Consider the following 56,973-nt stretch of genomic DNA (forward strand, 5'->3'; position numbering starts at 1 on the left):
AGCACCCGTCCCCCGGGGGGGTGTGGCTACCCCCCACCGGCTTCGGGGCCGGGCGGGCGACCTCCAGGGGCGCCGGGGCGGGCACCCCGCCCGAGACGCTGGACGGTCCGGCGACCCGTGGTGCGTCGCCGGCGCTGTCGACGGTGACGTCGACGGTGGGAGGACCTCCGACGGTTGCGGTCACAGGGCCAGGGTGAGGTCCACCCCGGGTGATCGCAGCTCGGGAGCGTCAGTCGGTGACGGGTTCCGCGGTCGGCTCGGCGGAGGCCTCGGCGGTGGCGCCGGAGCGGGTGCGGCGTCGGCGACGCGGGCGCGTCGTGGTGCCGTCCTCGGCCGCCGTCTCGGGGGCCGTCTCGGGGGCCGCGGTCGGTTCGACGGCCGCGTCCTCCGTCGTTCCCTCACCGGCCGTGGCCGGGACCTCGACGCCGTTGCGGGTGCGCCGGCGCTGGCGGGAGCGCCGCGGCCGTTCCTCGCGAGGTTCCTCGACGAGCTCGTCGGCCTCCGCCGCCGCGGCGCGACCCGGGCCGCGCCTGGCGGTGGTCTCCTTGCGCGGGCGACGGCCCTTGGCGGCGCCGACCTCGCCGAGGTCCTCGACCTGCTCGGCCTCCAGCCCGGCGCGCGTGCGCTGGGTGCGGGGCAGTCGTCCGGTGGTGCCCTCGGGGATGCCGAGGTCCTCGGCCAGGTTCGGCGACGTCGAGTAGGTCTCCGGCGGCTCGCCGAAGCCCAGACCCAGGGCCTTGTCGATGAGCAGCCAGCGGTGGATCTCGTCCCAGTCCACGAAGGTCACCGCGACGCCGGTGTTGCCGGCGCGGCCCGTGCGGCCGATGCGGTGCAGGTAGGTCTTCTCGTCCTCGGGGCACTGGTAGTTCACGACGTGCGTGACGTCCTCGACGTCGATGCCGCGCGCGGCGACGTCGGTGGCGACCAGGACGTCGACCTTGCCGTGCCGGAACGCCCGCAGCGCCTGCTCACGCGCGCCCTGCCCGAGGTCGCCGTGGATGGCGGCCGCGGCGAAACCGCGCTCGGTGAGCTGCTCGGCGACCGAGGCGGCGGTGCGCTTGGTCCGGCTGAACACGATCGTCAGCCCGCGGTTGGTGGCCTGCAGCAGCCGCGCCAGGACCTCGATCTTGTCCATGGCGTGCGTGCGGTAGGCGAACTGCGTGATGGCCGCGACGGTCGCGCCGTCGTCGGTCGGGTCCACCGCGCGGATGTGGGTCGGCTGGCGCATGTAGGAGCGCGCCATCGCCACGACCGGGCCGGGCATCGTCGCCGAGAACAGCATCAGCTGACGGGCCGGGTTGGTCTGGGCCAGCAGGCGCTCGACGTCGGGCAGGAAGCCCAGGTCGAGCATCTCGTCGGCCTCGTCCAGGACGACGCACGTGACGTGCGACAGGTCCAGGTGCCGCTGCTGGGCCAGGTCGAGCAGCCGGCCGGGAGTGCCGACGACCACGTCGACGCCCTTGGTCAGCGCCTCGATCTGCGGTTCGTAGGCGCGGCCGCCGTAGACGGTGAGGATGCGGGCCTTGCGGATCCGGCTCGCGGTGGTGAGGTCGCCGGCCACCTGCACGGCCAGCTCGCGGGTCGGGACGATGACCAGCGCCTGCGGCTTGCCGGGCGCGGGCAGCTCGTCGTAGCCGGGGTCACCGGGGATCGTGGTGCGCTGCAGCAGCGGGACGCCGAAGCCCAGGGTCTTGCCGGTGCCGGTCTTGGCCTGGCCGATGATGTCGTGCCCGCTCAGCGCCACCGGCAGCGTCATCGCCTGGATGGGGAACGGGGTGGTGATGCCGGCGCCGGCCAGCGACTGGGCGATGCGGGGGTCGACGCCGTGGTCGGCGAAGGTGCCCAGGGGGGCGGTGTCGCCCGTGGTGTCGATCGTGTCGGTGGTGCTCGAGTCGGTCATGCGTCTCCCGGGATGGGGGGCGACGGCGGCCACGTCCGCGCGGTACCCGCGGCGGAGGCCCTGATCACGTCCGGAAGGGACGTCGGAGCCACCGGCGGGAAGATCGTCAGGCGGTGCGTGCGGCCGCGTCGCGGCAGTCGGCAGCCGATCGTGACTGGCGACCGGGCAACCATGAACTCGACCATGGTAACCGCGCGCACCGCGCAGTTGACGCCACGTCGTCCCGGGCGGGCGCGTGTCGAGGCGCGCGGGCGACGGCCGGTGGCGTTCCGGCCGCCCCCGCCCGAGGCGGGTCCGGGGTCAGGAGAGCCCGAAACCGACCTTGCGCACCTCCGAGGCGCCGATGTCGACGTAACCCAGCGTCGAGGCCGGGACGACGATCTTGCGGCCCTTGTCGTCGGTCAGGGACAGCACCGAGCCGCTGGTCAGCGCCTCGGCGACGGCCGCGGTGATCTCCTCGCCGGTCTGGGCCGACTCGAACACCAGCTCGCGTGCCACGTTCTGCACGCCGATCCGAACCTCCACCGCAGTCCCCTCCAGGGTTTCGCCCGATGTTGCTGTTGCGCGCGCGGCCGCCGGGGCGGCCCGCCCACCCACGCTAGTCGGCGGCCGGGCCGGACCGCGTTCCGGTTCGCCGCCAGCGGACGGCGGCACACCGCGTCGGGGCCTCGCGCAGGCCGGTGACATCCTGCCGGGGTGGCCGCCGCGCACCCCCGTCCCGCCCGTCGCACCCTCCTGCTGACGGGTCTGTCGGTGGTGGGGGTGCTGGCCGGGTGCACGGGTGGGCCGACGGAGGCGACGCCCAGCACCCCGACAGCCGGCACCCCGGCACCCGGCGGGTCGGCGACCACCCCGGCGGGGACGCCGACCGCCACGGTGGTCACCCCCACGACCCCGCCGCTGCCGCCGGGGCTGACCGCGGCGGACGTGGCCGCCGGTGTCCTGCGCCGCGAGGTCCCGCAGTCCGGCGGGGGAGCGCTCACCGTCGTCCCCGGCACCAGCCCGGCCCCGGCCTCCGCCCGCGTGCGCACCGTCCGGGTCGAGGTCGAGCAGGACCTCCTCGACGCCGGCGTCCTGGACCCCGTCGCCTTCGCCGACTTCGCCCTCGCCGTGCTGAACGACCCGCGCAGCTGGGGAGCCGGCGGCACCATGAGCTTCGCGCGCACCGACGGCGAAGCCGAGATGCGGCTGGTGGTGGCGACGCCGGACACGTCGGCGGCGCTGTGCCGGCCGCTGCGGACGATGGGCACCCTGTCGTGCCGCAACGGCGACGCCGCGATCCTCACCTGGTACCGCTGGGTCGAGGCGATCGAGGACTACGGCGAGGACCGGACCGGCTACCGGCAGTACGTCGTCAACCACGAGATCGGTCACGCCCTCGGCCACGGGCACGACCCGAACCCGGGGCCCGGGCAGCTCGCCCCCGTGATGATGCAGCAGACGAAGGGACTGGACGGGGCGCTGCCCAACCCCTGGCCCCACCCCTGACTCACCGGTGGTCGGTGAGCAGCCCGCGCCCCGGCCGCAGCGTGCGGATCCGCAACCGCTCGCCGTCCAGGTCGGTCAGCACCACCGACGTCAGCAGCAGGCGGAACAGCAGGAACGGGGTGGGCGGCTGCCGGTCGGCGGTGTAGTCGGCCAGGACCGCCTCGTCGAGGACCTCCTCGGCGATCCCGGCGACCTTCGCGTCCCCGCCGGTCATCGACCCGTCCCCGGTGTGCGCGTGCAGCGCGAACCGCGGGTCCCGGCGCAGGTCGGCGGCCTTGCGGGCCCGGACCATCGAGCCCAGCACCAGGTCCCCGCGCCACGGGTCGACCTCCGTCCCCGACACGCGCGGCGAGCCGTCCCGGGTCAGCGTCGCCAGCACGTGGTGCCGCCCGGCTCGGAAGCGGGCCAGCACGGCCGCGGCGAAGTCGGGTTCGCTCTCCTCGACGTCGATCCAGCGCCAGGGGCTCGTCATGACGTCACCCTGCACCGCGGGTCCGACACGACGCCGGGCCGCACCGCCGTCGTGGCAGGCTCCCGGCGTGGAACCGCGACTGCCCGAACGCGCCGAGGAGGTCCTCGAGGTCGTGCACGCGATCCCCCCAGGACGTGTCCTGACCTACGGCGACGTCGGCGCCCGGGTCGGCGACCGCGGCCCCCGGTTCGTCGGGAACGTGCTGCGGCGCTTCGGGTCCGGTGCGCCCTGGTGGCGCGTGCTGCGCGCCGACGGCAGCGCCCCGGAGCCGCTGGCCGGCGAGGCCCTCGCCCGCTGGCGCGCCGAGGGGACCCCGCTGCGCCGGCTGGCGCACGCAGCGGTGGACGTGCGCGTGGACCTGGCGCGGGCGCGCTGGGACGCGGGGGAGTGGACGGCGCCGTGGGAGGAGGGCCGGTGAGCCTGCTCCAGGACCTGCGCACCGCGCGACGCCGGTTCTCGGTCGAGTTCTCCCCGGCGCACGACGAGACGACCGCGCAGCGGCAGTGGCGCGCGGTGCGCCGGCTCGAACAGCTCGGCCCGGTGTTCGCCTCGGTCACCTACGGCGCCGGCGGCGGCAGCCGGGAGGGCACCGTCGAGCTGGCCACCCGCATCGCCCGGCAGACCACCGTCCGCCCGGTCGCGCACCTGACGGCCGTCGGGCAGCCCGCCGCACAGCTGGCGGGTGTCGTGGACGACCTGCTGGCCGGCGGGGTGCGGGACGTGCTGGCCCTGCGCGGCGACCCGCACGGCGATCCCCACGCGCCGTGGGAACCGCACCCGCAGGGCTTCGAGCACGCCGACCAGCTGGTCCGGCTGGCCCTGGACCGGGGCGCCGAGGGCGTCGGCGTGGCCGCCTTCCCGCTGGGACACCCCGAGTCGCCGGACCTGGACACCGACCTGCGGCACCTGCTGGGCAAGTTCCGCGCCGGGGCGGGGTTCGCGATCGCCCAGCTCACCTTCGACGTCGAGGACTTCCTGCGGCTGCGCGACCGGCTGGCCGCCGCCGGCTGCGGCGTACCGGTCGTGCCGGGGCTGCTGCCGGTGACCAGCCCGCGGGTCCTGGAGGTCACCCGGCGGCTGACCTCCGGGCACGAGCCGTCCTGGCTGCACCGGCGGCTGGACCCGTTCCTGGACGACCGGGGCGCCTTCCGCGAGGAGGGCGTGCGGGTGGCCGTCGAGGACGGGCGCCGGCTGCTGGCCGAGGGCGTCGAGGTCCTGCACCTGTACTCCCTCAACGCGGCCTCCAACGTCGAGACCCTGGTGGCTGAGCTCGGGCTCGCCGCACCGCGGGAGCGGGACGTGCCAGACGGGCCGGACGGTCCGGACGGGTCGTGTCGGAGCCGTGTGGTCCCCTAGCTCCTGTCGGTCGTGGAGGGGGCACGCTTGTTGCGGGAACAGCAGGACGGTTCGGCGGCGCACGCCGGTGGCGGTGAGGGCGCCCACCGCGTCCAGGTGCCGCGGCTGCGCCGGGTCGCCGTCGCCGGACGTGCTGCGCTGCAGCCCGACCCGCAGCAGGACGCGGTCCTGGCGACGCGGCCCGGCAGCGGCCCGCTCGTCGTCCTGGGCGCTCCGGGGTCCGGCCGCACCCGCACCCTGCGCGACCTCGTGGCCACCCGCGTGGACCGCGACGGCCTGGACCCCGACCGCGTCCTGGTGCTGGCCCCGACCCGCCGCGCGGCCGACCTGCTGCGCGACGACCTGTCCGACCGGATGCGCCGCACGACGGGCCAGCCCGCGGCCCGCACCCCGCAGTCCTACGCCTTCGGCGTGCTGCGCGCCGTGCACGTGCGCGAGGGGATCGCCCCGCCGCGGCTGATCTCCGGCGCCGAGCAGGACGCGATCCTGGCCGACCTGCTGCGCGGGCACCTGGCCGTGGCGGACGCCGACCCGGCGCAGGAGGGGCCCGAGGAGCTGTTCGACCTCGAGCCCGGGGGGCTGTTCACGCCCACCGGCGCCCTGCAGGCGCCGCCGTGGCCCGACGGCGTCCCCTCCGACGCCTGGGGCCTGCGCAGCTTCCGCAACGAGCTGCGCGACCTGCTGATGCGCGCGGTCGAGCGCGGCCTGCGGGCCGAGGACCTCGCCGCGCTGGGTCGGCGGGAGAACCGGCCGGAGTGGGTGGCGGGCGCGGCGGTGCTGGAGGAGTACCTGCGGGTCAACGCCCTGGCCCGCTTCGAGTCCTACGACCCGGCCGCGGTCCTGGACGAGGCCGTCAACGCCCTGCGCGGCGACGCCGACCTGCTCGCGGCCGAACGCGGCCGCTGGGACCTGGTCGCCGTCGACGACGCGCACGACCTGTCCGAGGCCGGGCTCCGGCTCCTGCAGACCGTCGCCGGCGGACGCGACCTCGTCCTGACCACCGACCCCGACAGCGTCACGCAGGGCTTCCGCGGGGCCGACGCCCGCACGGCCGCCACGCTCGCCGACCGGTTCGGCACCCGCGCCGGCACCCCCGCGCCGACGGTCGTCCTCGGCACCGACCACCGCCAGCGGCCGCAGCTGCTCGCTGTGACCCGTGCGGTCTCGCGGCGCATCGGTGCCCTGGGCGGGGCCCGCCAGCGCGCGGCCGGTGCCACCCGCGAGGGGCAGGGGCACGTCGAGGTCGCCGTGCTGGGATCACCGACGCAGGAGGCCACCTGGGTCGCCCAGCGGTTGCGCCGCCGGCACCTGCTCGACGGGGTGCCGTGGTCGCGGATGGCCGTCGTCGTCCGCTCCGCCGGGCACACCGCCGCGCTGCGCCGCGCGCTGACCCACGCCGGCGTGCCCCTGGCGGTGCCGCTGGCCGAGGTCCCCGTGCGCGACGAACCGGCCGTCCGCCCGCTGCTGGCCGCGCTGGCCGCCGTGCTGGACCCGGCCGTGCTCGACGACGCCCTGGCCCGCGACCTGGTGACCTCCCCGGTCGGCGGGGCCGACGTCGTCGCGCTGCGCCGGCTGCGGCAGTCGTTGCGCCGCAGCGAGCTCGAGGCCGGCGGCGGCCGCAGCAGCGACGTCGTGCTCACCTCTGCGCTGGCCCGGGTGCTGGCCGACCCCGACGCCGAACCCGCCGGCGACCTGCTCCTGCTGGACGCCGAGGACCCGACGACGCTGCCCGCCGTCCGCGTCGCCGCCGTCCTGCGGGCCGGCCGGCGGGCGGCGCTGACCACCGACGCCGACGCCGAGACGGTGCTGTGGGCGGTCTGGAACGCCACCGGGCTGGCCGCGCGCTGGCAGCGCTCGGCGCTGGCCGGGGCCGGTCTGGAGGGCGCCGACGCCGGACGCGCCGACCGCGACCTCGACGCCGTGCTGGCCCTGTTCGAGGCCGCCGGCCGCTTCGTCGACCGCTTCCCCGGCGCCGGCAGCGCCGAGCGGTTCCTCGAGCAGCTCATGGCGGCCGAGGTGCCCTCCGACACCCTCGCCGACCGCGCACCCGACGCCGGCGCCGTCACCCTGACGACCCCGCAGGGGGCCGTCGGGCGCGAGTGGGACCTCGTCGTGGTCGCCGGGGTGCAGGAGGGGGTGTGGCCGGACCTGCGGCTGCGCGGTTCGGTGCTCGGCGCGCAGGCGCTCGTCGACGTCCTCGAAGGCCGCGACAGCGACGGTCCCGGCGCCCGACGCGCGGTGCTGGAGGACGAACTGCGACTGTTCCACGTCGCCGTCTCCCGCGCGCGCGACGAGCTCGTCGTCACCGCCGTGCGGACCGAGGACGAGCGCCCGTCCGCCTTCGTCGACCTCGTCGCCGACGCGGCCGGCCTCGGCGGTGCCGACGAGGAGGAACGTCCGCTGGCCGACGTTCCGCGGGCGGTGTCGCTGCCGGCGCTGGTGGCCCGGTTGCGGCAGGTCGTCTGCGCGCCCGCGAGCGTCGAGACCCCCGCGCGCCGGGCGGCCGCGGCCGCCCGCCTGGCCCAGCTGGCCCGCGCCGGGGTGCCCGGCGCCGATCCGGCCGACTGGTACGGCGTCGACGACCTGACCGACGACGGTCCGCTGCGCGAGGCCGGCGAGGAGGTCGCGGTCTCCCCGTCCCGGGTCGAGAGCTTCGAGCGCTGCGGGCTGCGCTGGCTGCTGGAGAGCTCCGGTGCCCGGGCCGGCGACTCCACGAGCCAGTCGATCGGGAACCTGGTGCACCGCATCGCCTCCGAAGCCCCCGAGGCCGACGCCTTCGAGCTGCGCCGTCGGCTGGACGTGCTGTGGCCGACCCTGGGGCTGCCCGACGGCTGGGTCGCCGACACCGCCCGCGCCCGCGCCGACCGGATGGTCGACAAGCTCGCCGAGTACTACCGCGAGGCCCGCCGCGAGGGCCGGACGCTGGACGGGGTGGAACTCGACGTCGACGTGCGGATCGGCCGGGCCCGCATCCGCGGCCGCGTCGACCGGCTCGAGCGCGACGCGCAGGGGCGGCCCGTCATCGTCGACCTCAAGACGGGCAAGACCCAGCCGTCCAAGGCCGACCTGGCCCGGCTGCCCCAGCTGGGCGTGTACCAGCTGGCCGCTCAGGAGGGCGCGTTCCACACCGCCGGCCCGGCGACCGGCTCCGGCGGCGCGGCGCTGGTCCAGCTGGGCGGGGCGCAGAAGAAGGCGCCCGTCCAGCACCAGGTGGCGCTGGACGAGGACGAGGACCCGGGCTGGGCGCGCGACCTCGTCGAGCGCACGGCCGAAGGGATGGCCGCCGGCACGTTCGAGGCCGTCACCGGCCCGCACTGCGGGTACTGCCCGGTGTTCAGCTCCTGTCCGGCGCAGGACGCCGGGCGCAGCGTCGTCGAGGAAGGTGGCCGGTGATGCTGTCCGCGCTCCAGATCGCCGAACGGCTCGGCCGGCCCTCGCCGACCCCCGAGCAGGTCGCGGTCATCGAGGCCCCCGTCGAGCCGATGCTCGTCGTCGCCGGTGCGGGCTCGGGCAAGACCGAGACGATGTCCTCGCGCGTGGTGTGGCTCGTGGCGAACGGCCTGGTCGCACCCGAGGACGTGCGGGGGCTGACGTTCACGCGCAAGGCGGCCGGGGAACTGGCCGAACGCGTGCGGCGCCGCCTGCGGTCGCTGCGCGCCCACGGGTTGGGGCCCTCGACCGGTGACGAGCTGGGCGAGGGTGAACCCGTCGTCTCGACGTACCACGCCTACGCGGCCTCGCTGGTCGTCGACCACGGGCTGCGGCTGGGCGTCGAACCGCAGTCGACGGTGCTGTCGGACGCCGGCGCCTGGCAGCTGGCCTCGGAGGTCGTCGAGAGCTGGCGCGGGGACCTGCCCGGCGTCGAGGCCGCGCCCTCGACGCTGGCCGCGGCGCTGCTGCAGCTGGCGGGGGAGTGCGCCGAGCACCTCGTCGACGCCGACGACGTCGTGGACTTCGTCGACGGCCTCGCGGCGTACGTGCGGACGCTGCCCAAGGACGACAAGAGCATCGCCAGGTACGGCGCCGGGGTCCCGGGGGAGCCGTACGCCAAGGTCGCCGCGATCCTCGGGGTGCAGCAGGCCCGCAAGCAGGTCGTCCCGCTGCTGCGCGAGTACCAGCGCCGCAAGCAGCAGGCCGAGCAGCTCGACTTCGGCGACCAGGTCCTCCTCGCCGCCCGGCTGGCCCGGGAGGTCCCCGCCGTTCCGGAGACCGAACGCGCGAAGCACCGCATCGTGCTGCTCGACGAGTACCAGGACACCAGCTACGCCCAGCTGGCGCTGCTGCGCTCGCTGTTCGGCGACGGCCACCCCGTCACGGCCGTCGGCGACCCGCACCAGTCCATCTACGGCTGGCGCGGGGCCAGCGCCGGCAACCTCGTGAGCTTCCCCGCGCACTTCCGCCGCGCCGACGGCACCCCCGCGCCGCAGCTGCCGCTGGCCACCAGCTGGCGCAACGACGAGGGGATCCTCGCCGCGGCCAACGTCGCGGCGGCCCCGTTGAACGCGACGCTGGAGGCGGGCACCGTCGCCGTCCTGCGTCCCCGGCCGGGTGCCGGCACGGGCCGGGTGCGCACGTCGTTCGCCAGCACCGTCGAGGAGGAGGCCGCCGAGGTCGCCGCCCGGCTGGCCGAGGTGTGGCGCGCCGACTCCGAACGCCTGGCCGTCCAGCGTGGCGTCCCCGGCGCCGACCCCGAGCCACGCCGCACGGCGGCGGTGCTGTGCCGCAAGCGCTCGCAGTTCGTCGTGCTCCAGCGCGCCCTGCGCGAGGCGGGCCTGCCCGTGGAGGTCGTCGGTCTGGGCGGGCTGCTGTCCACGCCGGAGGTCGCCGACGTCGTCGCGACCCTGCACGTCCTGCACGACCCCGGCCGCGGTGACCACCTCGCCCGGCTCCTGACGGGGGCACGGTGGCGGCTGGGCGCGCGCGACGTGGCGGCCCTGGGGGTGTGGGCGCGGCAGCTGCAGCGCAGGCGCAGCCACCAGGCCGAGACCGAGCTGGACCCCGTGGACACCGTCGTGCTGCCCGACGAGGTCGAGTCGGTGAGCCTGGTCGAGGCGCTCGACGAGCTGCCCCCGGGCGGCTGGACCGGACCCGACGGCCGGGGGCTGTCGGCGCAGGCGCACCGTCGGCTGTCCCGGTTGGCGGCCACGCTGCGCCGGTTGCGCACCCGCACCCACCTGCCGGTCGCCGACCTGGTCGGTGAGGTCGAGCGTGCCCTGCTGCTCGACGTCGAGGTCGCCGCCCGGCCCGGCAGTTCCCCCTCGTTCGAGCGCAGCAACCTCGACGCCCTCGCCGACGCCGCCGCGTCGTTCTCGGCGAGTTCGCAGCGGCCGGGGCTGGGCGGGTTCCTGTCCTGGCTCGACGCCGCCGAGGTGCGCGAGCGCGGGCTGGAACCGGGGGCCTCCGACGTCTCGACCGATGCCGTGCAGCTGCTGACGGTCCACGCCAGCAAGGGGCTGGAGTGGGACGTCGTGGCGGTTCCGGGCCTGGTGGAGAAGAGCTTCCCCGCCGGGGGCGACACCGACTCGGGCTGGATCGGCGGGACCGGTTCCCTCGGCGTGCTGCCGTACCCGTTGCGCGGGGACCGTTCCAGCCTGCCGCACTTCGCCGTCGAGCGCGCCGCGACGCAGAAGGAGCTGAACGAGGCCCGCGAGGAGTTCCTGCTGGCCTGCGGGGAGCACCAGCTGGCCGAGGAGCGGCGGCTGGCCTACGTGGCGTTCACCCGGGCGAAGGAGGAACTGCTGCTGTCCGGGGCGTACTGGGACGAGGCGACGAAACCCCGGCAGCCGTCGCGGTTCCTGCTCGAGGTCCTCGAGGCGCCGCCGGGGGCGGTCCCCGGGCTGGTGTCGCTGCCGCCGGCCGACCCGCCCGCACCGGACGCGGTGAACCCGCGGACGGCGAACCCGCAGCGTGTGGTGTGGCCCGTCGACCCGCTGGCCTCCCGGCGCACCGAGGTCGACGCCGGTGCGGCGCTGGTCCGCGCCGCGCTGGCCACGGAGGCCACCGCGCAGGACGCCGACGAGGAGGCGCGGGCCTGGGCCGAGCAGACCGACCTCCTGCTCGCCGAACGCGCCGCGGCCCGCCAGGCCCCGGGCGTCCTGCTGCCCGCGCACCTGTCGGCCTCACGGCTGGTGTCCCTGGCCCAGGACCCCGACGCCCTGGCCCTGCAGCTGCGCCGGCCGGTGCCGCTGGAACCGCGCCCGGCGACCCGGCGCGGGACGGCGTTCCACGCCTGGCTGGAGCAGCGGTTCACCGCCAGTTCGCTGCTGGACCTGGTCGACCTGCCGGGCTCGGCCGACGAGGACGCCGCCGACGACGCGGAACTGGCTGCGCTGCAACGGCGGTACCTCGCCTCGGAGTGGGCCTCGCGGGATCCGGTCGCCGTCGAGGTGTCCGTGGAGACCCCCGTGGCCGACCTGGTGGTCCGCGGCCGGATCGACGCGGTGTTCGCCGCCACCGGGCCGGACGGACGCACCCGGTGGGACGTCGTGGACTGGAAGACGGGCCGGCCGCCGGAGGGTGTGGGCGCCCGCGCCCGCGACGTGCAGCTCGCCGTCTACCGGCTGGCATGGTCGCGCTGGCGCGGGGTCCCGCTGGCCGACGTCAGCGCCGCGTTCTTCTACGCCTCCACGGGGGAGACGGTGCGGCCGGTGGACCTGTTCGACGCCGGTGACCTCGAGCGGCTGGTGCTGTCGGTACCGGTGGTGGGCTGATCGATCGGGGGCAGCCCGGTCAGTCGTCCTGGGACTTGAACTCCACCGGCCCGGCGCCCATCTCGATCCGGCCGTCGGCGTGCAGCAGCGGCCGGGCCTCGGTGGTCTGGTGCCCGTAGTCCTCCACCTGCTGCACGCGCACGCCGTCGTCCCCGAAGGACAGCAGGGCGATGGCCACCCAGTACTTCTCGGAGTCGTCGAACAGCGGCACCGTGACGCGTGAGCCGGAACCGTCGTCCACCACGGCCCGGGCCCCGTAGCTCTTGAACGACCCGGTGCCGTTCTCGACCGCCGAGTAGGCGCAGATGAGGACGTGGGCCAGCCGGTCGGCGCGGGTGATCTCGACCGTCTCGCGCCCGGGCGTGGTGGAGTCGCCCCGCAGGCGCACGAAGGGCGGCCCGTCGAGCGAGCCCAGGTCGCGGTAGTAGACGGCGCCGGTGCGGCCCTCGCGGTCGGCCCACAGGGCGTACAGGTCCAGGTCGGCGCCCCGCTGCCGGCGGGCGGCCGACCCGCCGTCCCACTTCAGATCGACGCGGAAGACGGTGCCGCCGGCCTGCTCGCGCTTGGAGAGGTCCAGCGGGATCACCGCCGACCCCCTCTTGGTCAGCTCCACCGCGCCCAGCGGCTCCTTGCCCAGGTTCAGCGCGGGAGCCGGGGCGGGCTCGTCCTCGACGTCCACCCCGAAGTCGGTCGCCAGCCCGGCCAGGCCGTCGTCGTAGCCCTGCCCGACAGCGCGGACCTTCCACCCACCGCCACGCTGGTAGAGCTCGGCGAGGACGGCCACGGTCTGGGTGCTCAGGCCCGCGGGCGCGAACCGCGCCTCCCCACCGTCGTGCTCGACCGTGAGGGTCACCGTCGTTCCGGCGAAGGTGGCGCCGGGCTCCTGCGGGCTCACGGCCAGGACGACCCTGACCGCCCCGGGGCGCAGCGCGCTCAGGTCCAGGTGCGCGGTGGTGCCCTCGAGCCGGACGCCGGGTGCCGTGGGCTGGTTGAAGAAGACCATGTCGGCGTCCCCGGCGACCTTCCCGTCGGCGCCGACCACCAGGGCGGTCAGGTCCACGGGCCCGGTGACGCGGGCCAGCACGCGGTGCCCGGCCAGGGGAGCGTTGGCGCCGTCGCTGAGGGTGATCACCCTTCTGTCCTACCGCACACCCGGTCGCGGTGGGCGCAGGAGTCAGAACTGCAGGTCCACCACGACCGCCCGGTGGTCGCTGCCGCCGACGCGCTCGATGCGGCCCTCGATCCGCACCGAGGCCGGCAGCCCGTCGGCGAGGGCGTGGTCGAGCTGCACCCGGGGCGCGGGCGAGGGGAACGTCGGCCCGGTCACGAGCGGGCGCCACGGCAGGACGCGGCGCACCACGCCCGGCGGCAGGTTCAGGTCCCCGAGCAGGACCAGCGGGCGGGGCAGCGTGCGGGCGAACTCCTGCACCCGGCGCAGTTGCCAGCCGGCCTGCCAGGGGGTGAAGGACAGGTGGGTGCCCAGGACGCTCACCGGCCCGGCGGGGGTGGCCAGGACGGTCGCGACGACGGCGCGCGGTTCGTCGGGGATCCAGCGCAGTCCGCTGCCGGGGACGAACACCGGCAACCGGCCGCGACCGGCGGGCATCCGGAACTGCCGGAACCGGTCCGAGGAGCCCCGCACCAGCAGGGCGATGCCGTAGGAGGGTTCGTCGGGGTCGGTGCGGTGCGCCTCCCGGACCCCCTGCGCCTCACCGGGCGTGCCGTGGACGGTGGCGACGAAGGACCCCCGCATCCCCAGGCGGCGGGCGAGCCGGGCGGTCTGGTCCAGGCCGTCGCTGCGGGGCAGCAGGTGGTCGACCTCCTGCACGGCGACGACGTCCGCCGCCAGCCCGGCCACGGCGTCGGCGAGGGCGTCGACGTCGATGCGGCCGGTGCTCAGGTCACGGCCGGAGGAGGCGTTGAGGGAGACCAGGCGCAGTCGCACGGGCCTCAGACCAGGGGTGTCGAGTCGGCGTGGGTGGCCAGTTCGTCGAGCATGCGGCGGGCGTCCTCGACGATCTCGGGGTCCTCGATCCGCAGGCCCAGCAGCAGCCAGCGCGCCAGCGCGAGCTCACCGGCCAGCCGGGCCCGCATCAGCAGGTCGGGGTCCGGGGGTTCGCGCCGGGCGTTCGCGTACGCCTCGAGGACCGACTCCAGCGCGTCGGGGTCGGCGCCGACGGCCAGCCAGGCGAAGTCGTCGGCCGGATCGGCGATCTTGGCGTCGACCCAGCCGGTGATGCCGGTGAGCCGGTCGCCGTCGGTGCGCACGTGCTCGCCGACGAGGTCGCCGTGCACGGGGGTGGCCGCGAACCGCCAGTGGGTGACGTCCTCCATGAGGGCCTCCCACCGCGTCAGCAGCCGCGGCGGGACGTGCCCGGTGGCCGCGGCCCGGTCCAGCTCGGACAGCCGGCGCCGGCGGTACTCCTCGGCGTCGTACACGGGGACCCCCGCGTCGCTGAAGACGCCGGCGTCGATCTCGTGCAGCGCAGCCAGACCGGCTCCCACCGAGGCAGCCAGGCCGGGACCGGGCCGCAGGTCGGCGGGGTCCAGCGGGGACCCGGGCAGTTCGGGGTGCACGACGCACCGGCCGCCCTCGGGCAGCGCCAGCGTCCCCGAGGGTTCGGGCACGGCGAAGGGCAGCGGGTCGAGCAGGCCCTTGAGCAGTTCCACCTCGGCGTCCAGCGCGGCGGCCGCCGCGGCCCGGCGCGGGGTGCGCACGACGTACCGCCCACCCTCGCGGCTGACCACGACGGCGACGTCGAAGTCCGCCCCGTCGGCCTCGGCCGGGCCCGTCGCCACGACGTCCAGGCCTCGCACGGCGGCGGTGGCGAGGGCGGCGAGGACACGGGGTGAGCGAACGGGCACGCCCCCACGGTATTGCGCGCGGCGCTGCATAGGGTGCAGGTGTGAGCTCCGTGCCCCTCCCGAGTCCTCCGCTGCGCGACCTCGCGCTGTCCCGCCAGCACATCGACCGGGCCGGGGTGAACCGGGTCCCCCCGGCCGCGCTGGCGCAGATGTGGGAGTCGCCGGACACCCGGGTCCTGCAGGTGCACGCCGGCCGGGCCCCGGTCGTGCAGACCCCCCAGGGCCTGCAGTTGGTGCTGCGCGCCCCGGCCGAGGTCCCGGCCCCGGGCCCGGACGACCTGCAGCTCTACCTCGGCGTCGACGACGGCGTGCACCACGTCGCGGTCGTCTCGGCGGAGAGCGAACCCGAGACCGCCGACGGCTCGGCCGGCGGCGAGGAGTGGCGCGGTCTGCGCGAGGTGGGTGAGGAACTGTCCGACCGCGACGCCGGGCTGTTCACCGAGGCGCTGTCGATGGGCAACTGGCACGCCGTGACCCGGTTCTCCCCGCGCACCGGGGAACCGCTGACCGCGACGACGTCCGGCTGGGTCAAGGTCGAGCCCGACGGCAAGGAGCACTTCCCGCGCACCGACGCCGCGGTCATCATGGCGATCATCTCCCCCGACGACCGGTTGCTGCTGGGCCACCAGCCGATCTGGCCGGCGAACCGCTACTCCGTCCTGGCGGGTTTCGTCGAGCCCGGGGAGTGCTTCGAGGACACCGTGCGCCGGGAGGCCTTCGAGGAGGCCGGCGTCGTCATCGGCTCCGACGCCGAGGACGTGCGGTACCTGGGCAGCCAGCCCTGGCCGTTCCCGGCCAGCCTCATGGTGGGCTTCGCCGCCCGCGCGGTGACGACGGAGATCAAGGTCGACGGCGACGAGATCGCCCTGGCCCGCTGGTTCTCCCGCGAGGAACTGGCCGAGGAACTGCGCACGGGCGGGGTCCTGCCGCCGCCGGGGGTGTCGATCGCGCGCCGGCTCATCGAGGCCTGGTACGGCGGGCCGTTGCCCGTCCAGGACCAGCCCTGGGTGTGATCCGCTACTCCTGCACCAGTTCCGCGGGGTGTCGCGGGTCCTCGCAGCGCAGCACCACCGCGGCGGCCTCGACCGGTTCGTCCTGCTCCAGGTAGCGGTGCCACCCGCCGAGGACCCGGTCGGCGTCCTGCGCCGGCACCCGCCGGCGCACGGCGGCGTCGGACGTCGTGAGGTGGACGACGGCGTCGAAACCCCACCGCAGGGCGTTCGTCAGCAGGAACGAGCCGGCGAGGACGAGCACCGCGTCGTCGGGGACCTCCTGGCGCCGCGCCCGCGAGGCGCGGTCGGTCGCCGGGTCGTACAGCGAGGGCACCCACCAGCGGCTGGTGGGTCCACCCAGCGGCTCGAGCACCTCCCGGTATAGGCCGGGCACGTCCAGCCAGGTGCCGTAGTAGGACTCCGGGTCGTCGCGGCCGAACTCGTAGCGCAGCGAGCGTGGCCGCCAGAACCCCTGCCAGGACGCGACCAGGACCGGGCGGGCCCGTTCGCGCAGCGCGGCGAGGAGGTGGTCGGCGTACCAGGTGGTGTCCGCCTCGACCGCGCCGTCGACCCCGACGCGGGCCCCGGGCGGCAACGACGCGGCCCACCGGTCGGCGAACTCGCGCGGGCCGGTGGGCCGGTAGGTGGTGCTCAACGTGCTCGGCTCAGGAGAGCTTGGCCTTGACCTCGGCCAGCGACGGGTTGGTGGCCGCGGACCCGTCCGGGAACAGCAGCGTCGGCACCGTCTGGTTGCCGCCGTTGACCTGCATGACGTACTCGGCCGCGTCCGGGACCTCCTCGATGTTGACCTCGGAGTAGCTGATGCCCTCGCGGTCCATCTGCGACTTCAGGCGGCGGCAGTAGCCGCACCACGTGGTGGTGAACATGGTGACGCTGCCGGCCGCGGGGGCCTCCATCGTGGACACGTCCTGCTCCTGTCTCGAAAGTGCTGTGGACGACTGGCTCCCGCTGCAACCACGGGATCCCCAGCCATCTTCCCCGAGCGTGTCCTGGCGTGTCGTCCACAACGCGCCGCCCGCCTGGTCCCGGCACCCCGCCGGACTTGAGAGGATGCCGGGGCCATGACCGCACAGACAGACCTCCTCCGCCCCGACGCCGACTCGGTCCTGCAGGGGCTCGACCCCGAACAGCGCCAGGTCGCGACGACGCTGGACGGTCCCGTCTGCGTGCTCGCCGGGGCCGGCACGGGCAAGACGCGCGCCATCACCCACCGCATCGCCTACGGGGTGCACTCGGGCGCCTACGTGCCCAACCGGGTCCTGGCCGTCACCTTCACCGCCCGCGCCGCGGGGGAGATGCGCACCCGGCTGCGCGACCTCGGCGTCTCCGGGGTCCAGGCCCGCACCTTCCACGCCGCCGCCCTGCGGCAGCTGCAGTTCTTCTGGCCGCAGGCCATCGGCGGCTCGCTGCCCCACCTCGTCGAGCACAAGGCCCCGCTCATCGCCGACGCCTGCAACCGGCTGCGCATCCAGGCCGACCGCACCCGGGTGCGGGACCTGTCCGCCGAGGTCGAGTGGACCAAGGTCATGCTCGTCGACCCCGACGACTACGTCCGCGTGGCCGCCGCCGCCGGCCGCGGTGAGCCGGGCGGGCTGGACCTGGCGACCGTGGCCCGGCTCGTGCGCACCTACGAGGACGTCAAGACCGACCGCGCCGTCATCGACTTCGAGGACGTGCTGCTGCTGACGGCCGGCATCCTCGACGAGCGCCCCGAGGTCGCCGCCACCGTCCGCGAGCAGTACCGGCACTTCGTCGTCGACGAGTACCAGGACGTCTCGCCGCTGCAGCAGCGGCTGCTGGACCTGTGGCTGGGCGGGCGCCAGGACCTGTGCGTCGTCGGCGACGCCAGCCAGACGATCTACTCCTTCGCCGGCGCCACGCCCGAGCACCTGCTGGACTTCCCGCGCCGCCACCCCGGCGCCACCGTCGTGCGGCTCGTGCGCGACTACCGCTCCACCCCCGAGGTCGTGGGACTGGCCAACTCCGTGCTGTCGATGGCGACGGGCCTGCACGCCCGCGCCCGCCTCGAGCTCATCGCCCAGCGGCCCTCCGGCCCGCACCCGACCTTCACGGCCTACGACGACGACGTCGCCGAGGCCGCCGGTGTCGCCGCCCGGATCGCCGCGGAGATCCGCGCCGGGCGCAGCGCCAAGGACATCGCCATCCTGTTCCGCACCAACGGCCAGTCCCAGGCCCTGGAGTCGGCGCTCGCCGACGCCGGGGTGGGGTACGTGGTGCGCGGGGGCGAGCGGTTCTTCTCCCGCAAGGAGGTCCGCGACGCCGTCGTCCTGCTGCGCGGGGCGGCGCGCTCGGCGATGCCCGGGCACGAGCTCGGCGCCGAGACCCGTGCGGTCCTGACGTCGGCGGGCTGGGGCGAGAAGGCCCCCAGCGCCGGTGGCGCCACCCGCGAGAAGTGGGAGTCGCTGCAGGCGCTGGTGGTGCTGGCCGACGAACTGGCCGGCAAGCGTCCCGGCGCCACGCTGTCCGACCTGGTCGACGAACTCGCCGAGCGCAGCCAGGCCCAGCACGCCCCGACCGTCGACGGGGTGACGCTGGCCTCCTTCCACGCGGCCAAGGGCCTGGAGTGGGACGTCGTCCACCTCGTCGGCGTCAGCGAGGGGCTGCTGCCCATCTCCTTCGCCGAGACGCCCGAGGACGTCGAGGAGGAGCGCCGACTGCTCTACGTCGGGATCACCCGTGCCCGCGAGGGGATCCACCTGTCGTGGGCGAACGCGCGCACGCCCGGTGGCCGCGCGACCCGCAAACCCTCGCGGTTCCTCGACGCCGTCCGCCCGCAGGCCGTCCCCGCCGGGCGACGGGCCTCGAGCACCCCGAACGGCGCCGGGCGGGCGGGCAAGTCCTCCGGGCCCATGACGTGCCGGGTCTGCGGCGCCCCGCTGACGGCTGCCGTCGACCGCAAACTGCGCCGGCACGCCGACTGCCCGGCCAGCTACGACGAGGCCGTGTTCGAGAAGCTGCGCGAGTGGCGCAGCGCCACGTGCAAGGCGGACGGGGTACCGGCCTACGTCGTGTTCACCGACGCCACCCTCGTCGCGATCGCCGAGGCGATGCCCGCGGACACCGCGGCGCTGGCCCGCATCACCGGCGTGGGGCCCTCCAAGCTGGAGAAGTACGGCGACGACGTGCTGGAGCTCCTCGCCGCCGGCTGAGCGGTTCCGTTGCGCGGCAACGGGTCAGTCGTCGCCTGGGAACGTCACCAGGTTCCGGTCGGGCGATCGGCGGAAAAAGACGTTGTCGTTCCCGCTCGGGTACCCCTAGAGTCAGATCCACCACACAGCGCGGGTCCAGACCGCGCGGGACGCACCGGGAGGAGGGCAGCACGATGGACACGAACGCGATCATCGCGAACACCGGCATCGTCGCCGACGCCTCCATCGCCGTCGCCCGCGTCCGGACCTCCCCGATCGGCGCCGGGTGCGTCTCGTGGGAGCGCAGCCACGCGTCCACCCCGGTCATGACCACGGGTGGAGTGCGTCTGCTCCCGGCCACCGACGGGCGTCTGCGCGCCGTCAAGGGTGCCTCCTACGGCACCGCCTCCTCCTTCCCGTCCTCGGGACCCTCAGCTTCGAGTCCACCGGTCTAGGCACCAGACCGGCAGCCTCCAGGCCGCGGATCCCGAAACTCGGGTCCGCGGCCATTTTGCGTTCGTGGGCTCTTCGACGCCGAACCACCACCGCCGGAGAAACACAGATGAACCCCCAGCTCACGAGGACCCGGACCAGCACCCGCACCACCGGCACCACCCGGACCACCGGAAACACCGGACGAGAGAAGGAGGTGAGCGGCGTGACCCGCCGCCACACGCCGGACCCGCTGCCCTGCCGCCGCTTCGACTCCGAACTCTGGTTCGCCGAGAAGCCCGAGGACGTCGAACTCGCCAAGTCGCTGTGCCAGGAATGCCCGCTGCAGAACGCTTGTCTCGCAGGCGCTCTCGAGCGGGCTGAGCCCTGGGGCGTCTGGGGCGGGCAGCTCGTGCTCGCCGGGGTCGTCGTCCCGCGCAAGCGTCCGCGCGGTCGTCCGCGCAAGCACCCCGTCGCCGCCTGAACGGGCGCGACACCCACGTCGTGAACACCTGAGGAGTCGCCATGTCGTACGTCGAGGAACAACTGGTCAGGGACCGGGTGGTCGCAGCGCACCGGGCGGCGGCCCGCATCCGCGCCGTCCGGGCGCTGCGGGCCCGCCGGCGCGCGGAGGTCGCCGCCCGCCGGGCGCTGGTCCTGGCGGTCCGCGCCGACCAGGCCGAGGCCGCGCTGGTGGTCGAGGCCGAGCGCGAACTCGTCACGGTCTGACCGGGACGGGCAGTTCCACGCACCCGCAGTCCGGGTGCGGCAGCCACCACCGGTGCCGCATCCGGCCTTCGGGCAGCAGCAGTTCCAGCGTCGTCCCGACCGTTGCGGGCCGGCCGCCGTCGAGGTGGGTCAGGACCTGCAGGGCGGCGATCCCCGCCACGGCGTGGGCCGTCGCCGCGTCGACCGGTCGCCGGCCCGCCCCGGTCAGCGCGTCGCGCAGGTGCGGCCAGCCCGGGTCGGCGTCGCTGTGCGCCCGGTCCAGGCAGCGCAGGCACGCCGACCGGCCGGGAACCACGAAGGGACCGACCACGGCGTCGGTGTCGCGCAGCACCACCGACAGGTGGGGGACGCCGTCGGCCTGCACCCCGTCGGCCAGCACCGGCCGGGCCACGTGGTCGTCGACCAGGACCAGCACGTCCGCCGGGCCGCCCGCCCTCGACACGAGCGGACCGGGACGATCGCACAGCAACCGCCCCACGCCCGCCCCCGCCAGCGTGTGCAGGAGCACGTCGACGACGGCGGGTGAGCCGACCGCGGCGACGCTCGCGCGGGCCCGCTCGCTCAGCCGCCGACCCGGGGAGGCGCCGCCGCGGTCGTAGGCGGCCCAGGCCAGCGCCTCGTCGGGGTGGTCCGCGAGGACACCCGTCCGGCGCGGTGCTCCCTCGACCGGGACGGGCGCGGCCAGGACGTGCAAGGAGGCGCTGCGGGGGGAGGAACCCACCTGCAGCCGGCCGTCGGCGCGCCGGACGACGGGCACGCCCGGCGGTGCGGTGGTGGTGCTGATCGGGTCGGGCACGCGGCCACTGTGCCGCAGCCGGCCCGGACGTGAACTCCGTCGTCCACAGGGCCCACCGCCCGTGGTGGCCCCGTGACGAGGGGCGCACCACCGGGGCGGAGGCTCAGGAGGCCTTGCCGAGGATGCGGTTGAGGTTGGTCCCGCACACCGGGCACTTGCCCTTGGCCATGCGGCGGCCGTTGGTCTCGACGACCTGCCCCTCGGCCTCGCGCTTCTCCTTGCACTTCACGCAGTAGAACTCACCGCTCCAGGTGTCGGCCATGGTGTCTTCCTCTCGTTCGTGGTGGTCGAGGTCCTGCTCCGCATGGTGCCCTGATCGGCGCGATCGGGCGCGTCGGCGCGCCTGCCGGGCACCGGACCCTCGCCGCGCGCCCGCGAACCGGACCACGGTCGCGGACGACGTGTGCCGATCTGATCACGTTCCACCACCTGGGCGGAGGCGGGCGCTACCCTGCGGGAGGTGAGGGCTCACCAGGAGGGTGCAGCGGCTCTCGACCCTGCCCTGCTCCCGGGCGATCCGTCAGGGGACCGCGCGCTGGACGAGGCGGCGGACGACGTGACGGACGACGTGGGGGACGACGGGAGGGACGACGGGAGGGACGACGTGGCGGCCCTGGTCGCGGTCGACGTCCGGCGCAGCCGCCGGCGGACCCGCACGGTGTCGGCCTACCGCGACGGCGACCGCACGGTCGTCCTCATCCCCGCGCGGTTCAGCCGGGCCGAGGAGCAGGAGTGGGTCGACCGCATGGTCACCCGGCTCGAGGCCGCCGACCGGCGTCGCAACCCGCACGAGGGCGACCTGCTGGAGCGGGCCCGCGACCTGTCCCGCCGCCACCTGGACGGCCTGGCCCGGCCCCGGTCGGTCAGCTGGGTCGACAACCAGCACCACCGCTGGGGGTCGTGCACGCCCGCCGACGGCAGCATCCGGCTGTCCAGCCGGCTGCAGGGCATGCCGAGCTGGGTGCTGGACTACGTGCTGCTGCACGAGCTGGCCCACCTGCTCATCCCGACGCACTCGCGCTCGTTCTGGCAGTTGCTGGAGTCCTACCCCCGCACCGAACGGGCACGCGGGTTCCTGGCCGGCGTCGACCACGCCACCGGCCGCGAGGGCCCGGGCCACCACGACCGGGACGACGAACCGGACGCGGAACTGGACGACCCCGACGAGGTCGACGGCACCCGGGCGCCGGAGGAGGGGCCGCCGGCCGTCGAGGTCATCGCGACGACCGGCTGAGCCCCCGGCTCACTCCTTCGGGTCCTGCGGACCCTCCGCGGGCCCGTCCTGGCCGCCCTCGAGCAGGTTGCGCAGCGCGAGGTCCATCTCGTCCATGCCCTCGTCCGGGCCGGTGCCCTGCGCCGTGGGCTCGCCGCCACCGCCCAGGCGCCGGTCGACGAACGCGGTGGCGTCGTCGAGGTCCTCGGCCGTCGGCAGCAGGTCGGGGTGGTCCCAGACCGCGTCGCGGGCCGCGCGGCCACCGCGGGCGAGCAGCTGCTCCCACAGCGCCGCGGCCTCCCGGGCGCGGCGGGGACGCAGCTCCAGACCCACCAGCACGGCGAAGGCGTGCTCGGCCGGCCCGCCGGTCGCCCGGCGCCGGCGCATCGTCTCGCGCAGCGCGGCCGCGTGCGGCAGGACGGTACGCGCGGCCTCGTCGGTCACGTGGTCCACCCAGCCCTCGACGAGGGCGAGCGCCGTCTCGAGCCGGGCCAGGGCGGCCTTCTGCGCCGGGGTGCTCTCCGGTTCGAAGATGCCCGAGGACAGCGCGTCCTGCAGCGACTCGGGGTTGGTCGGGTCGACCTGGCGGGCCGCGTCGGCGATGCGCTCACCGTCGACGGAGATGCCGCGGGCGAAGGACTCCACCGAGCCGAGCAGGTGGGCGCGCAGCCACGGCACGTGGGCGAACAACCGCTGGTGGGCGGCCTCGCGCAGCGCGAGGTAGCGGCGGACCTCGTCGAGCGGCACCTCCAGGCCGTCGGCGAAGGCGCGCACGTTCTCGGGCAGCAGCGCGGCCCGGCCGCTGGGGGCCAGCGGCAGGCCGACGTCGGTGGTGGACAGCACCTCGCCGGCGAGCTGGCCGATGGCCTGCCCGACCTGCATGCCGAACACGCCGCCGCCGACCTGGCGCAGCATGGCGCCGGCCGAGCCGAGCATCGCGGCCATCTCCGGCGGGGCCTGGGCGGCCATCGCGTCGCCCATGGCCGAGGCCACGTTGGTGGCGATCGGCTCCACGAGCTGACGCCACACCGGCATCGTCTTCTCGACCCACTCCGCCCGGCTCCAGGCCTCCAGGCTGGTGGCGGCCTGGGCGAGCTCGGTGGCGCCGTCGAGCCACAGGTCGGCCACGCGCAGCGCGTCGTCGACCTCGCGGCGGTCCACGGCGTGCGGGGTGGGGTCGCCCTTGGCCGCGGCGGCCTGGCGGGCCAGGTCGTGGGCCACGTCCCAGTTCACCGGCGCGTCGGAGGGGGTGGACAGGAACTTCTGCAGCTGGGCGAGCACCTGGCCCATGACGGCGGGGTCGAAACCGGCCTCGCCGAAGCCGGGGATGCCCTGGGGCAGGCCACCGGGGAAGCCGGGGACGCCACCCGGGGGCATGCCGGGGAACTGGCCACCGGGGAACTGGCCGCCGAGCAGCGGCCCGAGGAGTTCCTCCAGGGGGTTCTTCGGCTCGTCCGAGGACGGTTCGGGTCGCTTGCCGGGCGTGCCGGAGCCCCGGAAGCCGGGCTGGCCCTTCGCGCCCTCGTCGTCGCGGGTCCGGTCCGGTTGCCGGTCACCGGTGTTCTCGCTGTCGTCCTCCGGACGCTCGCGTCCGTCGTCGTCTCGCTGGTCCACCGTGTCCTCCGCTTCATCGACCTGCGGGTCGTCCCGTCCATCATGACGCCCCCGCACCCCACCCGACGACCGGCCTGGACGCCGCGTTCCGCCGGGCGCACGGGCTTCACCGTCGGCGAACAGGTCGCGAACGTAGAGTGCGAGGGGTGTCGAGCGTGCAGTCCGGGCAGTCCACCGATCCGCTCGACCCCGCCCGCGGGCCCGCACCGGCCGCCACCTCCCTCAGCGCGCGCGGCACGCTGCTGTCGGTGTCCTCGTTCGTGGCGGTCCTGCTCGCGGCGCTGCTGGGCGTCGTCCACGTCCCGTACGTGGCGCTGAGCCCCGGGCCGGTGACCGACGTCATCGCCGGGTCGGGCCAGGGGGAGGACGGCGAGGGGCTGATCGCGATCGCCGGCGCGCAGACCTACCCCACCGAGGGGCGGCTGGACCTGACGACGGTGTCCCTGCGGGGTGGGCCCGGGCTGGAGATGTCGCTGGGGGAGCTGCTCCTGGACTGGCTGGACCCGGACGTCAACGTCGTCCCGCGCTCGCTGTACTACCCCGAGGACCAGACCCAGCAGCAGGCCGACGAGCAGAGCGCGGCGGAGATGACCGGGTCGCAGACCAACGCCAAGGTGGCCGCCCTGACCGAACTGGGCATCGACGTCCCGGCCGTGACGACCACCCGGGTCGAGCAGGTGTACGCCGACGTCCCGGCCGCCGACGTGCTGCGCGCCGGCGACGAGATCACCGCCGTGGACGGCGCCCCGGTCGCGGACTTCCCGGCGCTGCAGGCGGCGGTCCGCGCCCTGCCCGGTGACGCCGAGGTGAGCATCGGCCTGATCCGCGGTGGCGAACCGCTGACGGTGACGACCCGCACGGTGGCCTCGCAGGGCACGACCGTCCTGGGCATCACCCCGCACGTGGACTACACGTTCCCGTTCTCCATCGACATCGCCATCGACGACGTCGGCGGCCCCAGCGCGGGGACGATGTTCGCGCTGGGCATCGTCGACGCGCTGACCCCCGGCGCCATGACGGGGGGCCAGCACGTCGCGGGCACCGGGGCGATCGCCGCGGACGGCACGGTGCAGCAGATCGGTGGCCTGCGGCAGAAGGTGATCGGCGCGCGCCAGGACGGCGCGACCTGGTTCCTGGCTCCCCGCCAGGAGTGCTCCCAGGTCGCCGGCGTCACCCCCGACGGCATCACCGTCCTGCCGGTCTCCACGCTGCACGAGGCCGTCGAGGCGGTCACGGCCGTCGGCCAGGGGACCGGCGACACCCTCCCGACCTGCGACGACGTCGCGAGCTGACGGGCCGGGCCGTCAGTCGGCCAGGGTGGCCTGCAGCGCGCTGACCAGGCCCGGCACGAGGTCGGAACCCGTCCGCACCTCCCCGTCGGAGTCCTTGGACCGCGACCGCACGGCGCACTCGTGCCGGCCGTCGCGCAGCACGCCGACGGCGATGCGCACGTCCTCGGCCAGCGGGTGGGCCGCCAGCGCGCGGGCCCGGCCCTCCTCGTCGTCGGAGGACGTCGCGGCGCGCACCTCGGCCTCGGCGTCCGGCGGGACGAGGATCTTCTCCACGACCAGCGCGGCCCCGTCGACGCCGGCCGGCCAGGCCAGCTGGCCCAGCAGCTCGTCGAGGTCGGCGACGTCGGGAACGCCGTCCTGCTCCACGGAGGTCAGGTGGCCGGGGTCGGCGCGCGCCTCCTCCACGACGTGCGCGGGCAGGCGGTGGGCCAGGCCGGGATCGCGGTCGAGGGCGTCGGCGGTGCGGACGAGGGCGAACAGCCGCAGCGGTGCTCCCCACCCGTCGGCGGCGACGTAGCGCTCGATCTCGGCGACGGTCCGCCACAGGCTCGAGGAGGTCAGCGCTTCGGATTCCACGGCCACGATGGTGGCACGGCCGCCGTGCGGGGTGCCCACACCCGGCGGGTGGGGGAGATCACCCTCCGGATGACAACGATGTGGTCACGAAGCGTGGATCACATCGGACGGTGGGCACGCACAGCGGGGCTTGTAAGTTGCCTGATCGTGAGCTTCCCACCACGCCGTCCGTCCCGGCCGGTGCTCCGGCGTCGTCGCCGGGGCGCAGCCCTGCCCACCGTGGTGATCCTCGTGGCGGTCGTCGTCGCGGTGATCATCGGTGCCCGGATCACGGCCGACGTGTGGTGGTTCGGCCAGCTGGACTTCCTGTCCACCTTCTCCACCAAGCTGTGGCTGCAGATCGCGCTGTTCGTCGTCGGCGGGCTGCTGCTGGCCGCGGCCGTGGCCGTCTCGCTGACCGTCGGGTACCGCAGCCGGCCGGTCTACGCGCCGCTGTCGACCGAGCAGGCCGGGCTGGACCGCTACCGCGAGTCCCTGGAGCCGCTGCGCCGCGTCGTGGTGATCGTGCTGTCGGCGGCGGCCGGCCTGTTCGGCGGGTCGGTGGCGATGAGCCGCTGGGAGACGCTGCTGCTGTGGATCAACCGCGTCGACTTCGGCGCGAACGACGAGCAGTTCGGCATGGACCAGGGCTTCTACGTCTTCACCCTGCCGTGGCTGACGTTCCTGGTGAGCTTCCTCACCGCGGCCGTGGTGCTGGCCGGCATCGGCGGCCTGGCCGCCCACTACCTGTACGGCGGGCTGCGGCTGTCCGGCGGTGGGCAGCGGACCACCCGTGCGGCGCGCATCCACCTGGCCGTCCTGGCCACGCTGTTCCTGCTGCTGCGCGCGGTGGGGTACTGGCTGGACCGGTACGAGATCATGACCTCCAGCTCCGGCCACGTCCGGGGCGTCGTGGGCCCGACGTACACCGACGTGCACGCGGTGCTGCCGTCCAAGGCGATCCTGGCGATCATCGCCGTCGTCGTGGCGCTGCTTTTCCTGGCCGCCGCCTTCGGCACGTCCTGGCGGCTGCCGGCCATCGGCACGGGGCTGCTGGTGGTCAGCGCCATCGCCATCGGCGGGATCTACCCGTGGGCGGTCCAGCGCTTCCAGGTCACGCCCAACCGGCAGAGCCTGGAGGCCGAGTACGTCGGCAAGAACATCGACGCCACCCGTGAGGCCTACGACATCTCCGACGTGGAGACGCAGTCGTACCAGGCCGACACCAGCGCCAGCCAGGGACAGCTGTCCTCCGACGCCCAGACGATCCCGAGCGTCCGGCTGCTCGACCCGGCCGTCGTGTCGGCCTCCTTCCAGCAGACCCAGGGTCTGCGCGGCTACTACGCGTTCGGCGAGACGCTGGACGTCGACCGCTACACCGCACCCGACGGGACGACGCAGGACGCCGTCGTCGCCGCGCGCGAGCTCAACCTCGACGGTCTGAGCGACAACCAGCGCACCTGGGTCAACGAGCACACGATCTACACCCACGGCTACGGCGTGGTCGTCGCCCGCGGCAACGGCCGGGCACCCGACGGCAGCCCGAGCTACCTCGAGGCCAACGTCCCGAGCACGGGCGAGATCGAGATCGAGCAGCCCCGCATCTACTTCGGCGAGGGGACGACCGACTACTCCATCGTCGGTGGCCGCGACAACGAGATCGACTACCCCGAGGGCAACGACTTCGCCACCACCCAGTACGACGGCTCGGGCGGCGTCGCCGTCGGCAACCTGCTGCAGAAGCTGGTCTACGCGCTGAAGTTCGGCGACCAGAACATCCTGCTGTCCAGCTCGGTCAACGACCAGTCCAAGATCCTGTACGACCGCACCCCGCGCGAGCGCGTGGAGAAGGTCGCGCCGTGGCTGACGATGGACGGTGACGCCTACCCCTCGGTCGTGGACGGGCGCGTGGTCTGGATCCTCGACGGGTACACGACGTCGAGCTCCTACCCCTACGCCGCGGCCCGCCAGCTGGGTGAGGTGACGGCGGACGCGCTGACCCAGACGCAGGGCAGCAGCGTGCAGGCGCTGCAGGACCGCACGGTGAACTACGTGCGGAACTCGGTGAAGGCGACCGTGGACGCCTACACCGGCGAGGTGACGCTGTACGAGTGGGACGAGTCCGACCCGGTGCTGAAGGCCTGGATGAAGGCGTTCCCCGACGCGGTGCAGCCGCTGAGCGCCATCGACGCCTCGCTCATGCAGCACCTGCGGTACCCGCAGGACATGTTCAAGGTCCAGCGCGACGTGCTCGCCAGCTACCACGTCACCGACCCGGCCTCGTTCCTGACCGGCGAGAACTTCTGGGACGTGCCGGACGACCCGACGGTCGACACCCCGCAGGGGCAGACCCGGCCGGCGCAGCCGCCGTACTACCTGACCCTGCGCATGCCCGAGCAGGAGACGCCGACGTACAGCCTGACGACGACGTTCGTGCCCAGTTCCAACCAGACCGGTTCGGGCACCCAGGTCATGCGCGGTTTCGCCGCCGTCGACTCCAACGCCGGTTCCGAGGACGGGGTCAAGCGGGAGGGCTACGGCGAGATCCGGCTGCTGGAACTGCCCCAGACCACGACCGTCAACGGCCCGGTGCAGATCCAGAACAACATCCGCTCCGACACGGCCGTCGCCGAGGAGGTCCGCCTGCTGTCGCTGGGCGACAACTCGCGGGTCATCTACGGCAACCTGCTGAGCCTGCCCGTGGGGGGCGGGATGCTGTACGTCGAGCCGATCTACGCGCAGAGCACCGGCGACAACTCCTACCCGCGCCTGTCGCGGGTGGTGGCGGTCTTCGGCGACAACATCGCCATCGCCAACACCCTCGACGCCGCCCTCGACGAGGTCTTCGGCGGCGACTCCGGCGCCGGCGCGGGTGACGAGGGCGCGCCGCCCACCGAGGGTGGGGTGCCCACCGAGACGCCGACCCAGCAGCCGACGGGGGAGCCGCCCGCCGGAGGAGCCCAGACCGAGCTGCAGCGGGCGCTCGCCGACGCCCGCACGGCCATCCAGGACTCCGCCACGGCGCTGCAGAACGGTGACTTCGCCGCCTACGGCGAGGCGCAGGAGCGGCTGCAGGCCGCGGTCGACGCCGCGTCGGCGGCCGAGGGGCGGCTGGAGCAGACCGAGGCGCCGACCTCGACGTCGAGCCCGAGCGCGAGCAGCGCCCCGCCCGAGGGTGGCGAGACCCCCAGCGGGACGCCGACGCCCTGAGCCGGAGCGTCCAGCAGGGGTGGACGGGAGGCGATTTGGTCTCCCGTCCACCCTGGCGTAAGGTTGGTCTCACGACGCGGGGTGGAGCAGCTCGGTAGCTCGCTGGGCTCATAACCCAGAGGTCGCAGGTTCAAATCCTGTCCCCGCTACCAGTAGGACGAAGGCCCGGACCACACGGTCCGGGCCTTCGTCGTTCCGTGTGCGACTGCAAGCGATTTGCCTTCCCGGCTCGATCGGCGTAACGTCAGGTTCACCGACGCGGGGTGGAGCAGCTCGGTAGCTCGCTGGGCTCATAACCCAGAGGTCGCAGGTTCAAATCCTGTCCCCGCTACCAGGATGACGAAGGCCCGGACCATCTGGTCCGGGCCTTCGTGCTTTCCACCGGCCCCGGCGGGTGACCCCGTACCGGGGAGGTACGCCAGGACCGCTCCCGCGAGGGACGACCGGTGCACGCCGCCTGCGGTGGACTGTCCGTGCGGTCGTGGGGACCGCACGGGACGGAGGCCGGAGATGGACGTGTTCGCCGCGGGTGGCCCGTACTCGGTGCTGGCGCCGGCGATGGTCGTGGAGGGGCCGGTGGCCACGTTCGTCGGCGGCACCCTCGTCGGCGCCGGGCACGCCGCGCTGCTGGTGGTCTGGCTGCTGGCCTTCTGCACCGACGTCGTCCTGGACAGCGCCCTGTTCGCCGTCGGCAGGCTGGCCCGCCGGGCCGGCCGGTTCCCGCGCGCGGCGCGGCTGGCCGAGCGGCTCGGGTTCACCGCCGACCGGCAGGAGGCGCTGTCCCGCAAGGCCTGCGACCACCTGCCGAGCGTCGTCGCAGGGGCCAAGCTCGTCGACGTCGGGGCCGTGCCGGCGTTCCTGGCGGCCGGCTGGTCCGGGGTGGCCTACCGCCGGTTCGCCGGCTGGGTGGCGCTGCTGACCGCGGTCCGGGTCAGCGTCCTGGTCGGGCTGGGCGTGCTCACCGGTGACCACCTCGCCGCCCGCCTCGAGGGCCTCCTGGCCCAGCCGTGGCTGGCGGTGCTCGCCGGCCTGACGCTGGCGGGGCTGCTGCTGGCGGCCAGGGCCCTGGTCGGGGCCGCGCTGCGTACCGTACGGGCGGGAGGTGGTCTGCTTGCTGCGTCGTTCGCCGCGTCCCCGGCGTGATCACCGGCGGGTCCGCGCCGCGCGGGCCGCGCTGGCCCCGCTGGCCAGCGGCCGCCTGCTCGTGGTGTTCGTGGCCGTCGTCCTGTACGCCGTCGGCGCCCCGGTGTCGGCGGCCGTCCACGGTGTCCCGGCCGAGCTGGCCCTGTTCGCCGTCCTCCTGCAGTGCGGCGCCCTGGTCCTGGCGTTGTTCCGCGCCGAGCTGGGCGTGGCCGCCGCGCTGACCGGGGTGCTGCTGGTCGTCCTGGGAGCCGACCCGGACCGCGGGCCGTGGCCGTGGACGGTGCCCTCGCTGCTGACCTTCGGAACCCTGCTGGCCGTCCTGGGCGTCCGCCGCCTCGGACGGGTGGGGCTGACCGCGTGGCTGGCCAGCCTGGTGCTCACCGGCGTCCTCGCGGTGGTGCTGCCGGACGGGGCCGGGGACGAGGGGACCAACCTCACCGTCTACGCCTCGAACTCGGCGCTGCTGCTGGGCGCCGGCACGGTCGTCGGGGCCCGTCGCCGGGTGCGGGAGGAGCTGGCCCGCTCCCGCCGCGACGCCGAGGCCGAGCAGTCCCGCCGCGTCGTGGTGGAGGAACGCAACCGCATCGCCCGCGAACTGCACGACGTCGTGGCGCACAGCATGTCCGTCATCGGGGTGCAGGCCACCACGGCGCAGTACCGGATCGCGGACCTGTCGCCGGCCGCGCGGGCCGAGTTCGACGACATCGCCGCCCAGTCGCGCACCGCGCTGGCCGAGATGCGCACCCTGCTGGGGGTGCTGCGCAGCAACGGCGACGGCGGGGAGCTGGCGCCCCGCGCCGGGCTGGAGGGGCTGGAGGAGCTGGCCGAGGGCGCCCGCCGCGCCGGGTCCCGGGTCCGGCTGCACGTCGACCCGCCGCTGCGCGAGCAGCCGGTGCCGTCGGCGGTGGGGATCACGGTGCACCGCATCGTGCAGGAGGGGCTGTCGAACGTCGTGCGGCACGCCACCGGCGCCGCGGTGGAGGTCGGCGTGCTGCGCGCGCGCCCGGGACTGGTCGTGGAGGTGCGCAACGGCCCGGCCCCCGACGGGTTCGCCCCGGCCCCCGACGCCGGCGGGCACGGGCTGGTCGGCGTGCGGGAGCGGGCGGCGCTGCTCGGCGGCTCCGTCGAGGCCGGGCCCACCCCCGAGGGAGGGTTCGTCCTGCGCGCCGACCTGCCGTGGGAGGGTGGGGCGTGACCACCACCGTGCGCGCGGTCGTCGTCGACGACCAGGCGATGATCCGCGCGGGGTTCTCCGCGCTGCTGTCGGCCCAGCCCGGCATCGAGGTCGTCGGCCAGGCCGCCGACGGCGCGCAGGCCGTCGAGGTGGCCGGCGCGACCTGCCCGGACGTCGTGCTCATGGACGTGCGGATGCCCGTCCTCGACGGGCTCGAGGCGACCCGGCGCATCCTCGCCGCGGGGCTGGACCCGGCACCGAAGGTGCTCGTGCTGACCACCTTCGACATCGACGACTACGTGTTCTCGGCGTTGCAGGCCGGAGCCAGCGGGTTCCTGCTCAAGGACGCCACCCCCGAGGCGCTCGTCGAGGCCGTGCGGGCCGTCGCGGCGGGGGACTCGCTGCTGTCCCCGGTCATCACCCGGCGCCTCATCGAGCACTTCGTCTCCACCCGGCAGCGGGCGGTCGAGGTCCCCGCGGCCGTCGCCGACCTGACCCCGCGCGAACGCGAGGTGCTGGTCTGCATCGCGCGCGGCCTGTCGAACACCGAGATCGCGGCGGAACTGTTCATCGCCGAGCAGACGACCAAGACGCACGTCAGCCGCATCCTCACCAAGCTGGGGCTGCGCGACCGCGTCCAGGCCGTCGTGCTCGGCTACGAGATCGGGCTGGTCAGCCCCGGTCGCTGAGCAGGGGCTCGACCAGCGAGCGCAGGACGGCCGGACCCTCCAGCGTCAGCACCGACTCGGGGTGGAACTGGATGCCGGCGAAACCCCGGCCGCGCACCGCCACGACCTCGTCGGCCGGTCCGGTCGCGACGTCGACGCCCTCGGCGGTCAGCCGCGCCACGGCGGCGTCGTCGACCCGTGCGGTGAAGGAGTTGTAGAACCCCACGGTCGCCTCCCGCCCGAACAGCTCCACCTGCAGCTGCGTGCCCTGGTGCGGAGCATCCTTGCGGCGCAACGGAAGACCCAAGGTCCCGGACAGCAGCTGGTGGCCCAGGCACACCCCGAGCAGGGGGTTTCCCCCCGTGCGGGCGTCCACCGCGAGGCGTTCGGCCAGCGCGCGCAGCCGGACGATCCGCGGGTCGGCGGGGTCCTCGGGGTCGCCCGGGCCCGGGCCCAGCAGCACCAGCCCGGTGTGCGCGGCCAGTTCAGCGTCCAGGGCCGGGTCGTCGTAGCGCAGCACCCGCGCGCGCAACCCGGCCGCGGCCAGCAGGTGCACGAGCATCGAGGTGAACGTGTCCTCGGCGTCGACCACCAGCGCCTCGCCCAGCGGGGAACCGGTCGGCTGCTTCTGCGGTTCGAGCCAGAACGTCGCGAGCCGGTCGCGGCGCGAGGCCAGCAGGTTCGCGATGCGGGCGTCGGAGGCCAGCGGAACCCGGCGGACCGGCGCGCCGCCCGAACCCGTGCGGGCCGGCAGCGCGGGCAGGGCCCCCAGCGCCCGCAGCACGCCGGCGGACTTGGCGTGCGTCTCGGCCACCTCGCCCTCGGGGGTGGAACCCCGCACGAGCGTGGCGCCGACGGAGACCCGCACGCTCGCCGCGGCACCTCGCGAGCGGATGTCGGCGGTGCGGATGAGGATGGGGGAGTCCAGCGTCTGGGCACCCTCGGCGTCGTGGCCCAGCAGCGCCAGGGCGCCGGCGTAGTAGCCGCGGCCGGAGGGTTCGAAGCGCTTGATGACGCGGCACGCGCTCTGCAACGGGCTGCCGGTCACGGTGGCGGCGAACATGGTCTGCCGCAGCACCTCCCGTGCGTCCAGGGTGGACTGGCCGCGCAGTTCGAACTCGGTGTGCGCGAGGTTGGCCATCTCCCGCAGGTACGGGCCGTGGACGACACCGCCCAGGTCGCCGACCGAGCACATCATCTTCAGTTCCTCGTCGACCACCATGAACAGTTCCTCGACCTCCTTGGGGTCGGTGAGGAACTCCACGAGGCCGTCGGCGTCCGGGCCGGTCGCGGGGTAGCGGTAGGTGCCCGAGATCGGGTTCATGACCACCTCGCCGCGGGCCATCCGCACGTGCACCTCGGGGCTGGCGCCCACGAGGGTCCGGGAGGTGCCGTCGGGGGCGGGCACGTGGACGACGAACGTCCAGTACGCCCCGTGCTCGGCGACCAGCAGCCGCCGGAACAGGCTCAGCGCCGTCGTCACGGAGAACCCGTCGATCACCGCGTCGACGTCACGGCGGATCACGAAGTTCGCGCCGCTGCCCTGGGCGATCTCGTCGTCGATGATGCGGCGCACCACGGCCGCGTAGTCCTCGTCGGACAGGTCCGGGGCGACGTCGCGCAGCGGGACCTCGGCGTCGGGCAGCGCGCGCAGCGCGTCCTCGAGCGTGAGGTCGACGGCCTCGGAGATCCGCAGCACCTGCAACGGGGTGCCGTCGTCGTGGACCTCGAAACCACGTTCGCGCAGCTGCCGGAACGGGACCAGGGCCAGCGCGTCGCGCGGGGCGTCGCGCAGCGGGATGTCGGCCAGGTGCTCGACGACCTCGACGGGGCCACGCAGGACCTCCACCGGACCCGGCTGGCCGGTGCGCGGATCGAGGCGGCGCAGCAGCGCGAAGGGGCCGGCGCCGGGGGCCAGCAGGTCGGTGACGATCTCGTCGGGTGTCATCGGGTTCTCCTCGAGGGGCTGGGGGAGCCGTCCGTCGAGGGGGACGTCCTGCGGTCGGCCTCCTCGACGAGGCGGCCACCGGGACGTGGGAGCGTCAGGCGACCGCCGACACCCACCACCACGCACCGCGGCGCGAGGCGCTGGCGGTTCCCGTCGGGAGTGCGGTGGTGGTCACGGGGACACCTTAGCCCCAGGGCCTGTCGGGGAGGCAAGACGGGCGATACTGCCTGCGTGACCAGCAACGCTCACTCGACAGAGCAGTCCCAGAGCACGCCGACGATCTTCGTCATGTACGGGGCCACCGGGGACCTCTCGCGCCGGCTGGTGTCGCCGGCCTTCTTCGAACTCGCCCGCCTGGGCCGGCTGCCGCAGCAGTGGAGGCTGATCGGCTCCAGCCGCGGCGAGAAGACCCACGAGGAGTTCCGCGAGTTCATCCGCGAGGCGCTGGAGGAGTTCGGCCCCCAGCCCGCCGACGGGCCGTGGGACGACTTCGCCGAGCACCTCCTGTTCGCCTCCGGCGGCTTCACCGAGGACGACCCCGGGCAGCTGCTCGACGTGCTGGCCGAAGCCCGCGAGGCGCTGGGCGGGGACGCCGAACTGGTGCACTACCTGGCCATCCCGCCGGGTGCGTTCCTGGACGCCACGAAGGCCTTCGCGGCGCACGGGCTGGCCGAGGGGGCGCGCGTGGTCTACGAGAAGCCCTACGGCACCTCGCTGGAGACGTTCGAGGAACTCGACGCCGAGGTGCACCGGGTGTTCGAGGAGTCCCAGGTGTTCCGCATCGACCACTTCCTGGCCTTCGAGGCGCAGCAGGACGTCATCCACGCCCGGTTCGCCAACCCCTGGCTGGCCTCGATCTGGAACCGCGAGCACGTCGCGCAGGTGCAGGTCGACATCGCCGAGACGCTCGACGTCGCCCAGCGCGCGAGCTTCTACGACGCGACCGGCGCCTTCCTCGACATGATCGTCACGCACCTGTTCCAGATGGCCGCCACCGTCGCGATGGAACCGCCCGCCGACCTGGGGCCGGGCGCGCTGCAGGCCGCGCGAGACGCTGCGCTGCAGGACTTCCGGGAACTCGACCCGGCCGAGGTCGTGCTCGGGCAGTTCGAGGGCTACACCGACATCGACGGCGTTCCGGACGACTCGCAGACCGACACCCTGGCCGCGTGCCGGGTCTGGATCGACAACGACCGCTGGCGCGGTGTGCCGTTCCTGCTGCGCTCGGGCAAGAAGATGACGGCCGACGAGCAGCGGGTCACCCTCGTCCTGAAGTCGCCCGGAGGGCTGCACGCCGGCGCCGAACCCGCCACGATCAGCTTCTCGCTGCTGGAGGGCGGGGCGATCGACGTGGCGCTGACCGTGCGCACCCCCGGTGTCGCCGGCGGGCTCACCCAGGGCACCGCCTCGCTGGCGCTGTCCGGGCTCGGCGAACCCGCGCTGCCGTACGTTCACCTCATCGAGCACGTCCTGACCGGTGACCGGTCGCTGTTCACCGGTGTCGACGGCCTGCGCGCGGCGTGGACCTGCATCGACCGGTTCTCGAAGAACCGGCCGCAGATCGAGTCCTACGCGCCGGGGACGTGGGGGCCGGCCTCCGCCGACGCCCTGGCCGAGCCGGGCACCTGGTTCCTGCGCTGAGAAGCACCTCGGCGGTGATCTCGCAGGGGTTCCCGCGAGGTCACCGCCGGGGTGGTGGGCCTCATGCCGCGAGCGTGAGCTGCGCGCGGCGGGCCAGGTAGAGCGGGCGGACCAGGAGCCGGCCGGCCACGCCCAGCCGGCCGTAGTGCAGGGCGCGCGCCACGGCCAGCGGCGGGCAGCGGCGGGACAGCACGACGCCGGCCAGGACGGCCGAGACGGCCGAGCACACCACGACCGAGGTCTGGGCGGTGGCCAGGCCGTAGACGGTCCACATCGTCGCCGAGACCTGGGTCAGGAAGAACGTCGCGGGGGACAGGCCGCCCAGCGGCTCGCGGCGCAGCACCGTGCGCACCTGGGGCAGCATCTTCACCAGCGACACCGCGGTCGCGACCATCCCGACGAGCACCACCCCGCCGAGGGCGAACGCCCCGGCCACGACCGGGACCCAGGCCGCCGTGGCGACCGCGGCGGTCGACAGCCGCAGCCCGAGCCGGTGGGCGGCCAGCACGACGGTGACGACGGCGCAGCCCAGGCCCGGGACGTTGGCGACCAGCTGGGCCGGGTCCAGCAGGAGCAGGCCGTACGTCAGCCAGGTGCCCGAGGCGAGCACACCCAGGACCGCCGAGGAGTAGGACAGGCCGCTGGCGTCGGTGCTCTTGAGCAGACGCAGGATCTGCGGGACACCGGTGACGATGCCGAGGGCGGCGGCGGCCAGACCGAGGACGGAGATCAGGGTGGTGACGGGCACGTGCTGTTGTCTCGCCCCGATCCGGCCCCGTCTTGAGGCCGCCGCGATCTAGAAGGCTGAGACGTGCATCACACCAAGGGTCGGGTCCGGGTCAGGACGTGCGGGCGTCGCGGTACCGGTGCCCGTCCTGCTGCGGCAGCGAGACGGCCCGGGGGGACTCCAACCGCACCTTGGGCAGCGCCTCGGGGTGCTCGCGGCGCAGCAGGCCGACGAGTTCCTCGCGCACGGCGCAGCGCAGGTCGAACAGTTCCCCGCCGGAGTTGGCGCTGACCAGCACCCGCAACGTCACCAGCGAGTTCCTGGCCTCGGTGACCTGCAGGACGAACGTCTCGCCGTTCCACAACGGGTGGGCCTTCACGAAACGCTCCGCGTGCGAACGCAACCGCTCGACCGGGACGGCCCAGTCCACGTCGAGTTCGACGCTGCCGATGATGTCGGAGGAGTTGCGCGTCCAGTTCGCGAACGGGGTGGTCGTGAAGTACGTCGAGGGCAGGATCAGCCGGCGCTGGTCCCACAACCGCACCACGACGTAGGTCAGGGTGATGTCCTCGATGTTGCCCCACTCGCCCTCGACCACGACGACGTCGTCGACGCGGATGCCGTCGGTGAAGGCGATCTGCAGCCCCGCGAACACGTTGGCCAGCGACGTCTGGGCGGCCAGACCCGCGACGACGGACAGCAGACCGGCCGAGGCCAGCACGCTCGTGCCGATCCCGCGGGCGCCGGGGATCGTCAGCAGCATCGAGGCCGCGGCCACGACGACGATGAGCGCGACGACGACGCGCTTGATCAGGGAGACCTGGGTACGGCGTTGCCGCTGGCGCCGGTTGTCGGCGACGTCGATGCGGTAGCGCAGCATCAGGACGTCCTGCACCACGTTCGCGGCGACCACGGCCAGCCAGGCGCCGAACACGACGGAGAGCATCTTCAAGACGAAGAAGGTCGGGGCCTGCCAGTCGGCGGTCTGGGTGTAGATGCCCAGGGAGACCACGGCCGCCAGGGTGGCCAGCATCCCGGCCAGCGGTCGCCGGCCCCGCTGGGCGAGGGTGGCGAGGATCTCGTGCTTGCGGCCCAGGCGGCGGACGCCCAGCGCGATGGCCTCGCCGATGAGGGCGGCAGCGGCGGCGGCGGCCAGCGCGACACCGATGGTGAGCCAGACGGAGGTGCTGATGTTCACAGGGGTGGAGCTCCTCAGGGTGCGGTCGAGAACGGACATCGACGTCCTGCGGACCTGACCACCGTAGGAGCCGTGCCGCAGTCCGGCCAGCCCGTGCGGGTGGCCTCACAGCACCTCCACCGGACTCACCCCGGCAGCCAGCTCACCTTCCCCACCAGCGCCGCGTACCCCACGAAGGCCACGACGTCGATGGCCGTGTGCGCGATCACCAGCGGCATCGTGCGGCCCCACCGCTGGTACACCCAGCCGAAGACGAACCCCATCGCGACGTTGCCGACGAACCCGCCGAGCCCCTGGTACAGGTGGTACGAACCGCGCAGCAGCGCGCTGACCACCAGGGCGGGCAGCCACCGCACGCCCAGCTGCGCGAGCCGGTGCAGCAGGTACCCGGCGACCAGCACCTCCTCCAGGATCCCGTTCTCGGCCGCGGCCAGGACCTGCACCGGGACCGCCCACCACACGTCCGGCAGCGTCGAGGCCGCGACGTTGGTGTTGACGCCCGCGGCCACGGCCCCCACGTACAGCACCAGCCCGCAGCCGCCGATGAACGCCGCCAGGCCCAGCCCCACGGCGACGTCGCGCCCGGGCCGGCGGCCGTCGAACCCCAGCGTCCGCAGCGACTGCCCGCCGCGGGCCAGGAGGTAGCCGACGAGCAGGACCGGGGCCAGCCCGGCGGCGATCGAGACCAGCTGCAGCGACAGGTCCAGCCAGGGCCGGTCGGGGGCGTAGCTGCCCAGGACCGTCGAGGTCTGGGCGTTGACGGCCTCCGGGGCGGTGAGGATCCCGATGAAGCGCACCAGCGCCCGGACCCCGCTCATCCCCAGCGAGACGGCGAAGACCGCCACGACCTCCCAGACCAGGAGCCGGCGCTCCCGCGGGTCGGTCACGACCTCCCGCGGCGGCTCAGGACGCAGGCGCACCCAGGAACTCCAGCGCAGCCCCGTGCAGCAGGCCGTTGGTGACGACGGCGTTGCCGCCGTGCGGGCCCTCCGCGCCGGCGCGGGAGGTGAACCGGCCGCCGGCCTCGGTGACGATCGGGACCAGCGCGGCCATGTCGTGCAGCGCCAGCTCGGGTTCGGCGGCGATGTCGACCGCACCCTCGGCCAGCAGCATGTACGACCAGAAGTCACCGAAGCCGCGGGTGCGCCACACCGAGCGGGTCAGGCCCAGGAAACCGTCCAGCGACCCGGTCGCCTCCCAGCCCTCCAGGGAGGAGTAGGCGAAGGACGCGTCGGCCAGCGCGCCGACCGAGCTGACCGACATCCGCGTCGCCGAGCTCAGGCTGCGCCCGGTCCACGCCCCCGACCCGGCCGCGGCCCACCACCGCTTGCCCAGCGCGGGCGCGGAGACGACGCCGACGACCGGCTCACCGTCGTCGAGCAGCGCGATGAGGGTGGCCCACACCGGCACCCCGCGCACGAAGTTCTTCGTCCCGTCGATCGGGTCGACCACCCACTGCCGGGCCCCGTGCCCCACCAGCCCGAACTCCTCGCCCAGCACGGCGTCGCGCGGGCGGGTGCGCTTGAGCTGGGCCCGGATGAGCTCCTCGGCCGTGCGGTCGGCGTCGCTGACGGGGGTCAGGTCGGGTTTGGTCTCCACCCGCAGGTCCATCGCCTTGAAGCGGTCCATCGTCACCCCGTCGACCTGGTCGGCGATGACGTGCGCCAGCCGCAGGTCGTCGTCGTAGCGCGGGCGCGGGGTGGCGGGGGACTGCGTGGGGACGGACACGCTGGCGAACCTACCGTTCCGCACCCGCCGGGCCGTGGACCCCGGACCGCCGACCCGTTCAGGGGACGTCCAGGTGTGCCGAGGATGCTGGGGGTGGGGTAGGACAGGCTCTCGGACCAGCAGGGCACCAGCAGGGCACCAGCGAGGGGGACAGCGGATGGCCGGCACCGACCACGTCGAGCGCGCCGACGAGGACGTCGACCGGATCCCGGCGGGACACCTGTCGGCGATGCCCGTCTCCCAGCGCGCCCGCGGGCTGCTGCTGACCCTCGGCGGGCTGCTCGGCTTCGTGGCGGCGTTCACGCTGACGATCGAGCGCTTCGAGCTGGCCGAGAACCCCGACTACGTCCCCAGCTGCAGCTTCAACCCGGTCCTGTCCTGCGGCAGCGTCATGCAGACCGACCAGGCCGCGCTCTTCGGCTTCCCCAACCCGCTGATCGGCATCGCGGCCTTCGCCCTCTCCACGTTCCTGGGCGTGCTGGTGCTGTCCCGCACGGTGCTGCCGCGCTGGGTCGAACGCGGCTACCTGCTCGGGATCACCCTGGGGACGGTCTTCGTCGGCTGGCTCATCGGCCAGAGCCTGTACTCCATCCACGCGCTGTGCCCGTACTGCATGGTCGTGTGGGCGGTGGTGGTCCCGACGTTCTGGGTGCACCTGGCCGACGGCCTGGACCGCGGTCTGCTGCCCGTCCCGCACGCGCTGCGCGGCGCGGCCCGCACGGTCGTCGACTACCGCGGCCTGCTCGTCGTGCTGAGCTACGTCGCCGTGCTGGCCATGGTCGCCACCAAGTTCTGGTCCTACTGGAGCACGTTGCTCTGACGTCGCCGCCGACCCCGCGGAAACAACAGTCTCCGTCGCCCAGGAGCGTTCTGGGCGACGGAGACTGTTGTTTCCGCGGGAGTCAGGGCGCGACGACGACGCGGTCGCGACCGGCCGCCTTCGCCCGGTACAGCGCGGTGTCGGCGCGGGCCAGGACGTCGGACAGCTGCTCGCCCTCGCGCAGCACCGCGACGCCGACGCTGACGGTGACCTGCAACCGCTGCCCGCGGACCTCGACGGGACTGCGGCGCACCCCCAGGCGCAGCCGTTCGGCCACCTCGGCGGGATCCAGCGGGCCGTGGCCCTCCAGCGGACCGGGACTGGTGACGACGAGCGCGAACTCCTCCCCGCCGTAGCGGCCCAGCACGTCGGTCTCCCGCGTCTCGTGCTGCAGCCGGCGCGCCACGGCCGTGAGCACCTCGTCGCCGGCGGCGTGCCCGTAGGTGTCGTTGACGGACTTGAAGTGGTCGACGTCGATCATGACCACCGCGATCGCCCGCCCGCGCGCCGCCCGCCGCACGCGCTGCTCACCCAGTCGCAGCAGGTGCCCGCGGGTCGCGACCCCGGTCAGGGAGTCGGTGCGGGCCAGGTGCTCGACGCGGGCGAACAACCGGGCGTTCTCCAGCCCGATCGCGGCCGGGCCGGCCAGCGCCTCGGCGACGTGGGCCCGGGCGGCCGGCCCGTCGGCGCCCCCGGTCAGGACCAGCGTCTCGACGACCAGCCCGGTGCGGTCCTTCAGCGGGACCACGAGCCACCGCACCTGCTCGTCCGCGCCCGCGGGGGCGTTCCCGGCCAGGTCGAGCAGACCGGCCAGCCGGGCCGGCAGGGGATCGTCGCCCCAGGTGGCGTGCGCCCGTTCCAGCAGGGGGGCGCAGTCGGGTTCGGCCCGCCAGTCCGGGCCCCAGGCGACCTCGCGCACGCCCTGCCCCTCGGTGGCCGTCACCAGGGCCGGGGGGTCGGCGTCGACGGAGCCGGGGACCGTCACCGGCACCAGGGCGCCGCGCCGGCCGCCGAGTTCGGTCAGCGCCGACCGCAGCACCCGGCGCCGCACGGTGGGCAGCTCCAGGCTGCCGGAGACCTCCTCGGTGAACCGGCGGACGGCCTCGGCGAGGTCGCGTTCGCGCTGGGCGCCGTGCACCTCGATCTCCAGCCGCGCGGCGCGCGCGGTCTCCAGGGACGCGGCCACCTGACCGGCGATGAGCTGCAGGAGCTCGACGTCGCCGCGGCCGAAGGCGCCCTGGGCCACCGTGCTGGCGGCCGACAGCACACCGGTGCGCCGGCCGCGCACCAGCAGCGGGACGGCCACGACGCTGCGGGCCCCCCCGGGGTCGGCCGGGGACGGCTGCAGCGCGCCGCGCACGACGGGACGGCCCGTCGTCGCCGCGCGCGCCGCGACGGGGTCCACGACGGCGCCGGCGGGCAGGTCGGTGCCGGCCCGGGTGCGTCCGGCGAAGACGACCAGCTCGTCGTCGGCGTCCAGCACCGCCAGCAGGGCCCGGTCGGCGCCCAGCACCTCGCAGGCCTGGTCCAGGGCCAGCCGCACCACGTCCTGCGGGTCCAGCACCTGCGCCGCGTGCCCGACGTCGCGCATCGCCGACAGCAACCGGCGCCGCCGGCCCGACGCCGCGCCCCAGGGGCTGCGCCCGCCGGGCGAGGGCTGGGTGGGGGCCAGGTCGGCACGGCCGCGCTGGGCACGGTCCACCCAGCCGTACCGCTCGGCCAGGGTCGTGGCCAGCCAGCGTTCCCGCTCGGCGTCGGCGTGCGCGGCGGACTCCTCCAGCAGCTCGGCGCGCAGCAGCAGCACCTCGTGCTGGACGAGGGGGGCGTCCAGGTGCGCGGCGCGGGCCTGCGCCCGGTCCAGCAGCCGGCGGCCGCGGCGCCGGGAGCCGAGGCGGAGCAGGGCCGCGGCGCGCACCACGTCGCCCAGCGCCGCCTGCAGGGCGCTGGCGGGCCGGCCCGCCCGGTGCAGTCCCCGCAACGCCTCCCGCAGGTCCCGTTCGCGCTCGCCGACCCGGGCGGTGTCCCCGGCGTCGGCCGCCGCGCGCAGCTGGGCCAGCCGGCCGCGCACGAGCAGGATCGCCGTCCAGCCGGGTTCGGGGGTGCCCCGCGGCGGGCAGCGCCGGGCCAGGTCCGCGGTCTGCCGGCAGGCGGCGTCGAACCTGTCGGACAGGTCGACCTGCTCGACGAGCCAGTCGACCGTGGCGAGCTGCAGCTGCCACCGGTGCAGCGGTGAGGTGTCGTCGGACTCCTCGCGGCGCAGGGCGTCCAGCAGCTCACCGGCCTCGCCGGGACGGCCCCGGGCGCTGAGCAGCGCCCCGCGGACCAGGTCCAGCGCCGCGGGCACGGCGGTGCCGTCGGGCACCCGGCGCAGCGCCCGGGCGTGCCAGGCCGCGGCGGTGGCCAGGTCACCGGCCGCGATCCGCTCCACGGCGACGGCCTGCGTCCCGGCGACGTAGGCGGGCAGGTCCAGCCACTGCCCGTCCTCCTCCAGCACCTCGGCCACGGCGCGCCAGGTCCCGCCTGCCTGCAACCGGCGCAGCCCCGCGGCCAGCCGTCGTCCGGCCAGGATCGTCGGCTCCGCACCTCTTCGGTCCCCCCGCTCGTGGGTGGGGGCGGTCAGGGGCCGGCCGACGAGGCTGGAGGTGCCCGGCAGCCGCACCGGCAGCAGGGTCGGGCGGCCCGTCAGGCGCTGGTCCAGCGCCGCGCGCACCGTCGCCGCCCCGTCGCGGGCCAGGTCCGGGCGGCGGGCGCGCAGGGCGTGGGCGAAGGCCGCCAGCGCCGTCGGGACGGCCCGGCCGGGGTGCCCGAGCTGGAGGTCGGCGGCCGCGGCCTCGCGCAGCAGCACGGCGTGCGCCCCCTCCAGGGTGGCGCGGCTCAGCTCGCGCGGGGAGTCCAGGCGGTGCCGGCTGACGGGCCGGGTCCCCGGGGCCAGCGCCGTGCGCAGCGTCAGCAGGGCCGCGGCCAGCGCGAACAGCAACCAGCCCCGGCCGCCGGCGGGACGGCCGGCCCCCAGCGCGGCCAGTCCCTGCGCGGCGGCGTCGGCGGCGCGCCGGGGGCCGTCGGCGGCGCGTTCGTGCCGCAGCAGCGTCGCCCGCTCACCCAGCACGACGGCGCGGTCGACGGGGTCGGTGGCGTGCGCGGCGAGGTGCTCCAGGTGCCGGTGGGCCTGGTCGTGCCGGCCGGTGCGGGCCAGGCAGGCGGCCAGCAACCGCCGCAGCCGGGGGTCGGGGACCAGGCCGGCGGCGTCGGCCGTGTGCACGGCCCGGCGCAGCAGGTCCACCGCCGCCTCGAAGGCGTGCCGGCGCGCCGCCTCGACGCCGGCGAGCGCGCAGGCGTCGACGACGTCGGAGGGGGCGACGGCGTCTCCGGCCCGCAGGTGCTGGTGGGCGCAGGCGAACAGCGCGTCGCGGTCGGCGGCGTCGACCCCGCCGCGGGTGTCCGCGCGCAGCACCCGGGCCAGCCGTGCGTGCAGCGCGCGTCGCTCGAGCTCGTCGACGCCCTCGAGGATCGCCTCGACCAGTTGCTGGTGCCAGAACTCGTGCCGGCCGCGGGGCAGCGGGCGCAGCAGCCGGGCGGCCATCCCCGCGGCCAGCCCGGCGCGCACCTCGGCGGCGTCCAGCTGCGGTGCGGCGGCCCGCAGCACCAGGTCGTCGTCGACGGCCCGACCGCAGGCTGCCGCCAGGCGCAGCACGTGGCGCTGGCCCGGCGGGAGTTCCCCGACCCGGCGCAGCAGCGCGGCGAGCAGTCGCGGTGCGACCGGTACCGCTTCCAGCGCAGCGGGTTCGAGCTGCCAGTGGCCCCAGTCCGGCACCAGTCCGCCGTCGTCGAGCAGGGTGGTCAGCAGCGCCAGCAGCGCGCCGGGGTTGCCCGCCGCGCGCGAGACCAGGGCGGTGGCGACCGAGTCGGTGACGACCGCGCCGGGCAGCCGGCGGCGCACCACGGCGCGGGCCGCGGCGTCGCTCAGCGGTGGCACGTCGACCACGAGGGCACGGTCCTCCAGACGTGCGTCCGGCCCACCGGCCGTCTCCTCCGACGACCCGTCCGACGACCCGTCCGACGTGGCGGGCCGGCCGACCAGGACCAGCAGCAGCGGCAGGTCCGCGCACTCGCCGGCGACCCGGTGCAGGACCGCCAGCGTCGAGGCGTCGGCGTGCTCGGTGTCGTCCAGGACGACCAGCAGCGGGCCGGTGCGGGCGGCGTGCTGGAGGAGTTCCTCGGCCAGCGTCTGGGGGCGGGGACCGGTTCCGGTGGGCGTCGGGTCGGCGCTCGCGCGCAGACCGCCGGCCGACATCGCCCGGCGCAGCTCGCTCAGCGGGGCGCCGGGGGAGGCGGTGCTGTCGAGCACGACGGTGGCCGCACCCCGCGCGGCGGCCCGCCGCCGCAACCGCTCCACCAGCGCCGAGCGTCCCGACCCGGCGGCCCCCCGGACCAGGACGACCCCGCCGGACCCGGCACGGGCGTTGTCCCACGCGGCGTCGAGCGCGGCGGCCTGCGGACCGCGCTCGAGCAGTCCGCCGTCGGCGGGGCTGGTCCAGGCCCGCCGGCCCAGCGCGATGTCGGGGGCCGAGGCCGCGGGGTCGTCGGCCGCGATGCGGCTGAGCTCGTCGGCCACGGCCAGCGCGCTGGCGGGACGGTCCTCGGGGTCGAGCGCCAGCAGCCGCCGCAGCAGCGAACCCAGGGCCCGGGGGACGTGCGGACCCAGCGCGTCGACGTCCAGGGCCGGCAGCCGGGCCAGCCGGCGCCGGACCTCGGCCGCACTGGTGCCCGAGACCGGCAGGTGACCGGTCAGGCACTGCAGCAGGACCGCACCCACGGCGTACAGGTCCGAGCGGTGGTCGACGGGGGAGCGCACGACGCCGGCCTGCTCGGGGGAGCGGTACAGCAGGGCGCCGACCTCGTCGTCGGAGGCGTCGGAGGCGTCGGGGGCGTCGGGGGCGTCGGGGGCCGCGTCGGCCGCGCCGGTCTGCAGGTGGGCGACCCCGAGGTCGACGAGGACCGCGCGACCGGAGCGGGTCACCAGCACGTTCGAGGGTTTGACGTCGCGGTGCACCAGACCGTTGCGGTGCAGGGCGTGCAGCGCGTCGCAGACGTCGACGACCAGCCGCAGCGTCGTCGTCAGCGACAGGGGCCCGGGCGAGGGGGACTCGGGGGAGTGCAGCAGATCGGCCAGCGACGTCCCGTCGTGGGCGTCCATGACGATCGCGAGCCGGCCCTCGACCGGGGTCACGGCGTGCACGCGGGTCAGACCGGGGTGGTGCACGCTGGCCAGCAGCGCGGCCTCGCGGCGCAGGGTCCGGTCGGTCCGCCGGTCCGCGGGCAGTCCGGGCCGCTGCCGCTTGAGGGCGTACTCCCGGCCGCCGCGGCAGGCCAGGTGGACGACCGATCCGGCGCCCCGGCCCAGCTCGCGCAGGACCGTCCAGGGCTGGTCCCCGACCGGTGGTGGGCAGGAGGTGGGCGCCGCGGGGCCGGGCACCAGACCGGCGGGCACGTCCGCGGCGAGCAGGTCCCGGGGGGCGGGTACGACGGAACCCGGCCCTGCGGGCCAGGTCGAGCTCGCATCCCCCATGAGCCGCCGTTTCCTCGTCGCCGACGGGACCGGTGATCACCCTAGGGCATCGGTGCGGAACCGCCCGTGTTCGTCCGGCGTCCCGTCAGCGAGGCTCCGGACCCCCGTCCGGCTCCGGCGACTGCCGGCCGCGACGGTCGTCCGCGACCTGGTCCTCACGGGTGGTGCGCCGGGCCACCAGCAGCCGCCGGAACGAGACCAGCCGCGCCGGGCCGGCCGCCCCGGCGTGGCCGTCGGCGACCCAGGCGTCCAGGGCGCAGTCCGGTTCGTCGTGCGTGCACCCGCGGGGGCACCCGGCCTCGCCGGGCAGCAGGTCCGGGAACGCGCGCAGCACCGACTCGGGATCGACGTGGGCCAGCCCGAACGAGCGCACCCCCGGCGTGTCGATGACCCAGCCGCCGCCGGGCAGCGCCAGCGCGGCCATCGACGTGGACGTGTGCCGCCCCCGGCCGGTGACCGCGTTGACGTGCCCGGTCGCGCGGCCCGCGTCGGGGACGAGCGCGTTCACCAGCGTCGACTTGCCGACCCCGGAGTGCCCGATGAGCACGCTGATCCGGCCCTGCAGGCGCTCGCGGACCTCCGGCAGCCCCAGCAGGCCCTCGGCTCCCCGCGAGGTGACGACCGCGTCCAGGCCGAGCGGCGCCCAGGTGTCGAGCACCTCCGCGGCCGGTCGCAGGTCGCCCTTGGTCAGGCACAGCAGCGGTTGCATGCCCGAGACGTAGGCGGCCACCAGGCAGCGGTCGACCATCCGGGACCGCGGCTCGGGATCGGCCACGGCCGTGACGACGACGAGCTGGTCGGCGTTGGCCACGACGACGCGCTCGATGGGGTCGGTGTCGTCGGCGGAACGGCGCAGCGCCGTGCGCCGCTCGTCGATCCGCACGATGCGGGCCAGCGTGTCCGTGGCGCCCGAGACGTCGCCGACCAGACCCACCCGGTCGCCGACGACGACGCCCTGCCGGCCCAGCTCACGGGCCCGCATGGCGGTGACGACACGGCTGCGCTCGGTCCCCTCGCCGACCAGGACCTGCGAGCGCCCGCGGTCGACGGCGACGACGAAGCCGTCGACGGCGTCGGCGTGCGCCGGGCGGTCCTTGGTGCGCGGCCGCGAGCCGCGCCGGTTCGGGCGGATCCGGACGTCGTCCTCGTCGTACCGGCGGGCCGGCCCGCGCTGGCCCGGGCTCAGGCCCGGACCCCCGCCAGCATGGCCGCCCACATCCCGGGGAAGTCGGGCAGCGTCTTGCGGGTGGTGGCGATGTCCTCCACCAGGACACCCTCGACCACCAGGCCCAGGACCGCGCCGGCGGTCGCCATCCGGTGGTCGGCGTAGCTGCGGAACACCCCGCCGTGCAGGGGCTCGGGGTGGACGAGCAGACCGTCGAGGGTCTCCTCGGCCCGCCCGCCGAGGGCGTTGACCTCGGTGACGAGGGCCTTGAGCCGGTCGGTCTCGTGCCCGCGCAGGTGGGCGATGCCGCGCAACCGGGTGGGGGAGCTGGCCAGCGCCGCCAGGGCCGTGATGACGGGCGTCAGCTCGCCGGCCTCGTGCAGGTCCAGGTCGACGCCGTACAGCTCCCCGGTGCCCTCGACGAGCAGCCCGTCGCGGTCCAGGCTCACCTCGGCGCCCATGGAGTCGAGCACGTCGCGCAGCAGGTCACCGGCCTGGGTCGTCGACTGCGGCCAGCCCGGGACGCGCACGCGGCCACCGGCGGCGGCCGCGGCGGCCAGGAAGGGGCCGGCGTTGGACAGGTCCGGTTCGACCTGGACGTCGAGGGGGTTGATCTCGCCGGGTTCGACGAACCAGCGGCCCGGGGTGCTGTCGTCGACCAGCACGCCGGCGTCGCGCAGCACCTCCACCGTCATCCGGATGTGCGGCAGGCTCGGGATGGGCGGGCCGTCGTGGACGACCTCGAGCCCCTCGCGCGTGCGCGCCCCGACCAGCAGCAGGGCGGAGACGAACTGGCTGGAGGCCGAGGCGTCGATGCGCACGGTGCCGCCGACCAGGCCGCCGGCGGGACCGGTCACGCTGAACGGCAGCGCTCCGCGACCACCGTCGTCGACGGTCGCGCCGAGCTGGCGGACGGCCTCGACGACGGCCCCCATGGGGCGTTCGCGGGCCCGGTCGTCGCCGTCGAACTCGACGGGGGAGTCGGCCAGGGCGGCGACCGGCGGCAGGAAGCGCATCACCGTGCCGGCCAGGCCGCAGTCGATGCGGGAGCCGCCGGTGACCGGCCCGGGGCGGACCACCCAGTCCGCCGGGCCGACGCCCTCGGCCTCGTGCCCGCCGTCGGCGACGTCGGTGCCGAGGTGGCGCAGCGCGTCGGCCATGAGCACGGTGTCGCGCGAGACGAGGGGGTTGCGCAGCAGCGAGGGACGTCCGGCGAGCGCGGCCACCACGAGGTAGCGGTTCGTCAGCGACTTCGAGCCCGGCACGTGCACGACCGCGTCGAGCGGGCCGGCGGCCTTGGGGGCCGGCCACAGCTCGTCGGCCACGGCGGCCGCGGACGGGCTCGAGGGTCTGGACGGGGGTTCGGCGTGGGGGTCGAGGTGCGCTTCGCTCGGGCTCACGTGAGGCATCCTCGCAGCCCCCCACGCCACGACGCGACCAGCGGGGTCACGCCTGTGGGCGGACCCCCTCAGCCCAGCTTGGCCGCCGCGAGCTGCACGTCCTTCTTGCCGACCTCGGCGGCGTGCACGGCCTCGCGGGCGGCGAGCCTGGCCAGCCGCTGCGCGTCCCTGCCGGCGCGCTTGCCGCGCCACAGGGCGCCGGGCTTGCCGGCGGTGTCGACGGCGGCCAGCAGCGCCCCGCCGAGCAGGCCCAGGTCGGTGAGGAAGTCCTCCAGGACCTCCGAGCGCACCGAGGGGTCCTTCTCGGACCAGAACGGGTGGTTGACGTACGCGCTGGGCGTGGCGGTGGCGGCCAGGACCACGGCGGACAGGCGCGGCGCCTTGCCCAGCGCGAACAGCACACCCGCGCCGGCCATCGCGGCACCGTTGAGACGGACCAGCAGGACCGGGTCGTCGGGCAGGCGCAGCGGCCCCGCCACGCGGTGCACCAGCGGTTCGGCCGAGGGTGCGAGGTCCCCGGCGTGCCGTACCTGGTCGATGCCGTTCTTGATGAAGATCGCCGCGAGCATCGGGCGGGCGAGTCGTCGCACCACAGTCATGGGGACTGCCTACCGCACTCGCCGGACCGCCGCGAACGGGGGCCCGTGTCGCAGCGGGCTGGCAGGGTGTGGCCCATGTGCGGCCGCTACGCCCTGCGTCGGGACCTGGACGACCTCGTCACCGAGTTCGAGGTCGACGACAACACCCTGTCCGAGGGGGCGCAGGTGACGCTGTCCACCAACGTGGCCCCGACGACGACACCCCCGGTGGTCCTGGAGCGCTTCCGCAAGGGCGAACCCGACGCCCCGCCCACCCGTTCGCTGCGGGCGCTGAGGTGGGGACTGGTGCCGAGCTGGGCCGGGGACGCCTCCGGCGGTGCGCGGATGGTCAACGCCCGTGTGGAGTCGCTGCTGTCCAAGCCCGCGTTCGCCCGGGCCGCGCTCGCCCGGCGCTGCCTGGTGCCCGTGGACGCCTGGTACGAGTGGCAGGCCGGCGGCACCGCCACGACCGCGGACGGCAGACCGCTCAAGCAGCCCTTCGCGGTGGCGAACGCCGACTCCTCGGTGCTGTCGCTGGCCGGCGTCTACGAGTTCTGGAAGGACCCCTCCAAGCCGGCCGAGGACCCCTCGCGCTGGCTGGTCTCCTTCGCCGTGGTGACGACGGCGGCCGAGCAGGGGCTGGACCGGCTGCACGAGCGGATGCCGCTGGTGGTCCCGCGCGACCTGCGCGACGCCTGGCTGGACCCCACGCTCGACGAGGCCGACGACGTGCAGGCGCTGGTCGAGGCGGTCCCGCGCGACCTGTTCGCCGGCGGCACGCTCGCGGCGCACCCGGTCTCGCACAGGGTCGGCGACGTGCGCAACAGCGACGACGACCTGCTGGACCCGGTGCCGCCGGCCGAGCTGCAGGGCGTGGTGGACCTGCGCACGGGAGAGCTGCTCGGTGCCTGAGGATCCCTCGCAGCGGAATGGTGGGCGCACCGTCCGTGTTCAGCAGGACATGCCGTTCGCACCACCACTCGAACCCGCCCGCGAGTCCTCGCGCCGGCTCGAGTCCCGTGCCTCCTCGCGTGGGACCGCCGGCCCGCCGGGGCGTCGGGACGTGCGCAGCCCCCGCGCCGGGAGCGCCGTCGCCGTGCAGGGCCTAGGCTCGAACGCGATGACCGAACAGACCGAGCGGGTCCCGTCCGAGGAGACCGCCGACGAACGCGCGGCGCGCTTCGAACGCGACGCGCTGCCCTTCCTGGACCAGTTGTACTCCGCTGCACTGCGCATGACCCGGAACCCGGCCGACGCCGAGGACCTGGTGCAGGACGCCTTCGCCAAGGCCTACGGCGCGTTCCACCAGTTCACGCCCGGCACGAACCTCAAGGCCTGGCTGTACCGGATCCTGACGAACACGTACATCAACACGTACCGCAAGAAGCAGCGCGAACCGCAGCAGTCGCACTCCGACGAGATCGAGGACTGGCAGCTGGCCCGCGCGGAGTCGCACTCCTCCCGGGGCCTGCGCTCGGCCGAGACCGAGGCGCTGGACCACCTGCCGGACTCCGACGTCAAGCGTGCGCTGCAGCAGGTCCCGGAGGACTTCCGGCTCGCGGTGTACCTGGCCGACGTCGAGGGGTTCGCCTACAAGGAGATCGCCGAGATCATGGGCACGCCGATCGGGACGGTGATGTCCCGGTTGCACCGCGGTCGTCGCCAGCTGCGCGAACTGCTGCGCGACTACGCCGTCGACCGGGGTGTCTCGGGTGCCACCGCCGAGAAGGAGGGAGCGTCGTGAGCACGTCGGACGAGGTGTCGGGTCGGGCTTCCGGGGAACTCTCGCGCTGTCGGGAGGTGCTCGAGCGGGCGTTCGAGTACCTCGACGGCGAGATGGCCGACCTCGACTGCACCAAGCTGCAGGCCCACCTGGAGGAGTGCGCGAGCTGCCTGGCGCAGCTGGCCGAGGACGAGAAGCTCAAGCGCGTCATCCGGGAGGGCTGCCCCTGCGAGGAGGCGCCCCAGACGCTGCGGGCGCGCATCCTCGTCTCGATCACCGAGGTGAGCGTCACCGCGCGCTGAGCGCGGGAACGCACGAGGCCCCGGATCCCTCAGGGATCCGGGGCCTTCGTCGTCTCGAGCGCTGGCTCAGGCGTTGGGGCGCTTGCCGTGGTTGGCGCCGTTGCCCTTGCGCGAGCGGCGCTTGCGGCCTCGCTTGCTCATGGCACTCCTCCTTCTGGTCGACCGGTCTCGGCCTCCATCGTCCCACGGGGTGAGGGGTGCTCAAGGTCACCCCCGCCGCGCCCGATGCCGCAGGGGTGACGATCACCCAGGGCAGCGAAGGAACGGCGCCGGTGCCGCCGGCGGGCGGCCACACCGCGGCGCCCGTCGAGCCGCTCATCACCCCGTACCTGCGGGCGCTGGTGGACCTGCGCGGCTCCGACCTGCACTGCAAGGCGGGGTCCCCGCCGCGGATCCGGATCGACGGCCGGCTGCGCTCGCTGCAGGCCCCGCCCCTGACGGCCGAGGTCACCGAGCGGATGCTGGAGCAGATCCTGCGCGCCGACCTCATCGAGGAGTTCGCCCGCACCCACGAGGCCGACTTCGCCTACAGCCTGCCGGGCGGCGCGGGCCGCTTCCGCGTCAACGCCTTCCGCCAGCGCGGGTCGGTCGGGCTGGTGCTGCGCCGCGTCGCCGCGCAGGCCGTCCCGCTGGCCGGGCTCGGCGTCCCGCCGGTCATCGAGCAGCTGGCGCTGGAGCACCGCGGTCTGCTGCTGGTCACCGGCCCCACCGGCTCGGGCAAGACGACCACGCTGGCCGGGATGATCGACCACATCAACACCGTGCGCGAGTCCCACATCGTGACGATCGAGGACCCCATCGAGGTCCTGCACACCGACAACCGGTCGATGATCAGCCAGCGCGAGGTGCGCCTGGACACGGCCGACTTCACCACGGCGCTGCGGGCGGCGATGCGCCAGGACCCCGACGTCATCCTCGTCGGCGAGATGCGCGACCAGGAGACGGTCAAGGCGGCGCTGTCGGCCGCCGAGACCGGTCACTTCGTCATGTCGACGCTGCACACCATCGACGCGGCCGAGACGATCTCGCGCATCATCGACTTCTTCCCCCCGCACGAGCAGAAGCAGGTGCGCCTGGCCCTGGCCGGGTCGCTGCGCGGCATCGTCTGCCAGCGGCTGGTCCCGCGCGCCGACGGCGCCGGCCGGTGCGTGGTCATGGAGGTCTGCGTGAACACGGGCCGCATCGCCGACGCGATCGCCGACCCGGACAAGACGAACCTCATCACGGACCTGATCCGCGAGGGGCAGTACTACCAGATGCAGACGTTCGACCAGCACCTCGTGACGCTGGTCCGGGACGGGATCGTGACGCTGGAGGACGCGCAGAACGCCGCCTCCAGCCCGCACGACCTCGCCGTCGAGCTGCGCCGCCTGGGCCTGGTCGCCTGAGCGGTCGCGGTCGCGGTCGCGGCCTCAGCGCCGGCCCGGGTAGGGCACCGGGCCGTCGTCGGACCACTCGCGCGAGGCCCGCGAGTCGGCGCCGAAGCGGGGTGCGGTCAGGGCCAGCACCACGAGCAGCAGGAGCAGCAGCAGGGCTGTCAGGTCGGTGGACACGGCCCCAGCGTGCGCGCGGGCCGGCCCCGGAACGAGTGGCAGCTCTGCCGAGGTTCGCTCACATCCTGCCAACCCCGCCGATCGCTGGCACACTGCCGGGCATGGAGCAGGTGCAGGGCCTCCACGACGTCGCCGTCGTCGTGGAGGAGGGGTTCTCGGCCTTCGAGTTCTCGGTGGCGTGCGAGGTGTTCGGCATCGACCGCACCGACGACGGGGTCCCGCCGTTCCGCTTCGCGGTGTGCACCGAGCACGGGGGACCGGTGCGTTCCCGGCACGGCTTCACCCTGAGCACCGACGAACGCCTCGACCGTCTCGACGAGGCCGACCTGGTCATCGTGACGCCCACCGAGCTGAGCCTGGGATCGCGCAGCGACCGCCTGGCCGGGCACCTGCACCGCGCCGTCGAGCGTGGCGCCACGGTCGCGAGCTTCTGCAGCGGCGCCTTCACCCTGGCCGAGGCCGGGCTGCTCGACGGCCGCCGCGCCACCACGCACTACCGCTACGCCGCCGAACTGGCCCGCCGGTACCCGCTCGTCGAGGTCGTGCCCGACGTGCTCTACGTCCAGGACGGCCCGGTCGCCTCCAGCGCCGGCACCTCGGCCGGCATCGACCTGGCCCTGCACCTGGTCCGCGAGCACCACGGCACGGCCGTGGCCACCGCCATCGCCCGCCGGATGGTCGTCCCCCCGCACCGTGACGGCGGTCAGGCGCAGTACGTCGAGGCGCCCGTGCGCCCGTGCGCGGACGAGTCGCTGGGGCGGGCGCTGGAGTGGGCCGCCGGCAACCTGCACACCGACATCGACGTCGCGGCCTGGGCGCGCACGGCCGCCATGTCCGCGCGCACCTTCGCGCGCCGGTTCCGGGCCGAGACGGGCGTCACCCCGCACCGCTGGCTGCTGGAGCGGCGCATCGCCGCGGCCCGGCTGCTGCTGGAGGACGGCGACCAGAGCGTGGAGGAGGTCGCCCGTCGCTGCGGGTTCGGCTCCACGGCGATGCTGCGCCAGCACTTCCTGCGCCTCGTGGGCACAACCCCGACCGCCTACCGCCGCGCCTACCGCGGCGCGCGCGCCCCCGAACCCGTGCGCCTCGTGCCCCAGGGTGCGTGATCGGGGCGCATGAGGTTCCTGCGCGGCCTGTTCCGCGACGTCCACCTGCGGTTGCAGGGCCACGACCTGTTCCTCGTCTCGGCCGGTGTGACGTTCTACGCCGCGATCGCGCTGGTTCCCTCGCTGGTGGTCGTGGTGCGGTTGATCGCGCTCGTCGTCGGCCCGGGCGAGGTGCTCGCCCTGGCCGACGCCGTCGGCCGGGCGCTGCCCTCGGCGCAGAACGCCGGCGACGTCGTGCGCGACCTCGCCGCGACGGCCGTCGACGTCGGCTGGAGCGCGGTGCTCATCGCGCTCGTCCCGGCGACCGTCTACGGCGAGGGGCTGCGACGGGGGCTGGCCCGGGTCAGCGTCCGGCACCCCGAACCGGCTCCACCGGCGGTGCAGGGCCGGGTGGGGGCCTGGAAGGTCCGGCTGCAGGCGCTGCCGCTGCTGCTGCTGGCCCCGGCGGGGTTCCTGGCGGTCCTGGAGGTGGCGCCCTACCTCGTGCGGTTGTTCGGGTCCGGCTCGTTCGGCAGCTCGGCGCTGGCGGTCTACATCGCGCTCAACGTGGACTGGCTCGTCGTCTCACCGGTGCTGGTCTACGTGTACCGCGTCCTCGGCCCGAACCGGCCCGGCTGGTGGGCGGCGATCTGGGGCGGGTACGCGACGGGGGCGTTCGTGTCGGGTTTCCTGCAGGGTTTCGTGCTGTTCCTGGCGATCCCGGTCGACCTGGGTGCCCCCTTCGGCGGGTACACCCAGGTCGGCGGGGCGGTCGCGGTGTGCCTGTGGCTGTGGCTGTTCACCGCGCTGACCGTCTACGGCTACGCGATCACCCTGGAACTGCAGCGCCGGCGCGATCAGCGCAGCGTGAACTGACGCACCTCGGCGTCCAGCGAACCGGCCACCCCGGCCAGGTCCTCGACCGAGGCGCGCACGGCGCGGACCTCGTCGTTGGTGCCCTGGACGGCGCCGGCGGTGCCCTCCAGGGCGGTGGCGATGCCGCTCGACTGGTTGGCCGCGACGTGCAGCGTGCCGCTGATCGCGGTCGTGGTCGCCAGCTGCTCGGCGACGGCCGCGGCGATGGTCGCCTGCAGTTCGTCGATGTGCGCGATGGTCTCGGAGATGCGGGCGATGTCCGCGCGGACGGTGGAGGCCTCGGACTGCACCGCGGTCAGGGTCGGGGCGATCTCCTCGGTGGCCTGGGCGGTCTGCCGGGCCAGCTCCTTGACCTCCTCGGCCACGACGGCGAACCCGGCGCCGGCCTCACCGGCGCGGGCGGCCTCGATGGTCGCGTTGAGGGCCAGCAGGTTCGTCTGCGCCGCGATCGCGGTGATGGTGCGCAGCACGTCGGCGATCTGCTGCGAGCTGGCGCCCAGCCTCTCGACGGTGCCGGTCGCGGCCTGCGCCAGCTGCACGGCGTCGCTCGCGACGACGGTGACGTTGCTCGTGGTGGCCGACACCTCGTCGGCCGCGGCGCGCAACTGCTCCACGGCGGCGGAGACCTCGTGCACGCCGCCCGAGACGCCGGTGGCGTCGCCGGTGACGGTGGCGATCTCGGAGGCGGTGGAGTCGGCGGCCCCGGCCAGGCGGTCGCTGGCCCCGTCGAGCCGCTCGGCGGCCTCGGTGACGCGGGCGGCCCCGGCGCTCATCGCCGAGACGGCGTCGCGCACGGCGGAGGTGGCCTCGTCCAGGGCGCGGCCCATCGTGCCCAGCTCGTCGTCGCCGAACTGCTCACCCTCGGCCAGGACCTGCGCGGACAGGTCACGGGCCGCGACGCGGCGCAGGACGTCGGTGAGCCGGCCGATGCGGCGCACCAGGCTGCGCGCCAGGAGGGCGATGACGGCGGCCATCAGCACCGCCACGCCGACGCCGAGCAGCACGGTGTTGCGGACCAGGCTGGTGCCCCCGGCGGCGATCCGGTCGGTGACGGCCGTGGTGTCGGCCTCGGGCAGCCAGCTGGTGATGACCCAGTTGTAGGCCGGGTAGCGCGAGATGCCGACGGTGTAGCTGCCGGAGTCCAGGCGCACCTGGCGGGTGGTGAACTCACCGGCCGGCAGCTCCCCGGCCGCGGCGATGAGGTCGGCCACGTACGGCTGACCGTCGGTGTCGGTCGCCTCGATCATGGACTCGCCGTCGGTGCCGCCCCGGGGGGCCACGACCCCCGTCCCCCTGCTGGCGGCGGCGTCGGAGAACACCGCGTAGTAGCCCGTGCTGCCGACCGAGGAGGACGCCAGCGCCGAGCGCAGGGTGTCGGTGACGTCGGCCTGCGGCAGGCCGACGAAGACGGCCCCGACGATCTCGTCGCCGGCCGTGAGCGGCTCGTAGACGGTGACGTACGGCTTGTCCACGACGGTCGCGGTGCCGTGGTACGTCTCACCGGCCAGCAGCGACTCCACCACGGCGTTGGGCGTGCCGTCGGCTGCCGTGGCGGGGATGTAGGTGCCGATGGCGCGCGAGCCGTTCGCCCCGACGACGGTCGTCGCCACGCGCAGCATGTCGCCGGCGTCGTTCATCTTCTGGAAGACCGTGACGGTCGCCCCGGTCAGCCGGGCGGACTCGTCGATGCCGGGGACCACGACGTCCGGGTCGGCCTGCTGGCCCAGCCACGTGCCGCCGAACTCCAGCCGCGGCAGCGTGACGGTCGTGACGTCCTTGGTGGTCTGGTTGGTGGCCGTCCAGGTCGCGGTCTCACCGGCGTCCAGGGCGGGGGCGCCGAACTGCGAGAGCCGGGCGGTGGTGACCCGCAGGTCGGTGTCGAGCCAGCTCTGGACCGCGGCGGCCTGGGTGGAGACGGTCGTCTGGACCTGCGCGCCGGCGTCGTGCAGGGACTGCTCGGACATCGCACGGACGTCGGAGGCGGTGTCCTGCGACAGGTCGCTCACCTGGAACGCCGACAGCGCGCTCAGCAGTCCGGCCGTGACGACGACGGCACCGACCCCGGGCAGCAGCAGCTGCGAGCGGAGCGTGCGGGGACGCAGGGAGATGGCCACGGCGTGTCATCGGCCACCGCGTGCCGCAACTTCAGTGACCGGGGAGCAGAAGTTCTTGACAAGATCATCCGGCGGCTGTACGGACCTCCGGGTGATCGCCGGTGCGGCCGTCGATGAGCTCGCGCACGAGGTCGATGTGGCCGGCGTGCCGCGCCGTCTCCTCGATCATGTGGATGAGCACCCACCGCATCGTCACCGTCGCCCCGTGCCACGCCGTGCCACGCTCGGTGATCTTCACCTCGCGGATCGCCTCGTCCGCCGCCGCGCGGGCACGTTCGTAGTACGCCAGCACGCCCTCGGTCGTCTCCCACGGGTGGATCCGCCAGTCCGCCTGCGGGTCCTCGTCCAGGACGTCGGAGGCGATCTCGTCGCTCGGGCGCCCGAACGTGGAGCAGAACCACCCGTACTCGGTGGACGCCAGGTGCTTCACGGTGCCCAGCAGCGTGATCTCCGACCCGACGACGCGGCGGCGCAGCTGCTCGTCGTCCAGGTCCTGCAGCTTCCACAGGACGGCCTCGCGCTGTCGCTGCAGGCTGGCCACCAGGCTCGGCTTCTCACCTGCGGTGTACGGAACGAGCGTCATGCGTCGGAATCTAGGGGAGGCGCGCTGCCTCGGCCAACGCTCCGGTGTCATGATCCGGCGGTGGTGAGCCCCGCCGACCGCGCCCTGGCCCACGTGCGGGCCCGTGCCCGCGGCCGACCGCTGCCCGCCGGACTGCGCGTCACCGTCCACTTCCACCCCGACCGCCGGGTGCGCGACGGAACGGACC

The 56,973-nt window shown here is 75.0% G+C and carries 50 protein-coding genes, 2 tRNA genes and 1 pseudogene (1 of these 53 only partly in view); 27 read left to right on the forward strand and 26 right to left on the reverse strand.

The genetic code is table 11. The features are described 5' to 3' along the window. From ACRYR2_RS17865 to ACRYR2_RS17875, 3 genes and pseudogenes are all read right to left on the reverse strand, one after another. Positions 1-184, reverse strand: a pseudogene (locus ACRYR2_RS17865) (mannose-binding protein); the annotation flags it as partial. A 45-nt stretch (positions 185-229) separates the two neighbouring features. Further along, positions 230-1,900, reverse strand: coding sequence for a DEAD/DEAH box helicase (locus ACRYR2_RS17870; protein ID WP_432564251.1), 1,671 nt, complete (start codon positions 1,898-1,900; stop codon positions 230-232). Positions 1,901-2,200: 300 nt separating this feature from the next. Continuing rightward, positions 2,201-2,425 (reverse strand): DUF3107 domain-containing protein, encoded by a 225-nt coding sequence (locus ACRYR2_RS17875; RefSeq protein ID WP_432564252.1) that lies wholly within the window; start codon positions 2,423-2,425, stop codon positions 2,201-2,203. Positions 2,426-2,596: 171 nt separating this feature from the next. On the opposite strand from ACRYR2_RS17875, the gene ACRYR2_RS17880 reads away from it, so the two are divergent. Beyond that, positions 2,597-3,388, forward strand: a complete 792-nt coding sequence (locus tag ACRYR2_RS17880) for a DUF3152 domain-containing protein (RefSeq protein ID WP_432564253.1) — start codon at positions 2,597-2,599, stop codon at positions 3,386-3,388. Between the two features lies 1 nt (position 3,389). On the opposite strand, the gene ACRYR2_RS17885 is transcribed toward ACRYR2_RS17880, so the two are convergent. Next, complete coding sequence (locus ACRYR2_RS17885; protein WP_432564254.1) at positions 3,390-3,860, reverse strand: pyridoxamine 5'-phosphate oxidase family protein; 471 nt, start codon at positions 3,858-3,860, stop codon at positions 3,390-3,392. 67 nt (positions 3,861-3,927) lie between these two features. Here ACRYR2_RS17885 and ACRYR2_RS17890 point away from each other — a divergent pair, with 67 nt between their 5' ends. The 4 genes from ACRYR2_RS17890 to ACRYR2_RS17905 are packed head-to-tail and all read left to right on the forward strand — an operon-like array spanning position 3,928 to position 11,926. Then, complete coding sequence (locus tag ACRYR2_RS17890) at positions 3,928-4,278, forward strand: MGMT family protein (protein WP_432564255.1); 351 nt, start codon at positions 3,928-3,930, stop codon at positions 4,276-4,278. Further along, complete coding sequence (locus ACRYR2_RS17895) at positions 4,275-5,216, forward strand: methylenetetrahydrofolate reductase (RefSeq protein ID WP_432564256.1); 942 nt, start codon at positions 4,275-4,277, stop codon at positions 5,214-5,216. Before ACRYR2_RS17890 ends, ACRYR2_RS17895 begins: the two co-directional genes overlap by 4 nt. A gap of 27 nt (positions 5,217-5,243) precedes the next feature. Next, on the forward strand, positions 5,244-8,609 hold the full coding sequence (locus tag ACRYR2_RS17900; RefSeq protein ID WP_432564257.1) for an ATP-dependent helicase: 3,366 nt from the start codon (positions 5,244-5,246) through the stop codon (positions 8,607-8,609). Further along, positions 8,609-11,926: an ATP-dependent helicase gene (locus ACRYR2_RS17905; protein ID WP_432564258.1), complete on the forward strand. Its 3,318-nt coding sequence runs from the start codon at positions 8,609-8,611 to the stop codon at positions 11,924-11,926. The genes ACRYR2_RS17900 and ACRYR2_RS17905 overlap by 1 nt, the downstream gene beginning before the upstream one ends. Before the next feature lie 19 nt (positions 11,927-11,945). On the opposite strand, the gene ACRYR2_RS17910 is transcribed toward ACRYR2_RS17905, so the two are convergent. The 3 genes from ACRYR2_RS17910 to ACRYR2_RS17920 are packed head-to-tail and all read right to left on the reverse strand — an operon-like array spanning position 11,946 to position 14,791. Beyond that, positions 11,946-13,058 carry a TerD family protein gene (locus tag ACRYR2_RS17910; protein ID WP_432564259.1) on the reverse strand — a complete coding sequence of 371 codons (1,113 nt, stop codon included), beginning with the start codon at positions 13,056-13,058 and terminating at the stop codon, positions 11,946-11,948. Positions 13,059-13,100: 42 nt separating this feature from the next. Then, a complete protein-coding gene (locus tag ACRYR2_RS17915) occupies positions 13,101-13,871 on the reverse strand; it encodes an endonuclease/exonuclease/phosphatase family protein (RefSeq protein ID WP_432564260.1) in 771 nt (256 codons plus the stop codon). Positions 13,872-13,876: 5 nt separating this feature from the next. Next, positions 13,877-14,791 carry a macrolide 2'-phosphotransferase gene (locus ACRYR2_RS17920; RefSeq protein WP_432564261.1) on the reverse strand — a complete coding sequence of 305 codons (915 nt, stop codon included), beginning with the start codon at positions 14,789-14,791 and terminating at the stop codon, positions 13,877-13,879. Between the two features lie 41 nt (positions 14,792-14,832). Here ACRYR2_RS17920 and nudC point away from each other — a divergent pair, with 41 nt between their 5' ends. Next, positions 14,833-15,804 (forward strand): NAD(+) diphosphatase, encoded by a 972-nt coding sequence (gene nudC / locus ACRYR2_RS17925; protein WP_432564262.1) that lies wholly within the window; start codon positions 14,833-14,835, stop codon positions 15,802-15,804. Between the two features lie 4 nt (positions 15,805-15,808). Here the strand turns inward: nudC and ACRYR2_RS17930 are convergent, their stop codons facing one another. Together ACRYR2_RS17930 and ACRYR2_RS17935 are read right to left on the reverse strand one after the other, a co-directional pair. After that, the gene (locus ACRYR2_RS17930; protein ID WP_432564263.1) at positions 15,809-16,438 is read right to left on the reverse strand and encodes a nucleoside/nucleotide kinase family protein; all 630 of its coding nucleotides are present in this window, start codon (positions 16,436-16,438) and stop codon (positions 15,809-15,811) included. A 10-nt stretch (positions 16,439-16,448) separates the two neighbouring features. Continuing rightward, complete coding sequence (locus ACRYR2_RS17935; RefSeq protein WP_432564312.1) at positions 16,449-16,700, reverse strand: mycoredoxin; 252 nt, start codon at positions 16,698-16,700, stop codon at positions 16,449-16,451. Positions 16,701-16,865: 165 nt separating this feature from the next. Between ACRYR2_RS17935 and ACRYR2_RS17940 the strand changes: the two genes are divergently transcribed. From ACRYR2_RS17940 to ACRYR2_RS17955, 4 genes are all read left to right on the forward strand, one after another. Continuing rightward, positions 16,866-18,974 (forward strand): ATP-dependent DNA helicase UvrD2, encoded by a 2,109-nt coding sequence (locus ACRYR2_RS17940; protein ID WP_432564264.1) that lies wholly within the window; start codon positions 16,866-16,868, stop codon positions 18,972-18,974. Positions 18,975-19,147: 173 nt separating this feature from the next. Beyond that, a complete protein-coding gene (locus ACRYR2_RS17945; RefSeq protein ID WP_432564265.1) occupies positions 19,148-19,408 on the forward strand; it encodes a hypothetical protein in 261 nt (86 codons plus the stop codon). A gap of 194 nt (positions 19,409-19,602) precedes the next feature. Continuing rightward, complete coding sequence (locus ACRYR2_RS17950) at positions 19,603-19,869, forward strand: WhiB family transcriptional regulator (RefSeq protein WP_432564266.1); 267 nt, start codon at positions 19,603-19,605, stop codon at positions 19,867-19,869. Positions 19,870-19,910: 41 nt separating this feature from the next. Then, positions 19,911-20,114: a hypothetical protein gene (locus ACRYR2_RS17955; RefSeq protein WP_432564267.1), complete on the forward strand. Its 204-nt coding sequence runs from the start codon at positions 19,911-19,913 to the stop codon at positions 20,112-20,114. Here the strand turns inward: ACRYR2_RS17955 and ACRYR2_RS17960 are convergent. Both ACRYR2_RS17960 and ACRYR2_RS17965 read right to left on the reverse strand, forming a co-directional pair. Beyond that, a complete protein-coding gene (locus ACRYR2_RS17960; RefSeq protein WP_432564268.1) occupies positions 20,104-20,910 on the reverse strand; it encodes a hypothetical protein in 807 nt (268 codons plus the stop codon). The two genes, ACRYR2_RS17955 and ACRYR2_RS17960, sit on opposite strands and share 11 nt — an antisense overlap. A 103-nt stretch (positions 20,911-21,013) precedes the next feature. Continuing rightward, positions 21,014-21,172 (reverse strand): DUF5679 domain-containing protein, encoded by a 159-nt coding sequence (locus tag ACRYR2_RS17965; protein WP_366169429.1) that lies wholly within the window; start codon positions 21,170-21,172, stop codon positions 21,014-21,016. A 342-nt stretch (positions 21,173-21,514) separates the two neighbouring features. Between ACRYR2_RS17965 and ACRYR2_RS17970 the strand changes: the two genes are divergently transcribed. Further along, positions 21,515-22,144: a M48 metallopeptidase family protein gene (locus ACRYR2_RS17970; RefSeq protein WP_432564313.1), complete on the forward strand. Its 630-nt coding sequence runs from the start codon at positions 21,515-21,517 to the stop codon at positions 22,142-22,144. 9 nt (positions 22,145-22,153) lie between these two features. On the opposite strand, the gene ACRYR2_RS17975 is transcribed toward ACRYR2_RS17970, so the two are convergent. Beyond that, positions 22,154-23,737 carry a zinc-dependent metalloprotease gene (locus ACRYR2_RS17975; RefSeq protein ID WP_432564269.1) on the reverse strand — a complete coding sequence of 528 codons (1,584 nt, stop codon included), beginning with the start codon at positions 23,735-23,737 and terminating at the stop codon, positions 22,154-22,156. 146 nt (positions 23,738-23,883) lie between these two features. On the opposite strand from ACRYR2_RS17975, the gene ACRYR2_RS17980 reads away from it, so the two are divergent. Next, complete coding sequence (locus tag ACRYR2_RS17980) at positions 23,884-25,029, forward strand: YlbL family protein (RefSeq protein ID WP_432564270.1); 1,146 nt, start codon at positions 23,884-23,886, stop codon at positions 25,027-25,029. A 12-nt stretch (positions 25,030-25,041) separates the two neighbouring features. On the opposite strand, the gene ACRYR2_RS17985 is transcribed toward ACRYR2_RS17980, so the two are convergent. Continuing rightward, on the reverse strand, positions 25,042-25,605 hold the full coding sequence (locus ACRYR2_RS17985) for a PPA1309 family protein (RefSeq protein WP_432564271.1): 564 nt from the start codon (positions 25,603-25,605) through the stop codon (positions 25,042-25,044). A gap of 147 nt (positions 25,606-25,752) precedes the next feature. Here ACRYR2_RS17985 and ACRYR2_RS17990 point away from each other — a divergent pair, with 147 nt between their 5' ends. The 6 genes from ACRYR2_RS17990 to ACRYR2_RS18015 all read left to right on the forward strand — a co-directional run bounded on the left by ACRYR2_RS17990 (position 25,753) and on the right by ACRYR2_RS18015 (position 31,800). Beyond that, positions 25,753-28,794 carry a UPF0182 family membrane protein gene (locus tag ACRYR2_RS17990; RefSeq protein WP_432564272.1) on the forward strand — a complete coding sequence of 1,014 codons (3,042 nt, stop codon included), beginning with the start codon at positions 25,753-25,755 and terminating at the stop codon, positions 28,792-28,794. A gap of 75 nt (positions 28,795-28,869) precedes the next feature. Beyond that, positions 28,870-28,946 (forward strand) — tRNA-Met (locus ACRYR2_RS17995). Positions 28,947-29,051: 105 nt separating this feature from the next. Next, positions 29,052-29,128: transfer RNA gene (locus tag ACRYR2_RS18000), tRNA-Met, on the forward strand. A 176-nt stretch (positions 29,129-29,304) separates the two neighbouring features. Next, positions 29,305-29,937: a hypothetical protein gene (locus ACRYR2_RS18005; RefSeq protein WP_432564273.1), complete on the forward strand. Its 633-nt coding sequence runs from the start codon at positions 29,305-29,307 to the stop codon at positions 29,935-29,937. Then, positions 29,906-31,132 (forward strand): sensor histidine kinase, encoded by a 1,227-nt coding sequence (locus tag ACRYR2_RS18010; RefSeq protein ID WP_432564274.1) that lies wholly within the window; start codon positions 29,906-29,908, stop codon positions 31,130-31,132. The genes ACRYR2_RS18005 and ACRYR2_RS18010 overlap by 32 nt, the downstream gene beginning before the upstream one ends. Then, the gene (locus tag ACRYR2_RS18015) at positions 31,129-31,800 is read left to right on the forward strand and encodes a response regulator (RefSeq protein ID WP_432564275.1); all 672 of its coding nucleotides are present in this window, start codon (positions 31,129-31,131) and stop codon (positions 31,798-31,800) included. The genes ACRYR2_RS18010 and ACRYR2_RS18015 overlap by 4 nt, the downstream gene beginning before the upstream one ends. Here ACRYR2_RS18015 and ACRYR2_RS18020 read toward each other — a convergent pair. Then, positions 31,784-33,727, reverse strand: a complete 1,944-nt coding sequence (locus tag ACRYR2_RS18020; RefSeq protein WP_432564276.1) for an anthranilate synthase family protein — start codon at positions 33,725-33,727, stop codon at positions 31,784-31,786. The genes ACRYR2_RS18015 and ACRYR2_RS18020 overlap by 17 nt on opposite strands. Before the next feature lie 231 nt (positions 33,728-33,958). Here ACRYR2_RS18020 and ACRYR2_RS18025 point away from each other — a divergent pair, with 231 nt between their 5' ends. After that, complete coding sequence (locus ACRYR2_RS18025) at positions 33,959-35,368, forward strand: glucose-6-phosphate dehydrogenase (RefSeq protein WP_432564277.1); 1,410 nt, start codon at positions 33,959-33,961, stop codon at positions 35,366-35,368. Between the two features lie 61 nt (positions 35,369-35,429). Here ACRYR2_RS18025 and ACRYR2_RS18030 read toward each other — a convergent pair whose 3' ends face one another. The 4 genes from ACRYR2_RS18030 to hisN form a co-directional block, all read right to left on the reverse strand. Beyond that, the gene (locus tag ACRYR2_RS18030; protein WP_432564278.1) at positions 35,430-36,116 is read right to left on the reverse strand and encodes a SemiSWEET family transporter; all 687 of its coding nucleotides are present in this window, start codon (positions 36,114-36,116) and stop codon (positions 35,430-35,432) included. 91 nt (positions 36,117-36,207) lie between these two features. Next, positions 36,208-37,293 (reverse strand): mechanosensitive ion channel family protein, encoded by a 1,086-nt coding sequence (locus tag ACRYR2_RS18035; protein ID WP_432564279.1) that lies wholly within the window; start codon positions 37,291-37,293, stop codon positions 36,208-36,210. 125 nt (positions 37,294-37,418) lie between these two features. Then, positions 37,419-38,213, reverse strand: coding sequence for a CPBP family intramembrane glutamic endopeptidase (locus tag ACRYR2_RS18040; protein WP_432564280.1), 795 nt, complete (start codon positions 38,211-38,213; stop codon positions 37,419-37,421). Next, a complete protein-coding gene (gene hisN, locus ACRYR2_RS18045; protein WP_432564281.1) occupies positions 38,197-39,021 on the reverse strand; it encodes a histidinol-phosphatase in 825 nt (274 codons plus the stop codon). The genes ACRYR2_RS18040 and hisN overlap by 17 nt, the downstream gene beginning before the upstream one ends. Positions 39,022-39,178: 157 nt before the next feature. On the opposite strand from hisN, the gene ACRYR2_RS18050 reads away from it, so the two are divergent. Then, entirely contained in the window at positions 39,179-39,841 is a 663-nt protein-coding gene (locus ACRYR2_RS18050) for a vitamin K epoxide reductase family protein (RefSeq protein WP_432564282.1), read from the forward strand. An 82-nt stretch (positions 39,842-39,923) separates the two neighbouring features. On the opposite strand, the gene ACRYR2_RS18055 is transcribed toward ACRYR2_RS18050, so the two are convergent. The 4 genes from ACRYR2_RS18055 to ACRYR2_RS18070 all read right to left on the reverse strand — a co-directional run bounded on the left by ACRYR2_RS18055 (position 39,924) and on the right by ACRYR2_RS18070 (position 48,571). After that, positions 39,924-45,407, reverse strand: a complete 5,484-nt coding sequence (locus ACRYR2_RS18055; protein WP_432564283.1) for a diguanylate cyclase — start codon at positions 45,405-45,407, stop codon at positions 39,924-39,926. An 85-nt stretch (positions 45,408-45,492) separates the two neighbouring features. Beyond that, positions 45,493-46,623 (reverse strand): ribosome small subunit-dependent GTPase A, encoded by a 1,131-nt coding sequence (rsgA, locus tag ACRYR2_RS18060; RefSeq protein ID WP_432564284.1) that lies wholly within the window; start codon positions 46,621-46,623, stop codon positions 45,493-45,495. Next, entirely contained in the window at positions 46,590-47,981 is a 1,392-nt protein-coding gene (gene aroA, locus ACRYR2_RS18065; protein WP_432564285.1) for a 3-phosphoshikimate 1-carboxyvinyltransferase, read from the reverse strand. The genes rsgA and aroA overlap by 34 nt, the downstream gene beginning before the upstream one ends. A 59-nt stretch (positions 47,982-48,040) precedes the next feature. After that, entirely contained in the window at positions 48,041-48,571 is a 531-nt protein-coding gene (locus ACRYR2_RS18070; protein ID WP_432564286.1) for a DoxX family protein, read from the reverse strand. A gap of 75 nt (positions 48,572-48,646) precedes the next feature. On the opposite strand from ACRYR2_RS18070, the gene ACRYR2_RS18075 reads away from it, so the two are divergent. Genes ACRYR2_RS18075 through rsrA form a run of 3 tightly spaced genes read left to right on the forward strand, consistent with a single transcriptional unit; the run spans position 48,647 to position 50,575 of the window. Beyond that, positions 48,647-49,462, forward strand: coding sequence for an SOS response-associated peptidase (locus ACRYR2_RS18075; RefSeq protein WP_432564287.1), 816 nt, complete (start codon positions 48,647-48,649; stop codon positions 49,460-49,462). A gap of 49 nt (positions 49,463-49,511) precedes the next feature. Beyond that, positions 49,512-50,294 carry a sigma-70 family RNA polymerase sigma factor gene (locus ACRYR2_RS18080; protein WP_432564288.1) on the forward strand — a complete coding sequence of 261 codons (783 nt, stop codon included), beginning with the start codon at positions 49,512-49,514 and terminating at the stop codon, positions 50,292-50,294. Continuing rightward, positions 50,291-50,575 carry a mycothiol system anti-sigma-R factor gene (gene rsrA / locus ACRYR2_RS18085; protein WP_432564289.1) on the forward strand — a complete coding sequence of 95 codons (285 nt, stop codon included), beginning with the start codon at positions 50,291-50,293 and terminating at the stop codon, positions 50,573-50,575. Before ACRYR2_RS18080 ends, rsrA begins: the two co-directional genes overlap by 4 nt. Before the next feature lie 66 nt (positions 50,576-50,641). Here the strand turns inward: rsrA and ACRYR2_RS18090 are convergent, their stop codons facing one another. Continuing rightward, complete coding sequence (locus ACRYR2_RS18090) at positions 50,642-50,716, reverse strand: 50S ribosomal protein bL37 (RefSeq protein WP_375791718.1); 75 nt, start codon at positions 50,714-50,716, stop codon at positions 50,642-50,644. A gap of 131 nt (positions 50,717-50,847) precedes the next feature. Between ACRYR2_RS18090 and ACRYR2_RS18095 the strand changes: the two genes are divergently transcribed. Then, positions 50,848-51,963, forward strand: a complete 1,116-nt coding sequence (locus ACRYR2_RS18095; protein WP_432564314.1) for a type IV pilus twitching motility protein PilT — start codon at positions 50,848-50,850, stop codon at positions 51,961-51,963. A 24-nt stretch (positions 51,964-51,987) separates the two neighbouring features. Here the strand turns inward: ACRYR2_RS18095 and ACRYR2_RS18100 are convergent, their stop codons facing one another. After that, positions 51,988-52,128, reverse strand: coding sequence for a hypothetical protein (locus tag ACRYR2_RS18100; RefSeq protein WP_432564290.1), 141 nt, complete (start codon positions 52,126-52,128; stop codon positions 51,988-51,990). A 101-nt stretch (positions 52,129-52,229) separates the two neighbouring features. Between ACRYR2_RS18100 and ACRYR2_RS18105 the strand changes: the two genes are divergently transcribed. Further along, complete coding sequence (locus tag ACRYR2_RS18105; RefSeq protein WP_432564291.1) at positions 52,230-53,234, forward strand: GlxA family transcriptional regulator; 1,005 nt, start codon at positions 52,230-52,232, stop codon at positions 53,232-53,234. Between the two features lie 9 nt (positions 53,235-53,243). After that, a complete protein-coding gene (locus ACRYR2_RS18110) occupies positions 53,244-54,089 on the forward strand; it encodes a YihY/virulence factor BrkB family protein (protein ID WP_432564292.1) in 846 nt (281 codons plus the stop codon). Here the strand turns inward: ACRYR2_RS18110 and ACRYR2_RS18115 are convergent. Beyond that, a complete protein-coding gene (locus ACRYR2_RS18115; protein ID WP_432564293.1) occupies positions 54,071-56,203 on the reverse strand; it encodes a methyl-accepting chemotaxis protein in 2,133 nt (710 codons plus the stop codon). The two genes, ACRYR2_RS18110 and ACRYR2_RS18115, sit on opposite strands and share 19 nt — an antisense overlap. Before the next feature lie 64 nt (positions 56,204-56,267). Next, a complete protein-coding gene (locus ACRYR2_RS18120; RefSeq protein WP_432564315.1) occupies positions 56,268-56,786 on the reverse strand; it encodes a DinB family protein in 519 nt (172 codons plus the stop codon). 63 nt (positions 56,787-56,849) lie between these two features. Here ACRYR2_RS18120 and ACRYR2_RS18125 point away from each other — a divergent pair, with 63 nt between their 5' ends. After that, on the forward strand, positions 56,850-56,973 hold the 5' portion of the coding sequence (locus ACRYR2_RS18125; protein WP_432564294.1) for a DUF3626 domain-containing protein. It continues 710 nt past the right edge of the window; the window shows 124 of its 834 coding nt (coding positions 1-124); the start codon lies at positions 56,850-56,852; the stop codon falls past the right edge of the window.

This window comes from Kineococcus deserti (assembly GCF_050871945.1).
Taxonomy (GTDB): Bacteria; Actinomycetota; Actinomycetes; order Actinomycetales; family Kineococcaceae; genus Kineococcus.

What these genes read in the sequence shown, in the direction of transcription:
- ACRYR2_RS17870 (WP_432564251.1), bottom strand. Translation starts at nt 1,900, where the DNA reads ATGACCGACTCGAGCACCACCGACACGATCGACACCACGGGCGACACC.
- ACRYR2_RS17885 (WP_432564254.1), bottom strand. Translation starts at nt 3,860, where the DNA reads ATGACGAGCCCCTGGCGCTGGATCGACGTCGAGGAGAGCGAACCCGAC.
- ACRYR2_RS17905 (WP_432564258.1), top strand. Translation starts at nt 8,609, where the DNA reads ATGCTGTCCGCGCTCCAGATCGCCGAACGGCTCGGCCGGCCCTCGCCG.
- ACRYR2_RS17935 (WP_432564312.1), bottom strand. Translation starts at nt 16,700, where the DNA reads ATGGAGGCCCCCGCGGCCGGCAGCGTCACCATGTTCACCACCACGTGG.
- ACRYR2_RS17940 (WP_432564264.1), top strand. Translation starts at nt 16,866, where the DNA reads ATGACCGCACAGACAGACCTCCTCCGCCCCGACGCCGACTCGGTCCTG.
- ACRYR2_RS17945 (WP_432564265.1), top strand. Translation starts at nt 19,148, where the DNA reads ATGGACACGAACGCGATCATCGCGAACACCGGCATCGTCGCCGACGCC.
- ACRYR2_RS17955 (WP_432564267.1), top strand. Translation starts at nt 19,911, where the DNA reads ATGTCGTACGTCGAGGAACAACTGGTCAGGGACCGGGTGGTCGCAGCG.
- ACRYR2_RS17965 (WP_366169429.1), bottom strand. Translation starts at nt 21,172, where the DNA reads ATGGCCGACACCTGGAGCGGTGAGTTCTACTGCGTGAAGTGCAAGGAG.
- ACRYR2_RS18005 (WP_432564273.1), top strand. Translation starts at nt 29,305, where the DNA reads ATGGACGTGTTCGCCGCGGGTGGCCCGTACTCGGTGCTGGCGCCGGCG.
- ACRYR2_RS18020 (WP_432564276.1), bottom strand. Translation starts at nt 33,727, where the DNA reads ATGACACCCGACGAGATCGTCACCGACCTGCTGGCCCCCGGCGCCGGC.
- ACRYR2_RS18050 (WP_432564282.1), top strand. Translation starts at nt 39,179, where the DNA reads ATGGCCGGCACCGACCACGTCGAGCGCGCCGACGAGGACGTCGACCGG.
- ACRYR2_RS18055 (WP_432564283.1), bottom strand. Translation starts at nt 45,407, where the DNA reads ATGGGGGATGCGAGCTCGACCTGGCCCGCAGGGCCGGGTTCCGTCGTA.
- aroA (WP_432564285.1), bottom strand. Translation starts at nt 47,981, where the DNA reads ATGCCTCACGTGAGCCCGAGCGAAGCGCACCTCGACCCCCACGCCGAA.
- ACRYR2_RS18070 (WP_432564286.1), bottom strand. Translation starts at nt 48,571, where the DNA reads ATGACTGTGGTGCGACGACTCGCCCGCCCGATGCTCGCGGCGATCTTC.
- ACRYR2_RS18075 (WP_432564287.1), top strand. Translation starts at nt 48,647, where the DNA reads ATGTGCGGCCGCTACGCCCTGCGTCGGGACCTGGACGACCTCGTCACC.
- ACRYR2_RS18080 (WP_432564288.1), top strand. Translation starts at nt 49,512, where the DNA reads ATGCCGTTCGCACCACCACTCGAACCCGCCCGCGAGTCCTCGCGCCGG.
- ACRYR2_RS18105 (WP_432564291.1), top strand. Translation starts at nt 52,230, where the DNA reads ATGGAGCAGGTGCAGGGCCTCCACGACGTCGCCGTCGTCGTGGAGGAG.
- ACRYR2_RS18110 (WP_432564292.1), top strand. Translation starts at nt 53,244, where the DNA reads ATGAGGTTCCTGCGCGGCCTGTTCCGCGACGTCCACCTGCGGTTGCAG.
- ACRYR2_RS18120 (WP_432564315.1), bottom strand. Translation starts at nt 56,786, where the DNA reads ATGACGCTCGTTCCGTACACCGCAGGTGAGAAGCCGAGCCTGGTGGCC.